Raw genomic sequence first — 56,878 nt, 5'->3', positions numbered from 1 at the left:
CCTGCGCGGTGTCCTGCGCGGCGTCCGTCGCGGCGCCTGTCGCGCCGTCTGTCGCGGTCGTCGCCGACACGCTAGCCTTTACGGTCCGGACCGTAAAGGAACGGACACCGAGGGCCACCGAGGAAAGGGACGGCGCTGCGATGCGACTCGGCCTGTACGTCAACCTCTACGCGGACCGCTCCGACCGGCCCCGCCTCGCCGACGCCGTCGAACAGGTGCGCCTCGCCGAACAGGCCGGCTTCACCTGGGCCGTCCTCGGCGAACGGCACCTGCACCGGCCCGGCTACCACGAGGCACTCACCTCACTGGCGTACCTCGCCGCCCACACCGACCGGATCGGCCTCGCGACCGCCGGGCTCATCGCGCCCGTGCACCACCCGGTGATGCTGGCCGAGACCCTCGCCCACATCGACGTCCTCTCCGGGGGCCGCCTCACCGCCGGGTTCGTCCTGGGCTATCGCCCCGAGGAGTTCGCCCTCTACGGCACCCGGCCCACGGAGCGCGTGTCGCGCTTCGAGGAGTGCCTGGAGCTGATCACCCGGCTGTGGACCGAGGACAAGGTCAGCCACGAGGGCCGCCGTTACACCGTCGAGGAAGCCTTCCTGTCGCCCCGGCCCCTCCAGCGGCCCCGCCCTCTCATCTGGAACGGCGGACGCGTCCCCGCCGCCCTGGAGCGCACCGCCTGGAGCTGCGACGGCTGGACCACGTCCTTCAACGAGACCGACGAGGAACTGCCCAAGAAGATCACCGACTACCGCTCCTACCCGCGCGGCCCGCGCTCCCTCGGCGCCGAGGTCATCGTCTGCCGCGAGGGCTACGCCGCCCCGACCACCGCCCGGGCCCGGGCCGCCCTGGAGGGCCCGCTGCGCGGGCTGTACGACGCGTACGGCGACTGGAAGCGCACCTCCGCCGACGCCGCCCGCTACGCCCAGCCATGGGAGGAGATCGTCGCCCGGTCGGTCATCGGCTCGGCCGCCGAGTGCGCCGAACGGATCGGCCGGTACCAGGAGATGGGCGCCGACGGCATCGTCCTGCGCGTCCAGCCGCCCGGCATGCCCCAGGCGGACGCGCTGCGGGCGATCGAGGCGTTCGGCGCGCTCACGTCCTGATCCCTCCCGGCCGTACGGGCGGGCCGGTCACGACCCGAACCAGCGGCGCGCCGGTCACGACCCGAACCGGCGGCGGACCCTTCCGGCCGCGTGCGCGATGTACGCCATCGCCGCCTCGCCCGCCATCAGCATCGGCTGCCGTACCCACACCACGCGCTCCTCCGCCGCCTCGGCGACCGGGCAGGGCGCGGGCGAGGCCACGTACGGCAGCCGGCTCAGCGACCGGTAACCGGCCTCCAGCGGTACGCCCTCGGACGCCATCGCGGACAGGAACTCCGCCTTCGGCCGGCCGCCGAAGGCAGCGGGGTCGTACCGCAGCATGGCCAGGTGCCAGGTGTGGCGCGTCGTGCCGGGCGGTGCGGGCACCAGGTCCAGCCCCGGTACGCCGCCGAGGGCCCCGGCGAGCGCGGCTGCGGCGCCCGCCCGGCGGTCGAGCCAGCCGTCGAGGAGGTCCAGCTGCGGGTGCAGGAGCGCCGCCTGGAACTCCGTCATCCGCAGGTTCCAGCCCGGCTCGGGATGCTCGTACCAGCCGCCCGACGGGCTCCGGCCCACATTGTGCAGCGACCACACGCGCTCGTGGAGCGCCCGGTCGCCGGTCACCACGATGCCGCCCTCCCCGGCCGTCATCGCCTTGCCCGACTGGAAGCTGAAGCACGCGACATCGCCCAGGGAGCCGGCCGGGCGGCCGTGCCGGGCGGCGCCGTGCGCCTGCGCCGCGTCCTCCACGACGGGCAGCCCCAGCGCGCCCAGCGCCTCCGTGCCGGCGGGAGCCCCCGCCAGGTGCACCGCCATGACCGCCTTGGTGCGCGGCCCGACGAGCGCCCCGGCGGCCTCCGGATCGAGGTGCAGGGTCGCCGCGGTGACGTCGGCGGCGACCGGGACGGCGCCCGCGAGCGCCACCGCGGTCGCGCTCGCCACGAACGTGTAGGCGGGCACGATCACCTCGTCGCCCGGGCCGACGCCGAGCGCGCGCAGCGCCAGGAACAGCGCCACCGTGCCGTTGACGGTGCACACCCCGTGGGGCACGCCGGCGCGCCGCGCGAACGCGGCCGCGAACTCCTCGGTGGCGGTGCCGCTCGTGGCTCCCCACCGGCCGCTGTCCAGGACCCGCAGCAGGGCCCGGCGCTGTTCGCCGGTCGGCGGCGGGGGCCAGGCGGGCCACTGTGGAGGCGCGGTCACACGATGCCCTTGAGCAGGGTGTCCATCGTGCCGTGCAGGACCTGCTCCCGGTCCGCCTCCGGCAGGCCGGCGAGCAGCACCCGGCCGAGCCCGGTGCGCAGGTCGAGGAAGACGGCGTCCGAGCCGAACGCCACCCGGCCGGCCCCGATCCCGGCGACCATCCGGACCAGGTGACGTGCCGTCATCCGGGAGCCGCAGGTCTCCAGCACCAGGTCGGGGCAGCGGTCCGCGGCCTCCATCGCGGGGCGCAGCCCTTCGGGGAACAGGCCCGCGTGGCCCATCAGCAGGGGTACGCCCGGGTGGCGCGGCGAGACGGCCGCGAAGTGCCGGGCGTCCGACCAGGGGCTGCCGTGCTGGCTGTGCGCGAGGACGAGCCGCCTCCGCCCGGCCGCCGCCTCGAACGCGGGTGTGTACGCCCGGTCGTCGAGCGCCGTCTCGTGCACCTCGGGGTGGAGCTTGACCCCGATGACGCCGGGGACGTCCAGCAGGTCCCGCAGCCGTTCGGGGGCCTGCGGGTCGTGCGGCTGGTACACGGCCCAGCCGAGCAGCCGGCCGGGGTGCGCCTCGAGGGCCTCCAGCAGCAGGGCGTTCCCGGCGCGGGCGTCGGGGCCCACCGCGAGCAGGTGCGACACGCAGGCGGTGGCGACCCCGCAGCGGTCCATCATGGCGACCAGGCTCTCCGCCGAACCGTCCGGGACGGCGAACGCCGACCAGCGTCCGATGTGCCCGTGCGCGTCGATGACGTCCATGGCGGTGCGTCCGGCCGGGCTCATGGTGCACCGTCCAGGAGCCGCAGCGCGTTGCCGCCGGCGATGAGCGCCGCGTCCGCCGCGGGCAGGTCCAGGGTGTCCAGCAGATACCGGGGCCCGGCGTCGTCGGTGACGGGTGCGCCCGTGCCGAACAGCACCCGGTGGGCGCCGTACCGCCCGGCGACCCACTCGACCTGGCGGTGGCCGCACAGCGTGGAGGTGTCGACGTACAGCGAGGGGTGGGTCTCCAGCAGCTCGGCGAGTTCGCGCAGCGCGCGGTAGCCCGTGCCGGTGAGCACGACGCGCGGCGCGGGCCCGGCCGCGGCCAGCCGGTGCACCTCGCCGGACGTCACCTCGTCCCAGGCGAGCAGCACGGCCGTGCCGTGCGCCGCCAGCTCGGCGAGCAGCCGGTGGGCGTGCGGCCCGGAGAGGGACCAGCCGTGCCGGCGGGGGCACAGGCGCACCAGTGGTGCCCCGCCCGCCCACGGGCCGGTGCCGAGCGGCCCGGGTACGAGGACGGGCACGGGCCGCAGCCTGGGGTCGCCGACGTGGGCCAGCGGGTCGTTGCCGTCGCGCGGGTCGCCGTGGACGGCGTGGGAGTGGACGACGCAGGCCGTGTCGATGCGCAGCCGTTCCAGCTCGGCGACGAGGCCGGCCTCGTCCCTGCTGGGGACGTCGTCGTGGGGGAGGGGACCGAGGGTTCGGTTGACGTCGACGACGGTGGTCATGACTTGAGGCCGCTGGTGGCGATGGAGTCGGTCAGGTACCGCTGGAGCAGGCCGAAGACGAGGAGGCACGGGATGACGGTGATCGTGGCGCCCGCCATGATCTGGTTGATGGTCACGTTCTCGCCCTCCAGGGTGGCGAGCCCGACGGTGAGCGTCCGCATGCCTTCCGACTGGCCGATGACGAGCGGCCACAGGAAGTCGTTCCAGTGCCAGAGGAAGACGAACACGCCGAGGGTGGCGAGGACCGGCCGGATCAGCGGCAGCACGACCGTGGTGAAGACCCGCCACTCCGACGCCCCGTCGATCTTCGCCGCCTCGAACAGCTCGTCGGGCAGCTGCACGATGAACTGCCGCATCAGGAACACGGCCTGCGAGTTGGCGAGGGTCGGCACGATCAGACCCCAGTACGTGTCCACGCCGCCCATCTCGGAGACGAGGATGTAGTAGGGGATCAGGGTCGCCTGGAACGGCACCATCAGCGTCGCCAGGAAAGCCCAGAACAGCACCTCGCGCCCCGGGAAGCGCTTCTTGGCGAACGCGTACCCGGCCATCGACGCGAACAGCAGGATGAGCAGCACCGACACGAGCGAGTAGATCAGCGAGTTGAGGGCCCACTGGGTGATGTCGGCGCTCTCCAGGACGTCCGTGAAGTTGCGCAGGGTGGCACGGGTGACGTCGAAGGCGCCCGGCAGGGTCCGGCCACCGGGTGGTGCGAACGCCACCAGCACCATGACGACGAAGGGGGTGACGGTCACGAACGCGACCAGGACCAGCAGGACCGGCAGCCTCAGCCGCGCCATCAGTCCTCCTCCCTTCCGATGAGCCGGCGCTGAATGAGCGAAAAGACGAGGACGATCAGGAACAGGACGAGGCCGATCGCGCTCGCGTAGCCGAAGTCGAAGAACTTGAAGCCCGAGTCGTAGAGGAAGTAGACGAGGGAGTAGCTGGCCCGCACCGGACCGCCGGCGGTCATGACGTACATCGCGTCGAAAACCTGGAAGGCCTGGATCGCCTCGATGACGAGGACGAAGAAGAGCACGGGTCGCAGCAGGGGCAGGGTCACCCAGCGGAAGCGCTGCCAGGCGCTCGCCCCGTCGATGGTGGCGGCCTCGGCGACCTCGCGGGGAATGGACTGGAGCCCGGCGAGGAGGATCAGCATCGAGTAGCCGAAGCCCTTCCAGGCGGAGGCGGCCGCGATGGAGGGCAGGACGAGGGAGTCGGCACCGAGGAAGTCGACCGGGCCGAGGCCCAGGGCGCCGAGGGCCGTGTTGAGCAGCCCGTCCTCGACCTCGTAGATCCACTTCCAGATGACCGCGGCCAGGACGATGCTCGTGACGTACGGCAGGAAGAACAGCCCCCGGAAGAAGCCGCGCAGCCAGAGCGTCCGGTGCAGGAGCACGGCCGTGCCGAGCGCGAGCAGGACGGTCATCGGCACGTACAGCGCGGTGTAGACGGCGGTGACGCCGAGGCTCTCCCAGAACAGGTCGTCCTGGAGCAGCCGGGTGTAGTTGGCCGCGCCGATGAAGTCCCACTCGCCGCTGAGCCGGTAGTCGGTCAGCGACAGGAACGCGGCACCGAGGGTCGGCCCGAACCGGAACACCAGGAACAGTGCCAGCATCGGACCCACGAATGCCAGCCCGACCAGTGCCTCCCGCCGCCGCACCGGGCTCCACCGCCGCCCGCCCGGACCGCTTCCGGGGCCGCCCGGCGGGATGTCCGCCGGACCGCCCGGCGGCGCCTTCGCCAGGGTGCCGGTCACCGTCACCGTGCCCCGCGAGTCGCCCGTGACGACCGCCGCCGCCACCGCCTCGGGTGCCACCTCGGGTGCCGGTGGCGCACCGGCCGGGGGCGCGCCGTCCCCGGCCGTGCGTCCGTGCCTCGCGGCGGCGCGCTCCGAGGGCTCCGGTTCATCGGGGAACGCCTCGCGCGGTTCGACCTTGCTCAACGCTGACGCGCCAGGAGGTCGTCGCCTTCCCCGGCGGCCGCCGCCAGCGCCTGTTCGGGTGTCTTCTTGCCGGTGAGCGCGGCCTGGATCTCCGGCGTGATGAGCGCCATCAGCTGGCGTGCGGCCGGGTGCGGCTCGCCGGGGAAGGTGTGGGCCAGGGCCGCTTCGTACTCCTTGGCGAAGGGGTTGTCGCTGGCGACCGCGACGTCCGTGCGCGGGGAGAAGAAGCCGCCGGCCTTGCCCATGGACGCGATCTGCGCGGGCTCGGTCATGAAGGCGACGAACTTCTCCGCACCGGCGAGGTTCTTGGTGCGGGCGTTGATGCCGAGGCCGCCCGGCATGCCGAAGCACACTTGCTTGCTGGGACCCTTGAGGGCCGGGCCGACGATCACGTTCTCCTTGCCCCAGGCCGTCCCGGCCAGCACCGCGTCGGAAGGCGTGTTGGTGTAGCCCATGGCGACCTGCCCCTTGCCCAGGGCGTGGTCGGTGAACAGGTTGGCGTTGGTCAGCGCGGACCTGGGCACGCCACCGCTCTTGTAGAGGTCGACGAGGAAGGTGAGCGCCTCGACCCCCTCGGGGCTGTTGAACGCGGTCTTCTTTCCGCTCTCGTCGAAGACCTTGCCGCCCGCCTGCCACAGCAGCGGATAGAAGCTCATGTTGAGCGAGGCCTCGTTGCTCGCGCTGTAGTCGAGGGTGGCGACGCCGGCCTGCTTCAGCTTCGGCGCGGCGGCCCGCAGCGCGTCCCAGGTGGCGGGCGGTTCCTTTATCCCCGCCTTGTCCAGCAGCTTCTTGTTGTAGAGGGTGCTCGTGACGGTGTGGTAGATCGGTGCCGCGTAGACCTTGCCGTCCTGCGTCATGGCCTCGAGCGCCGTCGGCCGGAAGGCGGCCCGGGACTTCTCCATGGCCCGGTCGACGGGCTGGACGGCGCCGTTCGCCTGGAACTGCGGGATCTGGTCGGGGCCGAGGAGCACCACGTCCGGTCCCTTGCCGCTGCCGAAGGCGGTCGCCAGCTTCTGGTCCCGGTTCTCCCAGGGCAACTGCTCGATGGCGAGGTCGACGTTCTTGTGGGCCGCCTCGAAGCCCTTCTCGATGCCGTCCCAGTAGGCGGCATTGGCCTTCGGATCCATGATCACCGGGTACATCCAGACGGTGACCCTGTTCGACCCCGCGCCGCTGTCGGCGCTGTTGCACCCGGCCGCGGTGAGCGCGGTGAGGGTGAGGATCGCGAGAGGAACGGTGGCGCGCTTGAACCCTGTCTTCATGCTGGGCCTCCGGAAGGCCTGTCAAAACCTGGACAGTTTCGGCCTGGGCCGAAAGTAGCTGGGCTGTTTTGCACTGTCAATGCTGCGCGGTCGCGTCGCCCGTGGCCACCCGGCAGGCCACCTCGACCGCACTGGAGCCAGCACCCCACTCATTCGGACGACACGTCACCTCGTGTTGTCCGTGCGGCTTCCGACGAGCCGTCAGCTCGCGGCGGCGGACCCGGGTGCCGCCGCGCATCGTCCCGGTGGGCGGCGGCCCCGCCGACGCCCGTCCCGGACATCCCCCTCGTGTCGCAGTTGGGCCGAACGGGTGAGGGAGGCGAGGATAGGGCCTATGAGTAGGTACGAGAGGTACGACGTCACCGACGAACAGTGGGAGGGCCTGGCACAGGTCGTCCCGCTGCGGGGACGCAACGAGTGGCCCTCCAGGGTCGACCACAGCACGATCCCGCAGGACTACGAGGCCGCCGAGCAGCGCCGCATGGTCGTACTGAGGGTGCAGGTGTTCGCCGACGCGCGGGAGGTCGCCGAGTACCTCGTCGCGCAGATCCCCGTCCTGCTGGACCTGACCGCGGCCGACACGGACGTCGCCAAGCGGATCCTGGACTTCAGCAGCGGCGTCGTCTTCGGGCTCGGCAGCGGGATGCACCGCGTCGACCGGAACGTCTTCCTGCTGGCCCCGGCCGGCACGGAGGTCGAGGGCGCCGCCGCCGCGGCGGTTCCCCATTCCTAGGCGGTTCCCTCATTCGTAGGAGTCGTTCCCGGCCGGAACGGTTCAGCACCGGAAGCCGCTCGTACGGTCCGAGCATGCACGCAACCCGCCCCTCCACGTCCCTGCCGTCCTCCGTCGCGCCGGCCCGCCCGGCCGTCACGGAGCTGCGGCTGTCCGCCTACAAGTCGCACCGCGGCGCCGCCTTCCGGCTCGGACCGGTGACGCTCTTCGCCGGCGCGAGCGGCACCGGCAAGTCGAGCGCGTTACAGGCCTACGAGGCACTCGCCCTGCTCGCCGCCGGAGTCCCCCTCGCCGCCGCCTTCCCCGAGCCCGCCGGGTGCGTGCCGGAACGCGCGGAGGCGGACGCGGAGGGGCGGCGGGGCTTCCGGATCGGCTGCACCGTGGACGGCCCGGCCGGACCGGTGCGCCTCGACCTGGCGGTCCAGGCGGAGCCGGTCCTGCGGATCGCCGGTGAGCGGCTGACGGACGGGGACGGGCGCACGCTGCTCACCACCGCGCTGCGTGACCCCGGCCGGGGCACGGTGCAGGCCGAGTGGCACACCGCGGGTTCCGTGCCGGTCACCCGCGCCCCGCTCCCCGGCGACCGGCTCGGCACGGCGCTGCTGCCGCTGCGGGTGGCGGGCAAGACCGAGGGACAACGCCACGTCCTGGCCGCCGCCGAACAGGTCGTCGTGGCCCTCCGCTCCGTCTTCCCCTGCGACCCGCAGCCCCAGCGGATGCGGACGCCCGTGGTGGCGGGCGACGGACGGCTGCGGCGCGGCTGCGACAACCTCGCGGAGGTGCTCCACCGCACCCGCACCGGCTGCCCGCGCCGGCACGCCAGGCTCGCGGCGGTCGCCCGCTCCGGCTGCGCGGGACCGGTGAGCGCCCTTGACGTGGAGGAGCTCGCCGACGGGACGGTACGGGCGGTGCTGGGCCGTGGCGGGGACGGCGGCACGCCCGTGGAGCGGCTCGGCGAGGGCGAACTGCGCTTCCTGGCCCTCGCGCTCGTGCTGCTCACCGGGCCCGGCGTGCTGTCCATGGACATGGCGGCGGAGGTGCCGCACGCGATGCAGACGCTCACCGTGCTGGCCGACGGGTTCGACCGCGGACTCGACCGGCGCCAGATCCGGGAACTGGCGGCGCTGGCGGCGCAGATCTGTGCGGACGGGCACATCCGGCTGGTGGGGACCGTCGGCGAGGCGGGGGCGAGGGCCGCCCGCGGTCGCACCGGTGTGACGGTGGTAGACCTGAATCCGTGACGGAACTGGATGTGCAGGGATTGCAGCGCAGGCTCGCCGAGTTCGCGGCCTCGCGGGAGTGGCAGCCGTACCACACGCCGAAGAACCTGGCGGCGGCGCTGAGCGTCGAGGCGGCCGAACTGCTGGAGATCTTCCAGTGGTTGACGCCCGAGGAGGCCGCCCGGGTGATGGACGACCCGGAGACCGCGCACCGGGTGGCGGACGAGGTGGCCGACGTGCTGGCCTACCTGCTCCAATTCTGCGGTTCGCTGGGCGTCGATCCGCTGGCCGCGCTGTCCGCCAAGATCGACCGCAACGAGGTGCGGTTCCCCGTCGGACGGCCGCCGGGACGTGCCGCGAGGGCGTCCAACGAGCCCGATCGTCACTCTACGGAGTGATCGACTTATTCACACTGAGCTTCCTGTCCACAGATTTCCGAATTCCCCTGGCTTTTGGGTCCATTCACCTTCACTCTGGGTAGTGAACTGATGGGCGGACAGTCGTACGAACGGGGGCGGCGTACATGGAAGCGGAGCGACTCATCGCGACCGGCCGGCGCGCCCTGGCGGACAGCCGGGTGGCGCTGGACATCGTGGGGGAGGCCTGGCAGGCCCAGCTGCTCGCGCAGGCGATCGGCAGCCACGTCGCGCGGACCGGACCACCGGAGCTGAGGGGAGAGGCGCGGGGGCTCAGCGAGACGGGCAGCCGCGGCGGGGCGAGTCCGGGCCGCCCGGCGCGGGCCCTGCGGCTCACGCACATAGCCGACGTGCGGGCCACGTTGATCAACCTGGGCGCGCTGCTCGGCGAGGTGGGCATCGCCCTGGTCGGCGTCGCCTGCGCCACAGACGAGGAGGGACTGTACTGGCAGTGCATCGAAGCGATCGATGCCGCGGACGAGGCCGGTGACCGGGTCCGGGAGATGGTCCGCCGGCTCGCCGTCCGCGAGCGCGCCAGACCTCCCGACACCGCCGGCTCCTCCGCCGGCCCGGCCTGACGCGTCGCCACTCCCGGCGCGCCGCCCGGGAGCGACCGGGCGCCCGGCGGTCGCGGGGCCGCCCCGGACCCGGCGGTGCGGACCGGGCCCAGGGCGACGCAGGGGGCTCCCGCACGGGCGGGGCGGGCATGGACCCGGGGAGGCGGCGCGCGGCCGGCCCCCGCGTGCGAAGTCAGGGAGCCGTGGAGCCGGTGCCCTGGGCCGGTGCGGGCGGTGAGACGGGGGCGGCGTCCGGGGGCGGGAGGCGGTCGGCCGAGGACTGCAGGTCCGCGTCGAGTCGCGTCAGATCGGCGGTCAGCGCCGCCATCAGCTCCTCCATCTGCTGGAGCAGACCCTTCGGCTGCTCCGGTGCGACCTGATCAGGCACGGCTTCCTGGGACATGGCGGCCTCCTCGGCCCAGGCCCGCCCCGGCGGGGGAGGGCGACGAGAGAACGACGCACCGGCATCCGCCGCCGGCGCGCGGGCCGGGCGGTCCGGCTCCGCCCGAGCCAACGACCCGCACGGGCCGGGGGTCACTGGCGGGGGCGCCCACGGGGCGCGGATCGACGAGGTTCACCCGGCGGGAAGAGGGAGGTTGACGGACGTTCGACGGTGCAGGATGGAGGGATGGATCTTCGAATCTTCACCGAGCCCCAGCAAGGGGCCGACTACGACACCCTGCTGACCGTGGCGAAGGCCACCGAGGACCTCGGCTTCGACGCCTTCTTCCGGTCGGACCACTATCTGCGGATGGGATCCGGGGACGGGCTGCCCGGTCCCACGGACGCCTGGATCACCCTGGCCGGGCTGGCCCGGGAGACCCGGCGGATCCGGCTCGGCACGCTGATGACCGCCGGCACGTTCCGGCTGCCCGGCGTCCTGGCGATCCAGGTCGCGCAGGTGGACCGGATGTCCGGCGGCCGGGTCGAACTCGGCCTCGGCGCGGGCTGGTTCGAGGAGGAGCACAGGGCCTACGGCATCCCCTTCCCCAAGGAGAAGATCGGCCGCCTGGAGGAGCAGCTGGCGATCGTCACCGGCCTGTGGGCGACGGAGACCGGCCGGACGTTCTCCTACGACGGGACGTACTACCAGCTCACCGACTCGCCCGCGCTGCCGAAGCCCGCCCAGGCGAAGGTGCCCGTCCTGGTCGGCGGGCTCGGAGCGCAGCGGACGCCGAGGCTGGCCGCGCGGTACGCGGACGAGTTCAACGTCCCGTTCGCCTCGCTGGAGGACAGCGAGCGGCAGTTCGGCCGCGTCCGGGCGGCGGCCGAGGAGGCGGGACGCAAGCCGGACGACCTCGTGTACTCCAACGCGCTGATCGTCTGCGTGGGCAAGGACGACGCCGAGGTGGCGCGCCGCGCGGCGGCCGTCGGACGGGAGGTGGAGGAGCTCAAGGAGAACGGTCTGGCCGGCTCGCCCGACGAGGTCGTCGAGAAGATCGGCCGGTACGCGGCGATCGGCGCCTCCCGGATCTACCTCCAGGTGCTGGACCTGGACGACCTCGACCACCTGGAGCTGATCTCCTCCCGGGTCATGTCCCAGCTGGACTGAGGCCGTACGCCGACGGCCCCCGTCGCACACGGAAAAGCGCTGGTCGGCAGGTACCCACCCGGCCATACTCGGACGGGTGTTCCTGACGATCAGTACGACCGGTAGCCCACGACGTCCCGCCACCGACCTCGGGTTCCTGCTGCACAAGCATCCCGGCAAGGCGCAGGCGTTCTCCACCTCCTACGGCACGGCGCACGTCTTCTACCCCGAGGCGTCCGCCGAGCGCTGCACGGCGGCGCTGTTGCTCGAGGTGGACCCCGTCGCGCTGGTCCGCCGCGGCAGGGGCAAGGGCCGGGGCGGCGCGCCGGACGCGGCGCTCGCCCAGTACGTCAACGACAGGCCGTACGCGGCCTCGTCGTTGCTGGCCGTCGCGCTCAGCTCCGTCTTCGGGAGTGCCCTGCGCGGGGTGTGCGCCGCCCTGCCCGAGCGGGCCGGCGAGCGTCTGCCGCTGCGGATCGAGATCCCGGCGCTGCCCGCGCGCGGCGGCGCCGACCTGGTCCGCGCGCTCTTCGGCCCGCTGGGCTGGACGTCCGTCGACGCCGAACCGGTGGCGCTGGACGAGCGGTTCCCGCACTGGGGTGCCTCGCGCTACGTGCGGCTGGTCCTCGAGGGCGACCTGCGGCTCGCCGACGCGCTGCGGCACCTATACGTGCTGCTGCCGGTGCTCGACGACGCCAAGCACTACTGGGTGTCGCCCGACGAGGTGGACAAACTGCTGCGGGCCGGCGAGGGCTGGCTGGCGGGCCACCCCGAGCACGCACTCATCACCAGCCGCTACCTCTCCCGCCGCCGGGGCCTGACCCGCCAGGCGATGGAACGGCTGGAGCTGGTGCGGCTGGCCGAGGCCGACGACCTGGACGTCGAGGACGTCGACAACGCCGTCGACGACGCCCCGGACACCGAGGACAGGCCCGTGCCGCTCGCCGAGCAGCGGTGCGCGGCGATCCTCGCGGCGCTGCGCGCTTCGGGGGCGACGAGGGTGCTCGACCTGGGCTGCGGTGAGGGCCGGCTGGTGCAGGCGCTGCTCAAGGACGTCCGGTTCACCGACATCGTGGGTGTCGACGTGTCCGTACGGGCGCTGACGGTGGCCGCGCGGCGGCTGCGGCTGGAGCGCATGGGGGAGCGGCAGGCCGGCCGGGTGCGGCTGCTCCAGGGCTCGCTCACGTACACCGACAAGAGGCTTACGGGCTATGACGCCGCCGTCCTCAGCGAGGTGATCGAGCACGTCGACCTGGAGCGGCTGCCCGCCCTGGAGTACGCGGTCTTCGGGTCGGCGCGGCCCGCGACCGTGATCGTGACGACGCCGAACGTCGAGTACAACGTCCGCTGGGAGACGCTGCCCGCCGGGCACGTCCGGCACGGCGACCACCGTTTCGAGTGGACGCGCGCGGAGTTCCGTACCTGGGCGCGGTCCGTGGGCGAACGGCACGGGTACGGCGTCGAGTTCGTATCCGTGGGGCCGGACGACCCGGAGGTCGGGCCGCCCACCCAGATGGCCGTGTTCACCGCGGCGACGACCACGAAGGAGGAGAAGGCCGCATGACCGGCACCACCACCACCGGCGAGCACCGAGTGCTGCCGGTCACCGACCTGTCCCTGGTCGTCCTCGTCGGCGCCACCGGCTCCGGCAAGTCGACCTTCGCGCGCAAGCACTTCAAGCCCACCGAGGTCGTCTCCTCGGACTTCTGCCGCGGGCTCGTCGCCGACGACGAGAACGACCAGAGCGCGAGCGGTGACGCCTTCGACCTCCTGCACACGATCGTCGGCAAGCGCCTGGCCGCCGGCCGGCTGACCGTCGTGGACGCGACCAGCGTGCAGCAGGAGAGCCGCCGCCAGCTGGTCCGGCTGGCCCGCGAACACGACGTCCTGCCCATCGCCATCGTCCTCGACATGCCCGAGGAGGTGTGCGCCGAGCGCAACGCCGCCCGGCCCGACCGCGCCCACCTGCCCCGCCACGTCATCCAGCGCCACCGCCGCGAGCTGCGCCGTTCGCTGCGCGGGCTGGAACGCGAGGGGTTCCGCAAGGTGCACGTCCTGCGGAGCGTGGCGGAGGCGGAGAGCGCCGAGGTCGTGCTGGAGAAGAGGTACAACGACCTCCGACACCTCACCGGCCCCTTCGACATCATCGGCGACATCCACGGGTGCAGCTCCGAGCTGGAGACCCTGCTCGCCAAGCTGGGTTATGTGGACGGCACCCACCCCGAGGGCCGCACCGCCGTGTTCGTCGGCGACCTCGTCGACCGCGGCCCGGACAGCCCCGGCGTCCTGCGCCGGGTGATGGGCATGGTCGCCTCGGGCGACGCGCTGTGCGTCCCCGGCAACCACGAGAACAAGCTCGGGCGCTGGCTCAAGGGACGCCAGGTGCAGCGGACGCACGGGCTCGCCGAGACGATCGCCCAGCTGGAGGGCGAGAGCGAGGAGTTCCGCACGCGGGTGCGGGAGTTCATCGACGGGCTCGTCAGCCACTACGTCCTCGACGAGGGTCGGCTCGTCGTCTGCCACGCCGGACTGCCGGAGAAGTACCACGGCCGCACGTCGGGGCGGGTGCGTTCCCACGCCCTGTACGGCGACACCACCGGTGAGACCGACGAGTTCGGGCTGCCGGTGCGCTACCCGTGGGCGGAGGACTACCGCGGCCGGGCCGCGGTGGTCTACGGCCACACACCCGTGCCCAGCACGTCCTGGATCAACAACACCATCTGCCTGGACACCGGCGCGGTGTTCGGCGGGCGGATGACCGCGCTGCGCTGGCCGGAGCGCGAACTCGTCGACGTACCCGCCGAGAAGGTCTGGTACGAGCCGGTCAAGCCGCTCGCCACGGACGCCCCGGGCGGGCACCAGGGCCGGCCGCTGGACCTGGCGGACGTGCACGGGCGGCGGGTCGTGGAGACGCGGTACGCGGGCCACGTCGCCGTGCGCGAGGAGAACGCGGCCGCCGCGCTGGAGGTCATGAGCCGGTTCGCGGTGGATCCGCGACTGCTGGCGTACCTGCCGCCCACGATGGCCCCGACGCCGACCTCCCGCGAGGAGGGCTTCCTGGAGCACCCGGCGGAGGCGTTCGCGCAGTACTGCTCCGACGGGGTCGAGCGGGTCGTGTGCGAGGAGAAGCACATGGGTTCGCGCGCGGTGGCGCTGGTGTTCCGAGACGCGGACGCCGCACGCGAGCGGTTCGGCGTCGAGGGCGCGACGGGCGCGCTGCACACGCGCACGGGGCGGCCGTTCTTCACCGACGGTGCCCTGACGGAGCTGGTCCTGGACCGGCTGCGCCGGGCGATCGACGCCGCCGGGCTGTGGGACGAGCTGACGACCGACTGGCTGCTGCTGGACGGCGAGCTGATGCCGTGGTCCCTCAAGGCCTCCGGACTGCTGCGCTCCCAGTACGCCGCCGTCGGCGCCGCGTCGGGCGCGGTGTTCCCGCCGGTGCTCGCGGCGCTGGAGTCGGCCGTGGGCCGGGACGTCGACGTGACCGGCCTGCTGGGCAGGCAGCGCGAGCGGGCGGCGGACGCGGCGGCGTTCACCGAGGCGTACCGGCGCTACTGCTGGGACACGGAGGGGCTGGACGGGGTGCGGTTCGCGCCGTTCCAGATCCTCGCCGGACAGGGGCGCCTCCTCGCGGGCGTCCCGCACGACGAGCAGCTGGCCTGGCTCGACCGGCTGGTGGAGCACGACCCGTCCGGCCTGCTCCAGGGCACGCGCCGGCTCCTCGTCGACACCGGGGACGACGCGTCGGTCCGGGCGGGCACCGACTGGTGGCTGGAGCTGACGGGTTCGGGCGGCGAGGGCATGGTCGTCAAGCCGCTCGGGGCGCTGGTGCGCGACGCGAAGGGGCGGCTCGTCCAGCCGGGCGTCAAGGTGCGCGGCCGCGAGTACCTGCGGATCATCTACGGCCCGGAGTACACGCGCCCGGACAACCTGGCGCGGCTGCGCGAGCGTCACCTCGGGCACAAGCGGTCGCTCGCCCTGCGCGAGTACGCCCTCGGCCTGGAGGCCCTCGCCCGCCTCGCCGACGGCGAGCCGCTCTGGCGCGTCCACGAGGCGGTCTTCGCGGTCCTGGCACTGGAGTCGGAACCGGTCGACCCCCGCCTTTGACCACCCGCCCGCGCTCTCCCGGTCGACCCGCGCCTGCGGCCACCCCCGCCGGCCGGTGCTCACGGAGCTCCGTCCGTGCCGCGCCGGCGGCGGTGGTGGGCGAGCGTCACGGCCGCCCCGCCCCGGCGCCCACCACGTCCCCGTGGTGCCGCGCCGGCGGCGGTGGCGGGGTGGGCGGCACGCGGTACGGAAGGATGTACGAGCGTTCGCTGGGTGAAGGGGGGCTCGCGCGGTGAGGATAAAGGCATGGGATTCCATGTCGATTCCGAGACCGGGCGGCTCCGCCGCGTCATCCTGCACCGGCCCGATCTGGAGCTGAAGCGGCTGACCCCCTCCAACAAGGACGCGTTGCTCTTCGACGACGTGCTGTGGGTGCGCCGGGCCCGGCAGGAGCACGACGGGTTCGCCGACGTCCTGCGCGACCGGGGCGTCGAGGTGCACCTGGTCGGGGACCTGCTGAGCGAGGCGCTGGAGGTGCCGGCGGCCAGGGACCTCGTCCTGGACCGCGTCTTCGACGAGAAGGAGTACGGGCCGCTGGCCACCGGCCACATCAGGGCGGTGTTCGACGCGATGGACACCGCCACGCTGGTCGAGGTGCTGATCGGCGGGATGACGAAGCGGGACTTCCTGGCGGGTCACGCGGAGCCGACGTCCGTCCGCTTCCACGTGATGGACCTGGACGACTTCCTCGTGCCGCCGCTGCCGAACCACCTCTTCACCCGCGACACCTCGGCCTGGATCTACGACGGCGTCTCCATCAACGCCATGCGCTGGCCGGCCCGGCAGCGCGAGACCGTCCACTTCGAGGCCATCTACAAGCACCACCCCCTCTTCACCGGCCCGGAGGCGGGCCCGTTCCACCACTGGTCGGAGGGGCAGGACGACTACCCGTCCACGATCGAGGGCGGCGACGTCCTCGTCATCGGGCGGGGCGCGGTGCTGATCGGGATGAGCGAGCGCACCACGCCGCAGGCGGTCGAGATGCTGGCGCGCGGCCTGTTCGCGGCCGGCTCCGCCCGGACGATCGTGGCGCTGGACATGCCGAAGAGCCGGGCGTTCATGCACCTGGACACGGTCATGACGATGGTCGCGCACGACACCTTCACCCAGTACGCCGGGCTCGGCATGCTCCGCTCGTACACCATCGAGCCGGGCGACGGGCACCGCGCGCTGAAGGTGACCGACCACCCGCCGCAGCACATGCACAGCGCCATCGCCGCGGCCCTGGACCTGCCGGCGATCCGGGTGCTGACCGCGACGCAGGACGTGCACGCGGCGGAGCGCGAGCAGTGGGACGACGGGTGCAACGTCCTGGCGGTGGAGCCGGGCGTGGTCGTCGCGTACGAGCGCAACGTCACCACCAACACCCATCTGCGCAAGGAGGGCATCGAGGTGATCGAGATCCCCGGCAGCGAGCTGGGCCGGGGGAGGGGCGGCCCGCGCTGTATGAGCTGCCCGGTGATGCGCGAGGCCGACCCGGGCTAGCCGGCAGCCCTGGCTCCCCCACCCCCTGCTCCGTATACAAATGTGAAGCCTCGTATAGACTTCCATCGTACCCGTTTTCGGAACCCAGGAGCTTCCATGGCCACCGACCTCACCGGCCGGCACTTCCTCAAGGAGCTGGACTTCACCGCCGAGGAGTTCCGCAGCCTGCTCGATCTGGCCGCCGAACTCAAGGCCGCCAAGAGGGCCGGCACGGAGGAGCGGCGGTTGCGCGGCAGGAACATCGCGCTGATCTTCGAGAAGTCGTCGACCCGCACGCGCTGTGCCTTCGAGGTCGCCGCCGCCGACCAGGGTGCCTCCACCACCTACCTGGACCCGGCCGGATCGCACATCGGGAAGAAGGAGTCCGCCCGGGACACCGCCCGCGTCCTCGGCCGGATGTTCGACGCGATCGAGTTCCGGGGCGACGCCCAGGCCACCGTCGAGGAACTGGCCGCCCACGCCGGTGTCCCCGTCTACAACGGCCTGACCGACGACTGGCACCCCACCCAGATGCTCGCGGACGTGCTCACCATGACCGAGCACACCGACAAGCCGCTGGAGACGATCGCGTTCGCCTACCTCGGCGACGGCCGCTACAACATGGGCAACTCCTACCTGGTCACCGGCGCCCTGCTCGGCATGGACGTCCGGATCGTGGCGCCCAGGTCGTACTGGCCGGCCGACGGGGTCGTCGCCCGCGCCCGGGAGCTCGCCGAGACCAGCGGCGCGCGCGTCACGCTCACCGAGGACATCGCGGAGGGCGTGCGGGGTGCCGACTTCGTCGCCACCGACGTGTGGGTCTCCATGGGCGAGCCCCAGGAGGTGTGGGACGAGCGCATCGGCGCCCTCGCCCCGTACGCCGTGACCATGGACGTCCTGCGGGCCACCGGGAACCCGGACGTCAGGTTCCTGCACTGCCTGCCCGCCTTCCACGACCTGGGCACCGCCGTCGGCCGGGAGATCCACGAGCGGCACGGGCTGACCGAGCTGGAGGTGTCCGACGAGGTCTTCGAGTCGGAGCACTCGGTCGTCTTCGACGAGGCCGAGAACCGGCTGCACACGATCAAGGCCGTCATGGTGGCCACGCTCGCCGGACCCGGGGGCGCGGCGTAGCCCCGTGCGGGTGCCGCCCGGGCATGGCAATACGCCCGATGGGGTGAGTATGCGGAGTGGCGGTTAATATCGGGACACATGGTGGGGTTCGGGCTCGCACGCTCGAACCCCACTTCGCTTGTGCTCGACCTCACGGCTCAGAGAAGAGAACCACCCCATGCGTCCCACCGGACCGCCACGCATCAAGACCCCCGCCCAGCTGATCGCCGACTCCGGTGCGGACCTGGAGGGGCACGGTCTCAAGCGCACCATGGGCCTCTTCCAGCTCGTGTGCTTCGGCGTCGGCGCCATCGTCGGCACCGGCATCTTCGTCGGGCTGTCCGACAGTGTCGCCGAGGCCGGTCCGGCGGTCGTCGTCTCCTTCATCCTCGCCGCCATCACCTGCATCTTCACCGCGTTCTCCTTCGCCGAGCTGGGCAGCGCGATCCCGGTCTCCGGCAGCTCGTACTCCTTCGCGTACGCCACCCTCGGCGAGCGCGTCGCCTTCCTCGTCGGCTGGTGCCTGCTGCTGGAGTACGGCGTGTCCGTGTCCGCCGTCGCCGTCGGCTGGGGGCAGTACCTCAACGAGCTGCTCGACAGCCTCGTCGGCTGGCAGCTGCCCGAGGCGCTCGCCGGCCCGCCCGGCGACGGCGGAACCGTCAACATCCCGGCCGTGATCGTCATCGGGCTCGCCGCCGTCCTCCTGGTCCGCGGCATCCGCGAGAGCGCCCGCGCCACCGCGGTCATGGCCATCGTGAAGATCCTCATCCTGGTCCTGTTCTGCGCGATCGCCTTCCGCGCCTACCAGAGCGACAACCTCACGCCCTTCGCGACGCACGGCCTGGCCGGCGTCACCTCGGGCGCCTCGGTGGCCTTCTTCTCGTACATCGGCTTCGACGCGATCACCACCGCCGGCGAGGAGGTCAAGAACCCGCGCAAGAACATCCCCCTCGCGATCATGATCTGCATCGGGATCGTCACCCTGCTCTACTGCCTCGTCGCCGTCGCCGCCATCGGCGCGCTCTCCGCCGACGAGGTCGCCGACCAGCCCGCCGCGCTCTCGCTGATCGTGGACCGGGTCACCGAGTCCGGGGTCGGCGGCGGCATCATCGCGTTCGGCGCCGTCGTCGCCATCGCGTCCGTCGTCCTGGCCGTGATGTACGGCCAGACCCGCATCCTGATGTCGATGTCCCGCGACGGGCTCATCCCGCACGTCTTCGAGAAGATCTCCCCGAAGACGTCCACGCCCGTGGCCAACACCTGGATCGTCGCCGGCGTGTTCGCCGTGCCGGCCGCCGTCGTCCCGCTCGACGTGGTGCTCAACCTGACCACCATCGGCACCCTCGCCATCATGGTCGCGGTCAACATCGCGGTCATCGCGCTGCGCCGCCGCTACCCGGACACCGAGAGCGGCTTCCGGGTCCCGCTCTACCCGCTCAGCCCGGTCCTGGGCGTCGCCATGTGCCTGTACCTGATCTGGGGCACCGGCTGGACGACCTGGGTGCAGTTCGCCGTGTTCCTGGTCGTCGGGGTGCTGGTGTACGCGCTGTACGGGCGCCGCCACTCGCGCCTGGGCAGGGACCTGGCCCGCGGCGAGGCGGCGGACGGCGGGGTCACGGGGCCCGCAGGTCCGGGAGCGTGAACCAGACGGCCTTGCCGCCGTCGGTGCGCCGGTGCCCGCAGGCGGCGCTGAGCGCGCGTATCAGCAACAGGCCCCGCCCGTGCTCCTGCCAGGGGTCGGGCGGGGTGTCGTCCCACGTGGTGAGGTCGCCGGGCGGCTCGGGGTCCCGGTCGTGGACCTCGACCCGGCAGCCGCCCGCCAGCCGCCGCACCACCAGCTCGATCGGGCCCTTGCCCGCAGTGTGCTCCACGGCGTTCGCCACCAGCTCGGCCGTCAGCAGCTCGGCCGTGTCGCGGTACGCCGAGGCATCCAGGTCCGCCAGTGCCGTCCGTATCAGGGCACGCGCCATGGGCACCGCTGCCGTCGTGTGCGGCAGGGCGATGCGCCAGGACGAGGGGTCGGAAGCTTCGAGCACAGCGGGGTCCGTTCGGTGAAGCCGGTTCCGTTCGGGAGTAGGGGGGCCGGGAGGCGGGGCGGGGACGTCGGCGGAGGGGCGGGCGGGAGCGCGCCGGGCGGGTGGCCGGGACGCGCCTCGGCCGGAGCCGTCCGGGGCGGCGGTGAGAGCGGGGAAACGGGGGACGTGCGGAAGGGGAGGGCGGTAGGGCGGGAGAGACCCGTGAGGTCTGCCCCCCACCTTACGTAGAGCGGTCAGCCGCACCAGAGGCTCCCGCCCACCCAGGGGGAGACCTGTGCCACAGCTATGACAGAACCTGCGTCGGTCACGGACAGTTGTTACCGGGTCACCGCTCAGCGTATCGCGCCTACGTGACGGAAGTCACGTACAAGTGATAGCTTCGAGGGGCAGGCATCTGCGCAGGCAGACCGAGGAGGCCGCACCTCATGAGCCCGTTCATCAGCTCCGCGCCCCGCACCCAGGAATGGCGGCACCTACGGCTCGCCATCGACGACGGCGTCGCCACCGTCACCTTCGCGCGCCCCGCGAAACTCAACGCCCTCACCTTCGGCGCCTACGCCGACCTGCGCGACCTGCTCGCCGAGCTGTCCCGGGAGCGGGCCGTCCGGGCGCTGGTCCTCGCGGGAGAGGGGCGCGGCTTCTGCTCCGGTGGCGACGTCGACGACATCATCGGCGCCACGCTCAGCATGGACACCGCCCAGCTCCTGGACTTCAACCGCATGACCGGCCAGGTCGTACGGGCCCTGCGCGAAGCCCCCTTCCCCGTGATCGCCGCCGTCCACGGGGTCGCCGCGGGCGCCGGCGCCGTCCTCGCGCTGGCCGCCGACTTCCGGATCGCCGACCCCTCCGCCCGGTTCGCGTTCCTCTTCACCAAGGTCGGCCTCTCCGGCGGCGACATGGGCGCCGCGTACCTCCTGCCGCGCGTGGTGGGCCTCGGGCACGCCACCCGGCTGCTGATGCTCGGCGAACCGGTCCGCGCCCCCGAGGCCGAGCGCATCGGTCTGATCAGCGAACTGACCGAGGAGGGCGCCGCCGACACCCGGGCCGCCGAACTGGCCCGCCGCCTCGCCGACGGCCCCGCCCTCGCGCACGCCCAGACCAAGGCGCTGCTGACGGCCGAGCTCGACATGCCGCTCGCCGCCTCCGTCGAACTGGACGCCGCCACCCAGGCCCTCCTCATGAACGGTGAGGACTACGCCGAGTTCCACGCCGCCTTCACCGAGAAGCGGCCGCCGAAGTGGCGGGGCCGGTGAGCCGCCGGGCGCCGGGCGCCCCCCGGCGCGACCCGCGGCCCGGCCGGGCGCTGCGCGTGGCCGTCGTCGGCGGCGGACCCGGCGGGCTGTACGCGGCCGCCCTGCTCAAGCGCCTCGACCCCGACCGGGACATCACGGTGTGGGAGCGCAACGCCCCCGACGACACCTTCGGCTTCGGCGTCGTCCTCTCCGACGAGACCCTCGGCGGCATCGAGCACGCCGACCCCGCCGTCTACGCCGCCCTCCAGGCGGAGTTCGTCCGCTGGGACGACATCGACATCGTCCACCGGGGCCGCGTGCTGACCTCCGGCGGCCACGGGTTCGCCGCCCTCGGCCGCCGCCGGCTCCTGGAGATCCTCCACGAGCGCTGCGCCGCCCTCGGCGTACGGCTCCGCTTCCGCACCGAGGCCCCGCCCGCCGCCGAACTGGCCGCCTCCCACGACCTGGTCATCGCCGCCGACGGCGTGCACAGCCGGACCCGCGAGGCGCACGCCGACGTGTTCGAGCCCCACCTCACCACCCACCGCTGCCGCTACATCTGGCTCGCCGCCGACTTCGCCTTCGACGCCTTCCGCTTCGAGATCGCCGAAACCGAGCACGGCGTGATGCAGCTCCACGGCTACCCGTTCTCGGCGAGCGCCTCCACCGTGATCGTCGAGATGCGCGAAGAGGTCTGGCGCGCGGCCGGGTTCGACGAGCTGGACGAGCAGGAGTCCGTGGCCCGCTGCGCCAAGATCTTCGCCGAGGCGCTCCAGGGCCGGCCGCTCGCCTCCAACCACTCGTCCTGGACCGCCTTCCGGACGGTGGTGACCGGCCGCTGGTCGCACGGCAACGTCGTACTCCTCGGCGACGCGGCCCACACCGCGCACTTCTCCATCGGCTCCGGCACCAAACTCGCCGTCGAGGACGCCCTCGCGCTCGCCGCCTGCGTCCAGGAGCAGCCCGGCCTGCCCGAGGCCCTCGCCGCGTACGAGGCCGAGCGCAGGCCCGTCGTCGAGTCCACCCAGCGGGCCGCCGCCGCGAGCCTCCGCTGGTTCGAGGACCTCGCCGGCCACCTGGACCAGCCGCCCCGCCAGTTCGCGTTCAACCTCCTCACCCGCAGCCGCCGCGTCACCCACGACAACCTGCGGCTGCGCGACCCGCGCTTCACCGACGCCGTCGAGCGCGACTTCGGCTGCCCGCCCGGCACCCCGCCGATGTTCACGCCCTTCCGGCTGCGCGGTCTGACCCTGCGCAACCGGGTCGTCGTCTCGCCCATGGACATGTACTCGGCCGTCGACGGAGTCCCCGGCGACTTCCACCTCGTCCACCTGGGCGGCCGCGCCCTCGGCGGCGCCGGACTCGTCATGACCGAGATGGTCTGCGTCAGCCCCGAGGGCCGGATCACCCCCGGCTGCGCGGGCCTGTGGACCCCCGGCCAGGCCGCCGCCTGGCGCCGGGTCACCGACTTCGTCCACCACCAGTCGCCCGGCACCGCCATCGGCGTCCAGCTCGGCCACTCCGGCCGCAAGGGCTCCACCAGACTCATGTGGGAGGGCATCGACCAGCCCCTCGACTCCGGCAACTGGCCCCTGGTCGCCGCCTCCCCGCTCCCGTACCGCCCCGGGGTCAACCAGGTCCCGCACGAGCTGCACCGGGCCGCGCTCACCGACATAAGGGAACAGTTCGCGGCGGCCGCCCGGCGCGCCGCCCGCGCCGACTTCGACCTGCTCGAACTGCACTGCGCCCACGGCTACCTGCTGTCCGGTTTCCTCTCGCCGCTCACCAACCGCCGCACCGACGCCTACGGCGGCTCCCTGGCCGCCCGGCTGCGCTTCCCGCTGGAGGTCTTCGACGCGGTACGGGCCGCCTGGCCCGGTGAGCGGCCCATGACCGTGCGGATCTCCGCCACCGACTGGGCGCCCGGCGGCACCACCGCCGAGGAGGCCGTCGAGATCGCCCGCGCCTTCGCCGAGCACGGCGCCGACGCCATCGACGTCTCCACCGGCCAGGTGGTGCCCGACGAACGGCCCGAGTACGGCCGCTCCTACCAGACGCCGTACGCCGACCGGATCCGCAACGCCCTCAAGGTGCCCGTCATTGCGGTCGGGGCGATCTCCTCCTGGGACGACGTCAACTCGCTGCTGCTGGCCGGCCGCGCCGACCTGTGCGCCCTGGCCCGCCCCCACCTCTACGACCCGCACTGGACCCTGCACGCCGCCGCCGACCAGGGCTACGAGGGGCCCGGCGCCCCCTGGCCGCTTCCGTACCGCGCGGGCAGCCGCAAACCGCCCACCGGCCGTACGGACGCCCCCAAGCCGCGGCTCAGTCTGACGCCCCGCCCGCCCCGGCCCTGACGTACTCCTCGCCCCTGTCCCGCAGCAGCCCGTGCAGGCCGCCGAAGACGGTGGCCGCCCGGCCGCCCGGCCAGCCCGCGGGCAGCAGCGCGGCCGGGAGGCCCGGGTCGGCGTACGGCAGGCGCCGCCACGAGTCCAGCGCGAGCAGGTAGTCGCGGTACGCCTCCTCGGGTGACGGCTCGCGGGTCGACCAGGCGCGCAGGACCGGCTCGTGCAGGTCCAGGAACTCCTCGTACAGCTTGGCGATCGCCGCCAGGTCCCACCAGCGGCCCACCGCCTCCGCGGTGGCCGGGAAGCCCAGGTGCTCGCCGCGGAACAGGTCCACGTACGGGTCGAGCTGGAGCCGCTGGAGGGTGTGCCGGGTCTCCTCGTACAGCGCGGCCGGGGCGATCCACACGCCCGGGGCCGCCGTGCCGAACCCCAGCCGGGCCAGCCGGGAACGCAGCAGGTGCCGCTTGTGCCGCTCGGCCTCGGGCACCGAGAAGACGGCCAGGACCCAGCCCTCGTCCTCGTGCGGCTCGCCCGCCGCGTAGATCCGCCGGTCACCGTCGTCCAGGAGCTGCCGGGCGTCCCCCGACAGGGCGTACCCGGCCGCCCCGTCGGACGTGCGGCGCGGCTCCAGCAGCCCCCGGCGCTTGAGCCGCGACACGGAGGAGCGCACCGACGGCGCGTCCACGCCCAGCGCCGCCAGCAGCCGGATGAGCTCGGCCACCGGCAGCGGGGCGTTGTCGGGCGTCCGCCCGTACGCGCCGTACAGGGAGACGATCAGGGAACGCGGGGTGTGCTGCTCGGCCACGTGATCACTTTACGGGCGGGTCCGTGGCGTGTCCTCGGCTCGCAGCCGGAACCGCTGCAGCTTGCCGGTGGCCGTGCGGGGCAGGGCGTCCAGGAACACGATCCGGCGCGGGCACTTGTAGGGGACGAGCCGGTCCTTGACGAAGGCGCGCAGCTCCTCGGCGGTGGTCTCGTCACGGGGCAGGCCGTCGCGGAGCACCGTGTACGCCACCACCACCTGGCCGCGCACCTCGTCCGGCCGGCCGACCACCGCCGCCTCCAGCACGTCGGGGTGGGCGAGCAGCGCCTCCTCGACCTGGGGGCCCGCGATGTTGTACCCGGCCGAGATGATCATGTCGTCCGCGCGGGCGACGTAGCGCAGGTAGCCGTCCGGTTCGCGGACGTAGGTGTCGCCCGTGACGTTCCAGCCGTGCCGGACGTACTCCGCCTGGCGGGGATCGGCCAGGTAGCGGCAGCCCACCGGGCCGCGCACCGCCAGGAGCCCCTCCTGCCCGTCGGGCACCGGCTCCCCGCAATCGTCCACCACGCGAGCGTGCCACCCGGGAACCGGTGTGCCCGTGGTGCCGGGGCGGATCGCGGCGTCGGCCGCCGAGACGAAGATGTGCAGCAGCTCGGTGGCGCCGATGCCGTTGATCAGGCGCAGACCGGTCCGGTCGAACCAGGCCCGCCAGGTGGCCTCGGGAAGGTTCTCGCCCGCCGACACGCAGCGGCGCAGCGAGGTGGTGTCGTGGCCGTCGAGCTCGTCCAGCATCACCCGGTAGGCGGTGGGGGCGGTGAACAGCACCGTCACCCGGTGCTCGGCGACGGCCGCGAGGAGCTGTCTGGGCCCGGCCTGCTCCAGCAGCAGCGCCGAGGCGCCCGCCCGCATCGGGAAGATCACCAGCCCGCCCAGCCCGAAGGTGAACCCCAGCGGCGGACTGCCCGCGAACAGGTCGTCGGGGCCGGGGCGCAGCACGTGCTCCGAGAACGTGTCGGCGACCGCCAGCACATCGCGGTGGAAGTGCATGCAGCCCTTGGGGCGCCCGGTGGTCCCGGAGGTGAAGGCGATCAGGGCGACGTCGTCGGCGGCGGTGTCGACCGCCTCGTAGGGCCCGCGGTGGCGGGCGGCGAGGTGCAGCAGGTCGTCGGGCCCGTCGCCGCCGTACGCCGTGACGCGCAGGCCCGGGACCTCGGCCTTCACCAGGTCGTCGACCGCACGTACGTCGCACAGGGCGTGGCTGACCCGGGCCATCTCGCACATCACGGCCAGTTCCCCCGCCCGTGCGCCCGCCAGGACGGTGACGGCGACCGCGCCCGCCTTCATCACCGCCAGCCAGCAGGCGGCCAGCCACGGGGTGGTGGGCCCGCGCAGCAGGACCCGGTTGCCGGGCACGACGCCCAGGTCGTGGGTGAGCGTGTGCGCGATCCGGTCGACCCGGGTGCGCAGTTCGCCGTACGTCCAGACCTGGCCGGCGCCGTCGCGGAAGACGGGCCGGCTCGCGCCGAAACGTTCCACCGTGCGGTCCAGCAGTTCCCTCCCGCAGTTGAGCCGGTCGGGGTAGCGCAGCCCGGGGAGGTCGAAGAGCAGTTCCGGCCACTGTTCGCGCGGTGGCAGATGGTCCCGGGCAAAGGTGTCGCGATGGGCCGAAGGCGTGAGCTCCATGGTTCGCCCCCTTGTCGTGGTGGGAACGCTCATCGAGCGTATCGTTCATGTGACGACAGTCAACGGCCCGCGATAGACGTCTTTGAGGGGGCATGAATGCCCGTATTCTCACTCGATCCCGAGCAAACCGCCCGCTGTGCCGAGCTGCGCGCGACGGCGGCGGAGCGCCTGCGGCCGCTCGCCGACAAGGGCGAACCGGGGCACGTCAACCGCCCGCTCGTCGCCGCGCTCGGCGAACTGGGCCTGATCGGACGCCTCTTCGACGCGGGCGCCCTGGACCTGTGCCTGATGCGCGAGTCGCTCGCCCAGGCCTGCACGGAGGCCGAGACCGCCCTCGCCCTCCAGGGCCTCGGCGCCCACCCGGTCGCCGCCTCCGGCACGGCCGCGCACCGGGCGCGCTGGCTGCCGGAGGTGACGGCCGGCCGCGCGGTCGCCGCGTTCGCGCTCAGCGAGCCGGACGCGGGCTCCGACGCGGCGGCACTCGCCCTGGAGGCGGTGCCGGTCTCCGAGGGCGGCGGGTGGCGGCTGGCCGGTGAGAAGCGCTGGATCTCCAACGCCCCCGAAGCGGACTTCTACACCGTCTTCGCCCGCACCACACCGGGCGCGGGCGCCCGCGGCGTCACCGCCTTCCTCGTCCCCGCCGACCGCCCCGGCCTCACCGGCAGCCCGCTCGACATGCTGTCCCCGCACCCCATCGGCAGCCTCCTGTTCGACGGGGTGCCGGTGTGGCCCGAAGACGTCCTCGGCGAGGTGGACCGCGGCTTCCGCGTCGCGATGACCACCCTCAACCGCTTCCGGCCGAGCGTCGGCGCCTTCGCGGTCGGCATGGCCCAGGCCGCCCTGGACGCCACGCTCGCCCACACGGCGGGCAGGAGGGCCTTCGGCGGCCCCCTGAAGGACCTCCAGGCCGTCGCCCACCAGGTCGCCGAGATGGCCACCCGCACCGAGGCCGCCCGGCTGCTCGTGTACGCGGCCGCGGCCGCGTACGACGAGGGCGCCCCCGACGTCCCCCAGCGGGCCGCCATGGCGAAGCTGCTGGCCACCGAGACCGCGCAGTACGTCGTCGACGCCGCCGTCCAGCTCCACGGCGCCCGCGCCCTGCAACGCGGGCACCTGCTGGAACACCTCTACCGCGAGGTGCGCGCGCCGCGCATCTACGAGGGCGCGACCGAGGTCCAGCGCACCATCATCGCGAAGGAGCTGTACGCCTCATGAGCCTCGAACGCCTCAACCCGGCCGAACTGTCGCCGCCCACCGGCTTCTCCCACGCCGTCACCGCCACCGGTTCCCGCCTGGTCTTCCTCGCCGGTCAGACGGCCCTCGACGGGAGCGGCCGGGTGGTGGGGGAGACCCTGCCGGAACAGTTCGAGACGGCCCTCGGCAACCTGCTGGCCGCGCTCAAGGCGGCCGGCGGCACCCCCGCCGACCTCGCCCGCGTCACGGTGTACGCCACCGACGTCGCCGACTACCGCGAGCGGGCCCCCGAACTGGGCCGCGTCTGGCGCCGCCTGGCGGGCCGCGACTACCCGGCGATGGCCGTGATCGGCGCCACCCGGCTGTGGGACGAACAGGCGCTGGTCGAGCTGGACGGGTTCGCCGTCCTGGACTGACCGGGCGGCCCGGGGGTGTCGTTCACCGGGCGGGGGATTCGTCCCTGTCCGGCCCGGGAACACCCGTCTGCGCGCGGCCACCACGGGAGGCGCGTCCGTCCCGGACGTACGACGCCAGGCCCGCGAGACGGCCGGTGCGCAGCTCGCTCCGGCAGGTGGCCACCGCGTTCCTGCCGCACCCGCGCCACCCGGAGGCGCAGACCCGTACGCGCTGCCCGCCGCTCGTCATCAGCGTGTTCACCGGTGCCAGCGGATCACCGGCCGTCGCCCTGGCCAGCAGCACGGCGGCGGTCAGCGGCAACAGCGCCGCCGCCACGGCCGCACCGGTGTGGGCGACGTTCCGCACGTTGATCCGCCGGGGTGCCTCAGTCCTCATGGACCACAGTTCACCAAGCGCCCCCGGCGCGCGGCATCGGGCGACCTACTCAGCCCCGGGGCCGGGGTACTCATCCCGCGGCGGGTTCGCGCCCGGCCGCCGCCGCGTCCTTCGACGACGAGCGCGGTAGCGCTCCACCGTCCGGCGCTGGACGCCGAGGCGCGCTCAGCCAGGGACTTGGTGGACCCCTTCGCTCGGGTGAGGAGGAATTGCACCCGAGCCTTTGCCGATTTCGGCGCGGTCGCTGCTTCGCAGCGCGTGGCGGTACGTGCCGGCCTCATGCGGGCTGAACATCTCGACGGCCCCGGATGCGACGGCTGCGATTGGATCTACGCGGCGAAACTGCCTGGCTGAGCGCACTCCGAGCGTGTGGTCCCTCGCCAAAGGCCGTTCGATGTTCCGAAGCTGAGCCACGAGGTAAACCGTCATCCCTTGTATTGCGAGCGGTATCCGGCTGGGAGGGTAAGCGTTAGCCGGCCGCCTGCCGACCGGCTCCCGAAGGCATACGCCGACGATTCAGTCCGTGGACGCCGCCGCGTCCTGGCCGCCTTCGACGACTGACCCGCGACAGGTCGAAGATCGCCGCGGGACACCAACCGTGAACTGATGCCTCCGCTCCACGGCAGCTCAGGCCGACCCCGGTGAGGCCAAGAGCGGAAGTCACCGGGTCGTGGGCGACGTCTGGTTGCTGTTGAAGATCCTGTCGAGGTGGTACTGGAGTGCCGCGATGGCAGACTCCGGCGTGCGCTGTCCGACGAGGATGCTGGTACCCATGGTCGCCGTCATGGCAAGCAGGCTGATCGCCTCAGTGCGAGCGTCGGCTCCAGCATCGGCTTGGTCCCTCTCCTGCGCCTGTTGGATCAGTTGGGTGAGGGCGTTCTCGGCGGCGTCAGGGTTGTCGATGAAGGGCTGGGCGGCGAGGGCTTCGTCGGTCACGGACAGGATCGAGTAGGAGCTGTAGAGAAGGTGGAAGGTGCGGCTCTCCTCGTCGGTCGGCAGCGAGGTCAGCAGCAGTGCCTCGATGGTCGCGCGGGCGTCCGGGTCCTGGCCGGCAGCCGCGAGGCGGGCGCCGACGCGGGCGGTGAAGCGGTCGGTGAGGTGTTGGAGGCCGTGGAAGAGCAGTTTTTCCTTGGTCTGGAAGTAGTACTGCACCAGGCGTAGTGAGACGCCCGCCTCGGCGGCGACGTCGCGCATGCCGACCGCGTGCAGCCCCTGCCGTCCCGCGACCTGGATGAGTGCTTCAGCGATCTGGGTGCGGCGTTCATCGTGGTCCACGCGCTTGGGCATCCGTGGTGTCTCCGGCCGTGGTGGGGGTGGATGGGTTACCTGTTCGCCGTCCGGTCCGGCCCGGCGGCACCTTTTCATGGTACCGTCGTATCGCCACTGTGATACGGTCGTATCACAAAGACCGGGACTCACGGAGGTGCCCATGCCCGAGAACGCGCGCCGAACGGGCCGCGACATAGGCCGCTACGTCAATGACCAGCTGCGCGACCGCTACTTCGCCGCATGCGACGTGCTCTACGCGAAGGGCGCACCGATCCGCTCCGAGGCCGACGTGGAGACCAGCTTCGGGACGACTCACGTCTACCGGTACGGCCCCGCGGAGCCGGCGGCCGAGTCCCGCACGCCGGTCGTCCTGATCCACGGCTCGGGCGGCTGCTCCGCGATGTGGTACCCCAACACGGCCGCGCTCAGCGCCGATCGCTGCGTCTATGCCCTTGACACCCCCGGCGACCCGGGCCGCAGCATCCACCGCGAACCGATGTGGCAACCCGAGCGGGCCGCCCAGTGGATGGACGAGGCCCTCGACGCCCTCGGACTCGACAAGGTCCACCTCGTCGGTTCCTCCTACGGCGGCTGGCTCGTCATCAACCAGGCCCACCGCCGGCCCGAACGGCTCGCCTCCGTCACCGCCCTCGACCCGGGCGGGCTGGAGAAGGTGGGGCTCCGCTTCTTCGTCTGGATCTTCGCCAGCCTCTTCGCCACCCTGGCTCCCAAGCGGCCGCGCCCGGCTCTGGCCAAGTGGCTGGAGCAGCCGGTCATATCCGATCCGGATCTGCGCGCCTGGATCCAGGCCGGCGTGAAGGCCTTCCGGATACGCCGTCCCGCTCCACTGCCGCTGTCCGACGCCGAGCTGGGCTCCATCCGCACGCCGTTCTACCTGATCATGGGTAGGCGCAGCCTTCTGGTGCACCCGAAGCGTCAGCTCGAACGCGTTCCTCGGGTGATTCCCGGTGCCCGCGCCGAGATCGTCGCCGCGACCGGACACGGGCCGCAGATCGACCACCCCGACCTCGTCAACGCCCGGATGCTGAGTTTCATGGAGGACATCGACTTCCTTCACCCGGCGACGCCCCGGGGCGTCACCGATGCCTAGTCGGTGAGACATCCGGAACCATTCGCGGGGCGTCATCGGGTGGTGTAACCCATGCGGGCCGCCAGCTGGACCTGGCGCCGCGCATGGTGGAGCGGGCGCGTGCCAAGTGCGCGGCCGCCGGGTTCGCGGGGCGCTTCCTCATCGGGGACGCCGGCGAACTGCCTCGCGAGGGTGAGGTGTTCGGAGTCGTCCTGGCGCGCCACCTGGTGTGGACGTTGCCCGAGCCGGAGGCGGCGTTGCGCGCGTGGGTCGGGCGGGTGCGGCCGGGTGGCCGGCTGGTGCTGGTGGAGGGGCGCTGGCGGGAGGCGGACCGGGACGATGTGCCGTACGTGGCGGGCGCGGAGGCGCTGCCCTGGCGCGGCGGCATCGGGGCCGACGACCTCGCGGCCGCGGTACGCCCTCTGGTGGGTGGGCCCGTGCGCGTACAACGGCTCGACGGGGAGCGGGACTTGTGGGGCGGGGCGGTGACGGGTGAGCGGTATGCGCTGATCGCCCGGGTCTGAACCGGGCGTTGCCGTGTGACGGCGGGGCGGCGGGCCAACCCGGCGGTGCACAAGGGTTGTCAGTGCAATGTCACATTACTATGTTGCACGTCACACGGCAGTGGCATGCACCGATCAAGGCGCCCCTGTCGTGCGTACCGCTGCACGGACCACTCCCCACCTCCCACACAGGAGCCGCACGGTGTCCCAGCGATCCCCAGGCAGTTCACTCCGCCGCCCCCGCCGCAGATCCCTCCTCGCCGCGGCCGTCGTCACCGCGACCCTGCTCGGCGCGGCGGCCCACAGCGCGCCCGGCGCCGGGGCGTCCGAGGCGGAACGGCCCCGTGCCGTGGCCGCCGCCGGTCACGACCCGCGCGACGAGGTCGAGCGCCTCGCCACCGCGCCCGCGTCCGCCCCCAGGCCGGCTCCCGCACCCGGCGGGCGCACCCTCGTCCGGACGCCGGGGCCCCAGACCGCGAAACCGGCGGGGCCCGCCACGTCCGCGCGGGCGGCCGCCGGGTGCACCCTCGACGACGTCACCCGCCTCGACCCGGAGCGGTTCGCCGACTTCCTCGCCGACCCCGCCGTCACCGCCGACGGCTGCCTGCGCGACCTCATCTGGACCTGGGACGCCCGCCTCGCCCCGGTCATGTCCGACGCGCACGTCCAGGCGGTCTCCCGCCGCACATCCGCCCTCGCTCCCATCCACGACGGCAGGAACGGCAGCCACCTGCTGGAGATGCTGACCTACCTGCACGCGGTGGCGTACCACGACTTCTCACGCGGCGAGATCGACGTCACCGACCCGCCCACCACCGAGGCCATGCGCCGCGCCATCCACGCCTTCGGCACGGCGCGCCGCTCCTTCGACGTGACGCGCACCAACGCCGAGTCCCTGCGCGAGGCGCTCTACGCGGGCAGCGCACCCGGGCTGCGCCACTCCCAGCTGGACCTGATCCGCAAGGTCCTGGCCACCATGGACCGGTACCACAACACCACCTACAAGGACCCGTCCTGGGGCGGCGCCGCCCTCGCCGCGCTGTCCGTCAACTACCTGGGCGTCTACCCGGGCAACAAGGACACCGCCTTCCACACCCTCGTCGCCCGCAACACCGCCTACCGCGACGCCTTCCGGAAGTTCGCCGGGTACACCCACCTCAAGGGCACGCCCAACGAGTGGGTCGTGCGCGACGCCCTCGGCGAGTACGGCCGGTTCGGGCAGATCGCGGCACTCAACCCCACGCTCGTGCCGGACCTCGGCGCGCTCCTGGCCCCCGTCGTCCGCGACTTCGGCCACGGCAGCGCCCCCTGGGCGAAGCTCGCCTCCTGGCTCAACTTCTACGAGGCGTGCAAGCCCTACGCGGTCTGCAAGGAGGACATAGAGCAGCGGATCTTCCCCCACCGCTACGGCTACGACAAGGGAGGCATCAAGGTCCGCACCGGCCTCGGCCGCCCCACCGTCGACCAGCTCTACTACGCGAGCAAGCAGGTGCAGGCACAGTTCCACCGGGTCCTCGGCACGCGGGAACCACTGGCGGGGGACACGAACACCAGCCTGAACATCGTGCTGTACGCCTCCCGCGCGGACTACGAGAACTACCACCCGCTGCTGACCGGCATGGACACCGACAACGGCGGCATCTACATCGAGCGCGGCGCGACCTTCTACACGTACCAGCGCCGGGTCCCGCAGGACTCCTCGCTCACCCTGGAGGAGCTGTTCCGGCACGAGTACACGCACTACCTCAACGGCCGGTTCGCCGTCCCCGGCTACTTCGGCGAGGGCCCCTGGTACGAGAACGACCGCACCACGGCCATGGACGAGGGGACGGCCGAGTTCTTCGACGGCGCGACCCGCGACGACGGGATCGCCGTCCGCAAGTCCCTGGTCAAGAGCATCATCGCGGACACGGCGGCCGGCGGTCCGCGGATGAGCGTCGACCAGCTGCTGCACGCCACCTACGCGGGTGACGGCTTCCGCTTCTACTCCTACGCGGGCACCTTCTTCACGTACCTGTGGCACCAACGGCCCGCGCAGCTGCGGGAGATGTACCGGCACCTGCGGGCCGGCGACCCGGCCGCCTTCGACGCCTGGCGCGACCGCCTGGGCCGGGACGCGAGCGTCCAGCGGGAGTACGACGCCTTCCTCGACGCGCAGATCGCGAAGGTCGACGAGCTGTTCGTGCCGGACACCGTGTACACGCCCAACGACCGGCTCCGGGACACCACGGCCGAGGCCGTGCGCGCGTCCTTCGCGGCGGCGACCGGTGTCCTCCCGAGCTGCACCGACAACGGCGACCCGGGTATGCGGCGCTTCCTGTGCACCGGCCGGATCACCGCCCGTCTCACCGACGCGGGCAGCGCCGACCGGGTCTTCCAGGACATGTCCGGGACCGTCGACCGCTTCCTGCTCGACCGGGCGGCCGGCGCCTCCACCAACCTCGCCGACATGAACTGCTCGTTCGGCGAGGTGGAGATCTGGTCCGACCGGCGGGCCGGGACCTCGGACTACCTGTGCGAAGGGCCGCTGCGGAGCTGAACGGCCGTGTCTCCGCCGGGCTTTGGCCCGGCGGAGGCTCTGTACAGCGGCAGTAACATGTGAAATATTACTGCCGTGCCCACGAAACACGTGAGTCATCTGCCGGACGCCGTGATCGTCGGAGCCGGAGTGGTCGGAGCGGCCTGCGCTTACTACGCGGGCCGTGCCGGCCTCACCGTCACCGTCGTCGACCGCGGCCCCGTGGCGGGCGGCACCACCGGTGCCGGAGAAGGCAACCTGCTCGTCTCCGACAAGGAGGCGGGCCCGGAGCTCGACCTCGCGCTGCTGTCCACCCGACTGTGGCGCGAACTCGCCGACGTCCTCCCACCGGAGACCGAGTACGAGCCCAAGGGCGGTCTCGTCGTCACACCGGACGGGGCCGCCCTCACCGCCCTGCGCGCCTTCGCCGAAGGGCAGGCCAAGGCGGGCGTCGAGGCGTACGAGGTACCCGGCGACCGCCTCCACGACCTCGAACCGCACCTCGCGCCCGGCCTCGCCGGCGGGTTCCACTACCCGGGCGACGCCCAGGTGCAGCCCGCCATGGCCGCCGCCCAGCTCCTGCGCGCCTCCCGCGCGCACGTCGTCCTCGGCGCCGAGGTCACGTCCCTGCTCACCGACCGGTCCGGCGCCGTCCGCGGCGTACGCACCACCCGCGGCGACCTCCACGCCCCCGCCGTCGTCAACGCCGCCGGCCCCTGGGGAGGAGCGCTCGCCCGGCTGGCCGGGGTCCACCTGCCCGTACTGCCCCGGCGCGGCTTCGTCCTCGTCACCGAACCCCTGCCGCCCCGGCTGGTGCGCCACAAGGTGTACGCGGCGGACTACATCGCCGACGTCGCCAGCGGCTCGGCCGGCCTCCAGTCCTCCGCCGTCGTCGAGGGCACCCCCGCCGGAACGGTCCTCATCGGCGCCACCCGCGAACGCGTCGGCTTCGACCGGACGCTGTCCACCGAGGCCCTGCGGCGGCTCGCCGCCCAGGCGATCGCCCTGTTCCCCGTCCTCGGCGGCGTACGCGCCCTGCGCACCTACCACGGCTTCCGCCCCTACCTGCCCGACCACCTCCCGGCCATCGGCCCCGACCCGCGCGTACCGGGCCTCCTCCACGCCTGCGGCCACGAGGGCGCCGGCATCGGCCTCGCCCCGGCGACCGGGCTGCTCGTCGCCGCCGCGCTGCTCGGCGAGCAACCGGTACTCGACGTACGGCCGTTCCGCCCCGACCGCTTCGGCGACCGCCCCGGGGACCGCTTCGCAGACCGCCCCGACGACACGGAAGGAGCCGCCCCGTGACACCCGCGCCGTTCACGCTCACCTTCGACGGGCGCCGCATCACCGCCCTGCCCGGCCAGTCCGTCGCCGCCGCCCTGTGGGCCGCGGGCATCCTCGCCTGGCGCACCACCCGGCACGGCGGAGCCCCGCGCGGCGCGTTCTGCGGGATCGGCGCCTGCTACGACTGCCTCGCCACCGTCAACGGCCGCCCCAACCAGCGCGCCTGCCTCCTGCCCGCCCGCCCCGGCGACACCGTCACCACCCAGGAGGGCACCGGACATGACCGCTGACCTCGCCGTCGTCGGCGCCGGACCCGCGGGACTTGCCGCCGCCACCACCGCCGCCGGACTCGGGCTGGACGTCACGCTGGTGGACGCGGGGGCGCGGGCCGGCGGCCAGATCCACCGGCACGCGGCGGACGACCCCCCACCCCGCCCGGTACGCCGGGCCGCCCGGGAGCGCCGCGTCACCCACCTGGCCGCCCACCACGTCTGGACCGTGGTGCCCGACGGCGACACCTGGCTCCTGCACGCCGTCGTGGGCCCCGACGAGGCCCCCGCCACCGTCCGCGCCCGCGCCGTGCTCCTCGCGACGGGAGCGTACGAACGGCAACTCCCCTTCCCCGGCTGGACGCTGCCCGGCGTCGTCGGGGCGGGCGGCGCCCAGGCGATGCTGAAGTCCGGGGGCGTCCTCCCCGGCCGCCGCGTCGTCGTCGCGGGCAGCGGCCCCCTGCTGCTCGCCGTCGCCACCACGCTCGCCGCCGCCGGCGCCCGGGTCCCCGCCCTCGTCGAGGCCGCCGACTACCGCGCCTACGCCCGCCACACCGGCGCCCTCCTGCGCAACCCCGCCAAGCTCGCCCAGGGCGCCCTCCACGGCGGCGCCCTGCTGCGCCGCACCACCCGCCTCCTCACCCGCCACGCGGTCACCGCCGCCCACGGCACCACCCGCGTCGAAGCGGTGACCGTCACCCGGCTGGACGCCCGGTGGCGCCCCGTGCCCGGCACCGGCCGCCGCGTCCCGTGCGACGCCCTCGCGGTCGGCCACGGCCTCGTACCCCAACTGGAACTCGCCACCGCGCTCGGCTGCGTCACCCGCCGCACCCCCGACGGCACCCCCGCCCTGGACGTCGACGCCGAACAGCGCACCTGCGTGCCGGGCGTCTGGGCGGCCGGCGAGACCTGCGGCGTCGGCGGGGAGGAACTGGCCCGCACCGAGGGCGAGATCGCGGCCCACTCGGTCGCGGGGAGCCGCCCACCCCGGGCCGCCGTCCGCCGCCGCGCCCGCCTGCGGGGCTTCGCCGACGCGATGGCCGCCGCCCACCGGCCCGGCCCCGGCTGGACCGACTGGCTCGACGGCGCCACCGAGGTGTGCCGCTGCGAGGAGGTCACCGCCGCCGCGATCCGCGCCTCCGTCACCGATCTGGGCGCCCGGGACGCCCGTAGCGTCAAACTGCTCACCCGCGCCGGGATGGGCTGGTGCCAGGGCCGCACGTGCGGACCGGCCGTCGCCCGCCTGGCGGGGGAGGAGCCGGCGCCCGACCGGCGCCCGCTCTCCTGCCCCGTACCGCTCAGTCAGCTGGCACAACCACCAGGAGCCGAACGATGAACCCGCGTCCCCACCCCTGGCACGGCATCATGGTCGCCACCGCCCTGCCGCTGCGCGACGACCTCACCGTCGACTACGACGCCTACGCCGCACACGTCGCCCGTCTCGTCGCCGAGGGCTGCGACGGCGTCGTCCCCAACGGCTCGCTCGGCGAGTACCAGACGCTCACCGACGAGGAACGCGCCCGGGTCGTCCGCGTCGCCGTGGAGGCGGCGGGCGACGGGGCCCGGGTCATGCCCGGCGTCGCCGCGTACGGCAGCGCCGAGGCCCGCCGGTGGGCGGAACAGGCGGCCGAGGCGGGCTGCGGGTCCGTCCTGCTGCTGCCGCCCAACGCCTACCGCGCCGACGCCGGCGCGGTGCGCGCCCACTACGCCGAGGTCGCCCGCGCGGGGCTGCCCGTCGTCGCGTACAACAACCCCTTCGACACCAAGGTCGACCTGGCCCCCGAACTCCTCGCGCAGCTCCACGGCGACGGCAGCGTCGTCGCCGTCAAGGAGTTCAGCGGCGATGTGCGCCGCGCCTACGAGATCGCCGAACTCGCCCCCGGCCTCGACCTGTTGATCGGCGCCGACGACGTGCTGCTGGAGCTGGCGCTGGCCGGGGCCGTCGGCTGGATCGCCGGCTACCCCAACGCCCTGCCCGCCGCCTCCGTCGCCCTCTACCGGGCCGCCACCGCCCGCGACCTCGACACCGCCCTGCCCCTCTACCGGGCCCTGCACCCACTGCTGCGCTGGGACTCCAAACCCGAGTTCGTCCAGGCGATCAAGCTGTCCATGGACCTCGCCGGCCACCACGGCGGACCGTGCCGCCCGCCCCGTACACCCCTGGCCCCGGACCAGGCCGCCACCGTCCGGGCCGCCACCGAGAAGGTGCTCGCGGAAGGACTCGCCTAACATGCGCACCCGGCACGTGCACCACGCCGTCGACTCGCACACCGAGGGCATGCCGACCCGCGTCATCACCGGCGGGATCGGCCCCGTCCCGGGCGCCACGATGGCCGAACGCCGGGCGTACTTCGCCCGTCACCTCGACCACGTCCGCACCCTGCTGATGTACGAGCCGCGCGGCCACGCCGCCATGAGCGGTGCCATCCTCCAGCCTCCGACGCGGCCCGACGCCGACTACGGCGTCCTGTTCGTCGAGGTGTCCGGGCTGCTGCCGATGTGCGGACACGGCACCATCGGCGTGGCCACCGTCCTCGTCGAGACCGGCATGGTGCCCGTCACCGAACCGGTCACCACCGTCCGCCTCGACACCCCCGCCGGGCTCGTCCGCGCGGACGTACGCGTCGAGGACGGTGCCGCGAAGTCCGTCACCCTCACCAACGTCCCCGCCTACTGCGCCGCCCTCGACCGCCGGGTCGACGTGCCCGGATTCGGCACGGTCACCTACGACCTGGCGTACGGCGGCAACTTCTACGCCTTCGTCGAACTGAAGGCCCTCGGGCTCCCCTTCGACCGGGCCCGCAAGGACGACCTGCTCGCGGCCGGGCTCGCCGTCATGGACGCCGTCAACGCCACCGACCCGCCCGTCCACCCCGAGGACCCGTCCATCGCGGGCGTCAAGCACGTCTACCTCGCCGCCCCCGGCTCCGACGCGGTCCACTCCCGGCACGCCATGGCCATCCACCCCGGCTGGTTCGACCGCTCGCCGTGCGGCACCGGCACCTCCGCCCGGATGGCGCAGCTCCACGCGCGCGGGGAACTGCCCCTCGGGCGCGACTTCGTCAACGAGTCGTTCATCGGCACGCGGTTCACGGGGCGGCTCACCGGCGGGACGACCGTCGGCGGCCTGCCCGCCGTCGTCCCCTCCATCACCGGCCGCGCCTGGATCACCGGCACCGCCCAGTACTTCCTCGACCCCGACGACCCCTTCCCCGCGGGCTTCCTCCTCTGATCCTCTACGATTCCGAGACGACTCCCGGAGGCAGCGCCATGGCAGGCCAGCACCTGAAGAACCTCATCACCAGCCAGGAACGCCTGCGCGACCAGGTGGCCCACGCCCTGCGCGCCGCCCTGATCGCCGGTGAGCTGCAACCGGGCACCGTCTACTCCGCCCCGGCCCTCGCCGCCGACTTCGGCATCTCCGCCACACCCGTGCGGGAGGCGATGCTCGACCTCGCGGGCGAGGGCCTGGTGGAACCCGTACGCAACAAGGGCTTCCGCATCACCGAGGTGAGCGAGCGCGACCTCGACCAGTACACCGAACTCCGCGCGCTGATCGAGGTGCCCACCATCGGCGCCATCACCGCCTCCGCCGACCGGCGGAAGCTGGAGGAACTGCGGCCGGTCGCCGAGGAGATCGTCACCAGCGCCCGCGACCACGACCTCATCCGCTACCTCGACGCCGACCGGCGCTTCCACCTCTCCCTGCTGGCCCTCTCCGGCAACGACCGGCTCGTCGAGACGGTCGGTGACCTCCGCAAGCGCGCCCGCCTGTACGGCCTGACGGCCCTGGCCGAGCGCGGCCTGCTCGTCGCCTCCGCCCAGGAGCACCACGAGCTGCTCGACCTGATGCTCGCCGGGGACGCGGCGGCGGCCGAGGCGTGCATGGCCCGGCACCTGGGCCATGTGCGATCGCTGTGGGCCGAGTCCGACGAGCGCGCCGGAGCGGTGGCCGCCACCGCCCGCTGACCGCCGCTTCCGGCCCGCCGGCCGCCGCTTCCGGCCCGCGCCGGGTGACGTGACGGTCGGTGCGCGCACCCGACGCGCACGGTCACCGATGCGCGACCGGCCGTCCTTGACCGTGCGCGGAGCCCGTACGCATCATGAAGGGGACGACGCCGCACTCGGGGTGCCGGAGGCGATGCGTGTGGTGAACCACCCACTGCGCCGGGCCACGGACCACCGCCCCCGCCCCGTGCCCACCGCGGGCCCCCGCCGGCCCGCCGTCAGCCTGGTGGTCCCGGTACGGGGCACCGGCCGCGCCGCCGCGCGGGACCTGGCGCGACTGCTGGACCAGGTGCCCGCCTGCGTCGAGGAGGTCGTCCTCGCCGGTGACCTGCCGGAGCCCTGTGCCGAGCCGCCCCGCGTCGCCGGGGACCCCGTCCTCCGGCTGGTCCGCCACGCCGCTAGCGGGGCCGGCCCCGGGCGGGTCCCGCACGCCGGGCTGCTCGCCGCCACCGGTGAGCACATCGTGCTGATCGACGCGCACGGCATGTCACCCCGGGAGATCCCGCACTACGTGCACTACCTGGACAACGGCTACGACTTCGTCAAGGGCTCGCGGTTCATCGCCGGCGGCGGCAGCGCGGGTTACCCGCTGGTGCGGCGGGCGGGACACCGCGTCCTGCTGCTGGTCGCCCGGCGGCTGTACGGTCAGCAGCTGACCGACCTCTGGTACGGCTTCTGCGCCTTCCGGCGGGGCTTCCTCGGGCTGCTGGACCTGCGGGCCGACGGCCACGAGCTGGGTGCCGAGATCGTCGCCCACGCCCTGCACAACGGCCTGCGCATCGCCGAGGTGCCCAGCCGGGAACTGCCGCGCCACCACGACGGCTCCCCGCTGCGCACCGCCCGGGACGGCACCCGCATTCTGCGGACGCTGCTGGAGGAACGGCCACGGAACGCACTGCCGCGCCTGATGCCCTCGCCGTCGAAGCTCCTGCCGGTCAACGACCGTGCCGAGCAGGGCGGTTGAGGCCCGGGGCATGGCTGCGCGGGAGCGGCCCGGGGCATAGGGCAAACCCTGGCAAAGGGTGCTTAATGCCCCCATATCTCATTGACTGCCCACAAGGCATGTGCTAAGGCTTGTTTCCAAGGCAGGCATGTCCTGGCACCAGTCGTAGGAAGAGGCCACCGTGTCCTCGATCCCGGCAAGCCGGCTTCCGGCGCCGTCCGCACCTCACCCGCTCCGGCGAGTGACCGACTGGCCTGCCGCCTCCTCCCGCCGCCGTTCGACCGGCGCCCACCCCGACCGTGGCCGCGCCCACCCCGCCCGCAGGGCGTCCGACCGACTGCGCACCGCGACGACGGCGCGGCGCGCGGCGGTGCGCAGGCCCCGCTCGGCACCCCGGCGCCGACGGGCTGGTGTCTCCGCCGCCCGCGTCCCCGGCGGCCGTCGCTCCGGCGACTCCGACGGACCGGACGGCTCGCCCGCCCATCCATGTGACCCCCACGGGCCGAGCCGGGCCCCGACCTCCTCCGGCCCGGCGGCCCGTGGGTCGCGCGCGTGCGCCCCCCGCCGCCCGGACGAACCCCTGGGTCGTGTCCGCCGGACCCCGATTCCTTCCGGACACCCCCGAGGAGGCGACCGCTGATGGTCTCCGTGCCGCCCGTCCGCCCCGGCCGCGCCCCCCTGGACGAGATCCCGCCGTGGCTCACCCGGCCCCCCGTCGACCTCGAACTGATCGTCCCCGCGTACAACGAGGCCCGCCGGCTGCCCTCGACCCTCGCCGACGACCTCGCCTTCCTGGCCGGACGGCCCTGGTCGTCGGCGGTCGTCGTGGTCGACAACGACAGCGCCGACGGCACCCTCGACGCCCTCCGGCCGTTCGAGCACGCCGACGTCCCCCTGTACGGCATCGGGTGCAGCGACCACGGCAAGGGAGCGGCCGTCCGCCGGGGCATCGCCACCTCCTCCGCCCGCTTCGTCGGCTTCGCCGACGCCGACAACGCCACCCCCATCGGCACCCTCGACACGGCCGTCGAACTGCTCGAAGCGGGCGTCTCGGCGGTCATCGCCTCGCGCCGCGCGCCCGGGGCGCACTACGAGGTCGAGCAGTCGGCCGCCCGCCGCTGCGGCGGCTGGGTGTTCCGCCGCCTGACCCGGCTGGCGCTGCCCGGCATCGCCGACACCCAGTGCGGTTTCAAGTTCTTCGACGGCCCGCTCGTCCGCGAGGCCGTCCGCACCTGCCACGTCGACGGCTTCGCCTTCGACGTCGAGATCCTCGCCCACCTCCTGCGCGAAGGACGCACCGTCGTCGAGGTGCCGGTCAACTGGACCGACATCCCCGGGTCCACCTTCTCGGCCCGCCGGCACGGACTGCGCTCCATGACCGACATCATCCGCATCTCCGTATCCCGGTGAACACCATGGACGACACGCCCCCGACGGCCGGCACCACCGCCGAGAACGCCACCGCGCCCGGCTCCGCCGGAACCCCGGTGACCGCACTCGGCCAGCTCAACAGGGCGCACGTCCTGTTCCTCAACTGGCGCGACCCCTCGCACCCGCAGGCCGGCGGCGCCGAGGCCTACTGCTACGAGATCGCCCGGCGGTTCGCCCGCGCCGGGGCGCACGTCACCCTGTTCGCCGCCCGCCACCCCGGCTCCCCGCCCGAGACCGTCACCGACGGCGTCAGGATCGTCCGGGCCGGCGGCACCTTCGGCGTGTACGCCGCCGCCGCACGCCACCTGACGCGCCATCGGCACGCCTACGACGCCGTGATCGACTTCCAGAACGGCATCCCGTTCTTCTCCCCCCTGTTCACCCCCCGCTGGACGGCCGACATCTGCGTCATCCACCACGTCCACCAGCACCAGTTCGACATCCGGTTCCCCTGGCCCGCGAACGTGCTCGGGCGCGTCCTGGAGAAGCAGCTCAGCCGGCGCGTCTACCGGGGCCGGCCCCTGGTCGTCGTCTCCCCGTCGACCCGCGAGGGAGCCCGCCGCGAACTCGGCTTCGACAACCCGATCTACATCGTGCCCAACGGCGGACCGCCCCCCGCCGGGACGCACACCTCGCGCAGCCGGACCCCCGCCATCACGGTCGTCAGCCGCCTCGTCCCGCAGAAGCGCGTCGACCTGCTGGTCCGCGCCCTGCCCGAACTGACCCGCCGCTTCCCCGACCTGCACGTCGACATCTGCGGCGACGGCGAGGAACTCGCCCCGCTGCGCACCCTCGCCGACCGGACCGGCACGTCCGGCTGCGTCGACTTCCACGGCCGCGTCACCGACGAACGCCGCCAGGAACTCCTCTCCCGCGCCTGGCTCACCGTCGTGCCGTCGGTCGCCGAAGGCTGGGGCCTCACCGTCATCGAGGCCAACGGCGTCGGCACGCCCGCCGTGGCCTACGACGTGCCCGGGCTGCGCGACGCCGTACAGCACGGCCGCAACGGCTGGCTGCTGCCCGCCGAGTCGGACCTCGCGCAGGGCGTGGCCGGGGCGCTGGAGGACCTGCGCGAGCCGACCGCCCGTGAGCGTACGGCCGAACGCTGCCGCGCCTGGAGCGCCGCGTTCTCGTGGGACCGCAGCGCCGAACGGCTCGCCGCCGTCGCCGCCGAGGAGATGCGCCGCGTCGACCGGCACCGCCGCTCCCGGCGGCGCCCCAGCGACCTGGCGGTCGCCGCCCGGTTCCGCACCTCCGACGCCGACGCGATGGAGCACGCCCTCGGCAGCCACCTGCGGCAGACCGACAGCTGGAGCCGCCACGGCGACACCTTCCGGCTGCTCCTGCACGGCTGCGACGAGGTCCGGGCCGCGCGCGTCCTGCGACGCCTGGGCGTCGACCGGACCCCGCTGACGCTGGCCCACCGGCAGGAGATCCTCACCGGGCAGGGCGAAGGCCCCGGATGAGCACCGCCGGCCGCACCGCCCTCACCCGCCCGGACCGCCCCGCGCACCCGGACGAGACAAGAGCCGTGCACGGGGCACGCTGGATCGCGGTCGCCTCGCTCGCCGTCGGCGTCCTCAACTACGGGTACGCGCTGCTCCTCACCCGGCTCCTGGACGTCCAGGCCTACGCCGTGTTCGCCGCCGGACAGGGGCTCGTCCTCAGCGTCGCGACCGTCGCCCTCGTCTCCATCCCCTGGGTGCTCGCGCAGGCCCTCGCCCGGGCCCGCACGGACACCGAACGGGCGGAGGCGGTCCGCTTCGCCACCGTCGCCGCCACCCTGGGCGCCCTGGTCACCGCCGCCGCGGTGGCCGCCGTGGCGAGCCGGTTCGCCTCCCCGGCCACCGTCCTGGTACTGGCGGCGGGCACCTTCCTGATCTTCGTCACCACGGTCACCGTCGGATGGCTCCAGGGCACCGAACGGATGCGCACCCTCGCCTGCGTCACCACCGGCGAGGCCGTGCTGAAGGTGGCCGTCGGCCTGCTCCTGGTGTCCGTGCTGGGCCTGAGCGACACCGGCGCCCTGGCCGCCCTCGGCATCGCCGTACTGCCGTTCCTCCTCTGGTGGCCCCGCGGGCTGGGGACCGGCGGCCAACGCCCCCGCTTCGCCGTCCGCGCCTACGGCGACCTGTGGCGCCGGGCCGGCAAGATCGCCGCCCTCCAGGGGCTGGTCGCGCTCCTGTCCACCATCGACGTCGTCGTGATCACCGTCCTGCCCACCGACCGCGCGGCGGCGGCCAGTTACCAGGCCAGCGTCATGGTCGGCCGCATCCCGCTGTTCCTCGCGGGCGCCATCGCCATGGCGTTCCTGCCCGCCCTCGCCCGGCGGAGCGCCGGCACCCCGCTCGCCGCCAGCGCGGTACGCATGTACCTCACCGTCGCCCTGCCGTTCACCGTCGTCTGCGCCACCGCCCCCCAGGCCGTCCTCACCACCGTCTTCCCGGCCGGCTACGCGATGATGAGCACCCTGCTGGTGTTCACCGCGATCTCCGGCCTCGCCGTCGGCGCGCTCACCCTCGCCGCCACCTTCTGCCAGGCCGTCGACGACTTCGGCTGCCTCCGTCAGCAACTACTCGGACTGGCCGTGTACGTCGCCGCCCTCGTCGTCGGCTGGCGCGCCGGCGGAGTCGTCGGCCTCGCGGGAGGCGTCGCCGTCGGCACCCTCGTCGCGACGGTCCTGCTCGTCGGGCGGCTCATCCGCCGGCAGGGCTTCGGCGCCCTCGTACGCCCCTCCCTGGTGGCCCCCCTGCTCCTGACCGCGCTGTTCCTCGCGCTGCGCGGGACGCCGGTGCTCTGGACGGTCGCCGCGACCGCCGTCGGCGCGTACGGAACCGTCCGCTTCCTGCGGCACCGCTCGCCCGCCGAACCCTCCCGGCCGTCCCTGCTGGCCGGGCGGCCCCCCTCCGCGCCCGCGGGAGCCGAGACGGTACGCCTGCTCACCGACGCGGTGTGGCACGGCCTCGCCCGCCGGGCCGACGACCAACTGCTGCGCCGCGCCCTCGTCCTGGCGCAGCGCAACCGGGTCGCCGGCCGCCTCGCCCGCCGCTACCCCGACCGGCTGGCCGGCCCGCTCGCCGACGCCGACCGGGCGAACGACCGGCTCCGCGCCAACCTCGCCGCGGCGACCGGCCTGCTCACCGCCGCCGGTGTCCCCGCGGTCGTCATCCGCGCCGACGCCGACGGCGGCCACGGGCGCGACGACTTCGACCTCGTCGTCCCCGAAGACCGCTGGAGCGCCGCCGACCGCGCCCTGACGGGCTGGTACCGGCACCGGTCCCGGTACTGGCTGGAACGCTCCACCAAGGTCCTCCTGGAGCCGGTGGACGGAGGGCCCGCCGCACACCTGCACCGGACCGTCTCCTGGTACGGCGTCCCCGTGATCCCCACCGGCGACCTGTTCGCCCGCGCCGTCCCGCACCACGGCGACGGTGATCGTGACGGCGGCCGCCGGCTCGTCCCCGACCCGGCGGACCAGCTCCGCATCCGGCTCGCCCACGCACTGTTCCGGAACCAGACCCTGGACCTGTCCGACCTGCTCGCCATCCGCCCCCTGCTCACCCCCGGCGTCACCGCCCGCGCCCAGCGCGCGGCCGAGCGCGAGGGCTGGCCCCTCGCCCTGCGCGCCGCGCTCACCGCGGCCACCGACGCGATCGAGCGGCTCGACCGGGGCCAGACCGTCCGGCTGCCCCTCCCGCTGCCCGTACCCCTGTCGCTGCGCGCGGGCCTGGAGCACGCCGGCGGCCTGCTGCGCTCGGGCAGGCGCGGACCCGCCGCCCGCGAGCTGGCCCTGCGGGTCCCGCTCGTCCTGGCCAAGAAGCTGCGGAGGGCGGACCTGTGAACGCCCGCCCCCGGACCGGCGCCGTCCCGGCCCCGCCCGCCCGGCCGCACCGGCGGCACGTCGTCGTCTCGGTCTACGACGACGTCACCGACGGCCACTACAACGGCGGCGGAGCGGCCGTCATCGGCAAGGTCGCCGACCGGCTGGCCGAGGAGTTCGACATCACCGTGGTGACCGCCGGCCGGCACAGCGGCACCCGCACGGCCGGCGCCGTCCACTACCGCACGCTGCCCGTCCGCCGGGCCGGGCCACGGGCCGGCCAGCTCCTCTTCCAGGCGCTGCTCCCGCTCGTCGCCCGGCGGCTGCCGCACGACCTGTGGCTGGAGAGCTTCACCCCGCCCTTCTCCACCAGCTTCCTGCCCCTCGTCACCCGCGCCCCCGTCGTCGGCATCGACCAGGGACGCACCGGAGAGGCGATGTGGCGCAAGTACCACCTCCCGTTCTTCCTGGTGGAACGGCTCGGCCTGCGCTGCTACCGCGACCTCGTCGTCATGAACGCCGCCGACGCGGCCACCGTCGGCCGCCTGAGCCCCCGGGCCCGCGTCCGGACCATCCCCAACGGCGTCGACCCCCGGCCCGCCGAGGACCAGCACCCCGGCGAGGGAACCCACATCCTCTGCCTCGGCCGCGTCGACACCCGGCAGAAGGGCCTGGACCTGCTGCTCGCCGCCTACGCCCGGGCCCGCCCCGGCCTGCCCCTGGTCCTCGCCGGCAACGGGACCGCCGGGGAGGAGAAGCGCCTCGACGCGCTCCTCGCCCGCCACGGCGACGGCGTGCACCGCACCGGCCGCGTCTCGGGCGCCGCCAAGGAGCGCCTCCTGCGGGACAGCGCGTTCGTCGTGCTGCCCTCGCGCAACGAGACGTTCGGGCTGTCCGCCCTCGAGGGCATGTCCTTCGGCAAGCCCGTCCTGCACTTCGCGCTGCCCACCCTGGCCTGGATGCGCGACGGCGGCGGGGTTCCCGTACCGCCCTTCGACGTGGACGCACTGGCCGACCGCATACGGGCCCTGGCCGCCGACCGGCCGTGGCGCGCCCGCCTGGGCCGCCAGGCGGCCGACACCGCCCGCCACTACACCTGGGACCGGATGACCGACAGCTACCTCGCCCTGGCGCGCGCCCTGCTGGTCCCTCGGCGACCCCCCGCACGGCGCGCACGAGAGGAGGCGACGCGACCATGGGCACCGACCGCACGCGGCCACCCGCCCGGGACGCCGACCACCTGAGGACCGGCCCCCCGGGCACCGACCCCCTGGCCACCGGCGGCCCGATCCCGTACGGCTTCGGCACCGACGGCCTCGGCGGCGACCCGGTCCCGTACGGCCTCGGCGGCGACCCGGCCTCGTACGGTCTCGGCGGCGGGACCGGGACGGACACCCGCACCGGAACCGCCTGGCTCACCGCCGCCGTCGGCGAAGGCCGCCCGCTGGTCGTCCTGTCACCGCACCTCGACGACGCGGTGCTCTCCTGCGGCGCCCTGATGGCGCACGCCCGGCACACCGCGCCCGTCACCGTCGTGACCGTCTTCACCGAGGCCGGGCCACCGCCCTACACGCTCTCCGCCCGCGGCTTCCTGCACCAGAACGGGGCCCGCGACGCCGGGGAGCTGTACGCGTCCCGGCGCGCCGAGGACCGTGCCGTCCTCGAACGGCTGGACATCACCTGGCACCACCTCGGGCTGCCCGAGGGGCTGTTCCGCCGCAAGCCGGACCACGGTTCGCGGCGCCCCCGCCGGCTGGGCGCCCTGCTCCCCGAATCCGCCCACATCTACCCCACCTACCGCCGCCACCTCGCCGCGGGCCGGCTCTCCCGGTTCGACACCGGCACCCTGATGCGCGTCCTCGGTGCCGTGGCGGAGCAGTGGGGGCCGGACCCCCGGCTCCTGCTGGCACCGCTCGCCGTCGGCGGCCACGCCGACCACCTCCTCGTCCGTACGGCGGCCGAACTCAGCCGCCGGCCCGTCGTGTACTACAGCGACTTCCCCTACAACCAACAGCACTCCGTCGACGCCGGGTTCCGGCGGCGCAACGCACCCGTCCCGGCGGTCTGGCGGCGCGGACTGGCCGGCAAGCCCGACCTGATCCGCGCCTACCGCACCCAGGCCGGACTGCTGTTCCCCTCCGGGCAGATCCCCGTCGTGCCCGAGGTGTACGTGTTCCCTGGAGGCCCGCCATGACCGCAACCGTGACGGACCGCACCGGTCCCGCCGCACCACCCCCCGACCCCGTCCCCCCACCGCCCCCGAAACGCCGGCCCGCCGGGGTGTTCGGCGCGGTCCTCGCCGTCGCGTTCGTCCTGACCGCCGGCATGCGCCTGATCGGCGCCGGAAGCTCGACCGACGTCTTCGTCGACGAGGTGATCTACCGCGACCTGGGCGACAGCGCGGCCGACGGCGGATTCCCCCGCACCGACGAGGGCCCGTTCTTCCTCCACCCACCCGGCTTCTTCTACCTCCAGGCCGCCTGGATCCGCCTGTTCGGCCCGAGCGGCGACATCATCGGCGGGGTGTACGAGATCCGCGTGCTCAACGCGCTGCTCGCCGGCGTCACCGCCGTGCTGCTCGTGCTGCTGGTGAAACGGGCGTCCGGATCGCTCGTCGCCGGCTCCGTCGCCGCCCTGCTGTTCGCGTTCGACCCGTACTGCATCCGGCAGAACAACCGGGCCATGCTGGAGACCGAGACGATGGTCTGGGTCCTCGCCGGGTTCCTGGTCCTCCTGCCGCTGCTGCGCGATCCGGCGTGCCGCTGGGCCCGCGGCCGCGCGGTGTTCGCCGGACTGCTCTTCGGGCTCGCCGTGCTCACCAAGGACCACTCCGCCCTCATCACCGTCCTGCCGTTGCTCCTGGCGCTGGTGATCGGCCGCGGGGCGCCCCGGCGGCTGCTGGGGGTCACGCTGGGCGTCACCGCGCTGTCGTACGGCGCGTACGTCGGGCTGGTCACCGCCGCCGGCCACTTCCAGGACTTCTGGGCGGCGAAGACGCAAGGGTTCAACCGCCTGCTCGGCCTCGTCCAGGAGACGGGGTTCAACGCCCACGGCAACGTCACGCTGGCGGAGCGGCTCAGTTCCGAGGTGACCACCTTCGGGCCCACCTACGCCCTGCTGGCCCTCGCGCCCGTCGCCCTCGTCCTGCTGCTGCGCCGCGCCGACGCCGTCCACCGCATGCTGGCGCTGTTCCTGCTGTGCGCGTGCGTCACCCTCGGCTACGCGGTGGCGGGCGGAACCCTGGAGGAGCAGGCGCTGTACCTGCTGGTCGTACCCAACCTGGTGGCGATGCCCGTGGCGTTCGCGGCGCTGGCCTCCCGCCGCACCGCGCCGTCCGCCCCGGCCGACGGCACCCAGCGCGGCCGGCCCCGCCTCCTGACCCCGGTGCGGGTGGTCATCGCGGTGCTCGTCGCCGCCTGCGTGGGCGCCTCGGGCGTCTCGTACGCCCAGGGGAGGGCCCAGTCCGACGACGGGTACGCGAGGCTGAGCGACTACATGGAACGGTACGTGCCGGCCGGAAGCACGGTCGCCGCCGCCGACGGCCTGGCGAACCGCGGCATCACCGGCTGGCTCCTCAAGGACCGCTACCGGGTGGGCAACTGGATGACACCCGCCGAGCGCGAATGGGAGGGCGTCCGCTACCTCGTCGTGCCGTGGAAGGTGGTCCGGGACGGCTACGCCCGGCTGAGCGAGGGCGAGGTGCGCGAGCTCGCCGCCCAGGGCGACCTGCTCTTCGCCGTCGACGGCCCCATGTACGGCACCCTCGCCCTGTACCGACTGCCGTCCGCGGGCCCCGACGTGAACCCCGACCTGCCCGCCCCGCCTCCGGCCGCCCCGCCCCCGCCGGCCGCACCCTCGCCGGCGCCCACCGGATCCGGGACGGGCCCGTGACGGCCGGGCGGCGACGGCTGTTCACCCTGCTCGGCGCGCTCGTCGCCGTAGGAGCCCTGCTCGGCTCCCTCGCCGTCCTCGGGCCAAAGGACCACGGCGAGCGGCCCGCGCACTGGTTCGGCACCCTCCAGACCGACCCGGGCAGGGCGGCCGAGGAGCACGAGCACGGCGTGCGGGTCGCCCACCTGTCCATCGACTGGGACCGCTTCGAGCCCGAGGACGGGACGTTCGACCGCGCGTACATCGGCAGCGTACGGAACGAGCTGCGGGCCCTCACCGAGGCCGGCGCGCTCGTCGAGGCCGGCATCGGCCTCCACCACCCGCCGGCGTGGCTGTTCGAGAAACACCCGGACGCCGCGTTCGTCAACCAGGACGGCAGGCGCAGCACACGCGTCCCCAACATCGTCTTCAGCCGGGCGGTGCGTGCCGAGGCGGCCCAGTACATGACCGGGATCGCCGAGGAGATCGGCATGGAGGACTTCTGGTCCATCCGGATCGGTGTCAGCGAGACCGGCGAGTTCACCTACCCGCCGCCGCTCGACGCCGACGGCGACCGCGGGGAGTTCTGGGCGTACGACGCCAACGCCCAGGCGGCGGCGGGCGCCCCGGGCCGCCCCGCCACCGTCCCGCCCAGCCCGTACCCCGGCTGGCGCCCCGGGCAGCGCACCCTCGACGGCAGGCCCTTCACCACGGCGCAGGTCGGCCGTTGGCACGACTGGTACGTCACCGCCCTCACCGACGCGGTCAACTGGCAGATCCGCACCTACCGTTCACTCGGCCACAGCGCCCTGCTCAAGGTCCTCGTCCCCGGCAAGGGCTACCTGCCGCAGGACCGCGCCCGGGCGACGGCCGAGTACCTCGGCGGGCGGACCGCCGGGCCGCTGATCGGCCGGGGCGCCGGATACTTCCTCACCCTCGGGCGCGTCGAGCCCCGCGATGACGTCCAGATCGTCTCCACGGCCCTCGTCGACGGCTCCGGCACACCGGCCGACAACGCCTGCGCGCCCGGGGACGCGGTCACCGCCCCGCTGGCCGTCAGCGGTGCCGGGAGCGCGAGCGGGGCGGGGAGCGCGAGCGCCGCCGCCGTGCGCCGCTGGTCGTCCGTGCGCTGGGTCGCCGCCGTGGCCGGGCGGGCGGGCTTCCCGGTCAGCGGCGAGAGCGCGGGGCCGCAGGTCTCGCCGTACTACCCCGGCGTCATGGACGTCGCCGCCCGCCAGATGGACTCCTGCGGGCTCGAAGGCCTGATGTGGGCGTTCGACCGGCAGCTGTACGACGGGACGCCCGGCTCCTCGCTGCGGGACTACGCCGAGGTCATCGAACGGTACGCCCGCCCCAGTGCCTGACTGCCCCTGCCTGAACGGCTGTTGGCCGGCCGCCCGGTCAGGGCGACGAGGTGGTGCACAGGGCGACCCCGGTCACGGCGTTGCCGCCGGTCCCGTAGCCGGGAAAGGTCGCCGTCCCGCCGGGCGCCACCGACCGGCAGGGCACCGTGGTGCCGTCGAGGTAGGTGACGGTCACGTCCTGGGCGGAGCCGCAGTCGTTGGTGACGAACGTGTAGCGCCAGCCGCTCGCGTACGCGACGCACGAGGGTGCCTCGCCGCCTGCGGGGAGCGGCGCCGCAGACGCACCGGTCGACGCCGTGAGGCAGACGGCCACGGCGGCGAGCCCGGCGGTGGCCCCGGCTATCGCGACGCGGATTGTTGAACGCGTAAGTGCGAACATCGGTGATCCATCCTTCATTTCTCGAACGCTTGGGTGGGGAGCGTACGGAAGGAGAAACCCCCACCCGTCGGCTTTTCGCCAACGGCGCCGCGTCGTGGGTGTTTCGCGCGCAGGGGGGAGTCCGGCCGCTCACGGCCGCCGCTCGCGGCCGTTCTCCAGCTCAGCGACGTACGGGACCATATGCGGCGCCACCAGGGCGGTAGCGGATCGTATGCGACCGTGGCCAGCGCGGCGGGGTGGCCACGGGGCATCGCGGCAGGCGAGCGGGCACGGCACCTTCGCGGAGCCCACAACGGCTCGAACATGCCGGGGGAAGCGGAGGGCGGACCGCCGGCCCTGCTCCTCCGTGCGTCTTCAGAAAGTGCAGGCCGACAAGGGTGCGTGATCAAGCACGCACGGACCGCGTGTGCGCCTCCGGCGAAGAACCGGCGGGCCGTCCCCGCGCTGCGGTGGGGGAGGAGCACCGCTTCGTTCGCTGTCGACGATCACTCCGCACACACCTCGTGTGACCGCCCCCGGTGGCGAACCGCCCCACACGGGCCCCACGCGCCGTGAACGCCGCTCAGAGGCCGGGGCGTGCCGCCGACGCGCCGGCCGGGGGCGTCACACGTGCCGGATGTTCACTCCCGCCGCCCGCAGGTCCTCGATCACGGGGTTGCCCTGCGGGGCGTCCGTCACCACGATGTCGATCTGCTCGACCGCACAGATCCGGCCGAGCGCCACCCGCCCCAGCTTCTCCGCGGTGGCCACCAGGATGATGCGGCGCGCCGACGCCGCCGCGGTGCGCTTCACATGGACGTCGTCGAGGTTGTACGCCGTGGCGCCGTTGGCCACGTCGATGCCGCAGCACCCGAGGATGAACGTGTCGTAGCGCAGGTCCTCGAAGGTGCGCAGCGCCGTCTCGCCGTAGAACGACAGCTCGCCGGGCCGGACTTGGCCGCCGGGCACGAGCAGGCGGATGCCCTCGCTCTCTGACAGCGCGAACGCCGCGTGCAGCGACAGCGGGGTGACGGTGAACCGGTGCCCCGCCATGGCCTGGGCGACCGCGACCGCGGTCGTCCCGGTGTCCAGGGCCACCGTCTCCCCGTCGTTCAGCAGCCGCACCACCTCGTCGGCCAGCTTGGCCTTGGCGTCGCCACCCACCATGGCCCGCACGGCGTACGGCGGCTCCACGCCGCTGAGCAGGGTGCTCACCGCTCCACCGTGGACGCGCCGCAGCGCTCCCCTGGACTCCAGCAGCTCCAGGTCCCGGCGGATCGTCATCTCCGACGTCTTCGCGGAGCGGGCGAGTTCGGCCACGGAGGCCCGGCTTCGCTCCGTCAGCTGGGACAGGATGAATCGGTGGCGTTCGGCGACATTCATGTCGCTGATTTAACACGCCAACACGTCGACTGCGAGTTTCGGGGCCCGTACCCGTCCGGGTTCCGCCCCGATCTGTACCGATCATGGTTGACAATCTCCCATACCGAGTGTGTACTCACACTCGCCCCGTGTGCTTTCTCTCCACCCCTGGTGAACGGGTGCGGCCGGAGCCCTCCCCGTTTCCGCTCCGGCCGCACCCGCCCGGCGAGTGCCACGGGGCACCGGTACCCGCCGATCAGCGTCCACCGAGCCACCCTCACCCATCTCGTCAGGATCCTCAGGAGGACATCGATGGCCACGCCCGACCAGGCCCTCCCTTCGCGGGAGGACAGCACACCCACGCTGTTCACTCGCGCCGCCCTCGTCGCGTCCTGCGTGGGTTTCGTGGTGATCGGAGGTCTGCAGGCGTTCTACGGGCCGGCCATCCCGGCCCTCCGGGAGCAGTTCGGCATCAGCCCGGCCGTGGCGGGCCTGGGGCTCAGCGCCCACTTCGTCGGAGCGCTCCTGGGCGTGCTGGTCTTCCACCTGCTGCGGGGGAGGATCGGCAACCGGCAGCTGCTCGGCGGCTCCTACGCCCTGATGGCACTCGGCGCGCTCGGCTTCGCGGTGTCGCCCGCCTGGCCGGTGTCCCTCGCCTCGGCGTTCGTCATCGGCCTCGGCTTCGGCGGCATCGACTACGGGCTCAACCAGCTCTTCTCGGTGGGCTTCGGCCGGCGCAGCACCGCGATGCTGAACCTGCTCAACGCCCACTTCGGCATCGGAGCGGTCGCCGGGCCCGCGCTGGTGGGCTGGCTCGGGGCGGAGAACTACACCTGGGTGTTCGGCGGCACGGCGGTCGTCTCGGTGCTGCTGATGGTCACGCTCGGCGGAGTCGCCCAGAAGGAGCCGGCCCCCGAGAGCACCGCGCACCTGGGCCCCGAGCGGTCCAGGGTCCTGCCCATCGTCGCGGCGTTCATCGGCATCTACGTGTTCCACGTGGCGATCGAGACGGGGGTGGGCGGCTGGGAACCGACCCACCTGGAGACCTTCGGCTACGGCGCCGCGGCGGCGGCCACCGCGACCTCCGCGTACTGGCTCGCCATGACCGTGGGCCGTTTCGTCGCCGTGCCCCTGACCCTGCGCTGGTCGGCGCCGGCGATCATCATCACCTGCTGCCTGGGCATGGCGGGCTCCCTGCTCCTGGCCACGATCCCGGCGGCGGCCCCGTACGCGTACATCGGTGTCGGCCTGTTCATCGCCCCCATCTTCCCGACCTGCCTGCCCTGGCTGAACCGCGCGGTGCCGACCGTGGCGAGCGCCGGCGCCTACGTCATCGCGGCCTCCATGATCGGTGGGGTGGCCTTCCCGCCGCTGCTGGGAGTCGCGATCGAGCACTCCGGCGTCCGGGCCGTGCCCGTGCTGCTGTTCGGCCTGGCGATGATCTGCGTCGTCCTCAGCGTGTGGCTCACCAGGGCCGCCCCGGCCGACGCCGACCCCGCCACCACCCCGTCGCCGCTGGCCGAAGCGGTGCCCGCCGATCGGACGTGACCCCATGACCGCTGTGCTCTTCGACATGTTCGGCGTCATCGCGCGCCTCCAGTCGCCCTCGTCCCGCGCCCGCCTGGAGCAGACCGCCGCCGTCGACGGCGCGGACTTCTGGGACGGCTACTGGGCCCTGCGCCCCCCGTACGACCGGGGCGACCAGTCCGCCGCGGAGTACTGGGGCGCGGTGGCCGCGGCGGTGGGCACCACGTTCGACGAGCGGCGCGTCGCCGAACTCGTCGCGGCCGACGTCGCGAGCTGGGGCGAGGTCGACGACGACATGACCGCGTACATCCGCGAACTGGCCGCCGGCGGGACCCGGATCGGTCTGCTCTCGAACATCCCCGAGGACCTAGCGGCGGACTACGAGCGACGGCACCCCTGGCTGCGCCACTTCGAGGTCCTGGCCTTCTCCTGCCGGATAGGCCACGCCAAGCCGGAACCGGCTGCCTACCACTGGTGCAGCAAGACGTTCGGCCTGCCGCCCGAGGACATCGTGTTCGTCGACGACCGTACGGACAACGTCTTGGCCGCCGAGGCCGCGGGGATGCGCGGCCACCGCTTCACGTCACTCGCCGCCCTGAGGGAGGACCTGAGCGACCTGCCCTGAGCCGTACGGGCACCTGAGCCGGCGCTGGGACGGGGGACCTGACACCCCCGCCCAGCGCCTTTGCCGTTTCCGGGGCCGACGAGCGGCGGGCCGGCACCGTCCGAATCCGGACACGGCCGGGTCACGCGCAAGTGAACACTGTCACCGACAAAAATCTCATGGTTCATGTTTGAAATATGCCTCGCGAGCGCACTTCAGGCGATCCGCACACGCGAATGGCGCTCTGCCGAGCATTTTCGGGCAACTGATCGACCGGAACGGTGACGTCGTCCTGCGTCCAGCCTCGCCCGCACGGCCGCGACGGCAGGTCATTTACGCAGGTCAACGGGGTGCAGGAGGAGCGCTTCCCGGCGTCGTGACTCCCGAACGGCGAGAAATAGGTTGACCACGGAATGATCTAGGCGTCGAACAGGGATCCTGTTAGAGTCCAGTTGTCGGGAGCCGGAAGTGCCCACCGCGGCACACCACTCCCGCACACCTCGCGGGACAGCCCATCGGCCCGCGCGACAGACCTGACCAGTCATGCTCACCGACCCACCAGTAGCCATGCGCGGCCACAGCGCAGCGCCGTTGTCCGGGGAAACATGAACAGCGACAGCGATACCCAGGTCGCGCCGGGGGGCGCGCACTGCACAGCCGCACCGCGATGTCACAGGACACCTGTGACCCCGCGGCCCGCCGCGGCACGGCGCCCCACCGCCGTGGGCGCCGGACCGGCGGGACACGTCATCGCCTGACCCGTCCCGGCCCGCCCCGGGCGACGGTCCCGACACCGGTCCCGCTACCGGCACCGGCAGGCAGCCGAACACCGGCGGCCGTACACCGGGCGGCACGCCGGGCACCCACCGGGCCGGTACGCCGGGCACCCACCGCGCCCGTGCACCGGGTCGTCCACCAGGCCCGTACACCGCGGGCCATCCCCTCCCACCCCACGCCTCCGCCCACGGCCGCCCCGGCCTGCGCGGACACCCGGCCATGACCACGGCCACCCGGCCATGACCCGGCCACCCACCCCGTCACACGGCACCACGCGACAGCATGCGCCCAAGAAGGGACCCCCATGGACGTCACAGACGTACGTGACTTCATCTACTACCCCGTCAGCGCCCAGAAGATGGTGCGCGGCGAGGGCATCTACCTCTACGACGAGGACGGCAAGGAATACCTCGACTGCGCCTCCGCCACCTTCAACCTCAGCCTGGGCTACTCGCATCCGGCGGTCATCGCGGCGATGAAGGAGCAGTTAGACCTCTTCACCCACCTGACCTCCTCCATGCAGAGCGACCCGATCAACGGCCTGGTGCGCCGTCTCGTGGAGGTCTCCCCGGACAACCTCACCCGGGTGCACCCCAAGGTCTCCGGCGGATCCACCGCCAACGAGGGCGCCATCAAGATGGCGCAGCACGCCACCGGGCGCTCCGAGGTCATCTCGCTGTTCCGCAGCCACCTCGGGCAGACCATGATGATGACCTCGATGTCCGGGAACGCCTTCCGCAAGGAGCCGTTCCCCTCCCTCTTCCCGCGCACCCTCCAGGTCCCGGACCCGTACTGCTTCCGCTGCTTCTACGGGCAGAAGGCCGGCAGCTGCGGAATGATGTGCGTCGACCGCATCGAGGACTTCCTGGAGTACGCGAGCACCGGCCAGGTCGCCGCGATCGTGGTCGAGCCGATCTCCGGCAACGGCGGCAACATCGTCCCGCCGGACGGCTACTTCCAGAAGCTCCGCGCCTTCTGCGACGAGCACGACATCGTGCTGATCTTCGACGAGATCCAGACCGGAATCGGCCGCACCGGCGAGATGTTCGCCGCCCAGCACTTCGGTGTCGAACCCGACGCCATCACCACCGCCAAGGGCCTCGGCGGCTCCGGCGCCCAGGTCGCCGCGATCCTCACCAACGAGCGCCTGGCGGGCCTGCCGGCCAACCACCACTCCTTCACGTACGGGGCGAACCTGCTCGCGGCCGCGGCGGCCAACGTCACCCTCGACATCGTCCGGCAGCCGGACTTCCTCGCCAACGTACGGGCCACCGGCAACTACATACTCGGCCGTCTCGCCGACATGCGGACCCGCTACCCGGCCATCGCCGACGTACGCGGAGTCGGCCTGATGATCGGCTTCGAGATCGTCGAGCCCGACGGCGAACCGGCCGTGAAGCTCACCAACCACCTGGCCGGCGCGGCCATGCGGCACGGGCTGATCCTGCGGACCTCCCGCTACGGATTCGGCAACGTGCTCAAGATCCGCCCGCCGCTGATCCTCACCCTCGACCAGGCCGAGCTGCTCTGCGACCGCCTGGAGAACCTGTTCCGGGCGGAGCTGTCGTCATGATGAAGGAACTCCTCACCGGCCTCGGCCGGCACGTGCGCGAGGAACTGCTGGCCTACGCGGACCGCGGACTGGCCCGGCAGGTGCACGGCGACTCACCCGGCGGCGACGCCCAGTTCGACGTCGACGAGATCGCCGAGCGTGCCG

50 protein-coding genes (1 of these 50 running past the window's edge) are annotated in these 56,878 nt (G+C 73.4%); 36 read left to right on the top strand and 14 right to left on the bottom strand.

The genetic code is table 11. From position 1 onward, the window contains the following. Nucleotides 1–140: 140 nt before the first annotated feature. Nucleotides 141–1,109 (top strand): LLM class flavin-dependent oxidoreductase, encoded by a 969-nt coding sequence (locus EIZ62_RS07000; protein ID WP_156691853.1) that lies wholly within the window; start codon nt 141–143, stop codon nt 1,107–1,109. A gap of 54 nt (nt 1,110–1,163) precedes the next feature. On the opposite strand, the gene EIZ62_RS06995 is transcribed toward EIZ62_RS07000, so the two are convergent. Genes EIZ62_RS06995 through EIZ62_RS06970 form a run of 6 tightly spaced genes read right to left on the bottom strand, consistent with a single transcriptional unit; the run spans nt 1,164 to nt 6,972 of the window. Beyond that, nucleotides 1,164–2,288: a DegT/DnrJ/EryC1/StrS family aminotransferase gene (locus tag EIZ62_RS06995; RefSeq protein ID WP_156691852.1), complete on the bottom strand. Its 1,125-nt coding sequence runs from the start codon at nt 2,286–2,288 to the stop codon at nt 1,164–1,166. Beyond that, the gene (locus EIZ62_RS06990; RefSeq protein ID WP_208827806.1) at nt 2,285–3,061 is read right to left on the bottom strand and encodes an amidohydrolase family protein; all 777 of its coding nucleotides are present in this window, start codon (nt 3,059–3,061) and stop codon (nt 2,285–2,287) included. Before EIZ62_RS06990 ends, EIZ62_RS06995 begins: the two co-directional genes overlap by 4 nt. Then, nucleotides 3,058–3,765, bottom strand: a complete 708-nt coding sequence (locus tag EIZ62_RS06985) for an amidohydrolase family protein (protein ID WP_156691851.1) — start codon at nt 3,763–3,765, stop codon at nt 3,058–3,060. Before EIZ62_RS06985 ends, EIZ62_RS06990 begins: the two co-directional genes overlap by 4 nt. Further along, nucleotides 3,762–4,565, bottom strand: a complete 804-nt coding sequence (locus tag EIZ62_RS06980) for a carbohydrate ABC transporter permease (protein WP_156691850.1) — start codon at nt 4,563–4,565, stop codon at nt 3,762–3,764. Before EIZ62_RS06980 ends, EIZ62_RS06985 begins: the two co-directional genes overlap by 4 nt. Next, complete coding sequence (locus tag EIZ62_RS06975; RefSeq protein WP_341873933.1) at nt 4,565–5,710, bottom strand: carbohydrate ABC transporter permease; 1,146 nt, start codon at nt 5,708–5,710, stop codon at nt 4,565–4,567. Before EIZ62_RS06975 ends, EIZ62_RS06980 begins: the two co-directional genes overlap by 1 nt. Further along, complete coding sequence (locus EIZ62_RS06970; protein WP_156691849.1) at nt 5,707–6,972, bottom strand: ABC transporter substrate-binding protein; 1,266 nt, start codon at nt 6,970–6,972, stop codon at nt 5,707–5,709. The genes EIZ62_RS06975 and EIZ62_RS06970 overlap by 4 nt, the downstream gene beginning before the upstream one ends. 334 nt (nt 6,973–7,306) lie before the next feature. Here EIZ62_RS06970 and EIZ62_RS06965 point away from each other — a divergent pair, with 334 nt between their 5' ends. From EIZ62_RS06965 to EIZ62_RS06950, 4 genes are all read left to right on the top strand, one after another. Further along, nucleotides 7,307–7,705, top strand: coding sequence for a cell division protein SepF (locus EIZ62_RS06965; RefSeq protein ID WP_156691848.1), 399 nt, complete (start codon nt 7,307–7,309; stop codon nt 7,703–7,705). 74 nt (nt 7,706–7,779) lie between these two features. Continuing rightward, entirely contained in the window at nt 7,780–8,946 is a 1,167-nt protein-coding gene (locus EIZ62_RS06960; RefSeq protein WP_156691847.1) for an AAA family ATPase, read from the top strand. Beyond that, nucleotides 8,943–9,323, top strand: coding sequence for a nucleotide pyrophosphohydrolase (locus EIZ62_RS06955; protein ID WP_156691846.1), 381 nt, complete (start codon nt 8,943–8,945; stop codon nt 9,321–9,323). The genes EIZ62_RS06960 and EIZ62_RS06955 overlap by 4 nt, the downstream gene beginning before the upstream one ends. A gap of 125 nt (nt 9,324–9,448) precedes the next feature. Continuing rightward, the gene (locus EIZ62_RS06950) at nt 9,449–9,919 is read left to right on the top strand and encodes a DUF6099 family protein (RefSeq protein WP_156691845.1); all 471 of its coding nucleotides are present in this window, start codon (nt 9,449–9,451) and stop codon (nt 9,917–9,919) included. 172 nt (nt 9,920–10,091) lie between these two features. Here EIZ62_RS06950 and EIZ62_RS06945 read toward each other — a convergent pair whose 3' ends face one another. Continuing rightward, the gene (locus EIZ62_RS06945) at nt 10,092–10,301 is read right to left on the bottom strand and encodes a hypothetical protein (protein WP_156691844.1); all 210 of its coding nucleotides are present in this window, start codon (nt 10,299–10,301) and stop codon (nt 10,092–10,094) included. A 225-nt stretch (nt 10,302–10,526) separates the two neighbouring features. On the opposite strand from EIZ62_RS06945, the gene EIZ62_RS06940 reads away from it, so the two are divergent. From EIZ62_RS06940 to EIZ62_RS06915, 6 genes are all read left to right on the top strand, one after another. Then, a complete protein-coding gene (locus EIZ62_RS06940; RefSeq protein ID WP_156691843.1) occupies nt 10,527–11,450 on the top strand; it encodes an LLM class F420-dependent oxidoreductase in 924 nt (307 codons plus the stop codon). Between the two features lie 76 nt (nt 11,451–11,526). Continuing rightward, the gene (locus EIZ62_RS06935) at nt 11,527–12,993 is read left to right on the top strand and encodes a 3' terminal RNA ribose 2'-O-methyltransferase Hen1 (protein WP_156691842.1); all 1,467 of its coding nucleotides are present in this window, start codon (nt 11,527–11,529) and stop codon (nt 12,991–12,993) included. Continuing rightward, nucleotides 12,990–15,539: a polynucleotide kinase-phosphatase gene (locus EIZ62_RS06930; protein ID WP_156691841.1), complete on the top strand. Its 2,550-nt coding sequence runs from the start codon at nt 12,990–12,992 to the stop codon at nt 15,537–15,539. The genes EIZ62_RS06935 and EIZ62_RS06930 overlap by 4 nt, the downstream gene beginning before the upstream one ends. A 246-nt stretch (nt 15,540–15,785) precedes the next feature. Next, nucleotides 15,786–17,024: an arginine deiminase gene (locus EIZ62_RS06925; protein WP_156691840.1), complete on the top strand. Its 1,239-nt coding sequence runs from the start codon at nt 15,786–15,788 to the stop codon at nt 17,022–17,024. 96 nt (nt 17,025–17,120) lie between these two features. Further along, complete coding sequence (gene argF, locus EIZ62_RS06920; RefSeq protein ID WP_156691839.1) at nt 17,121–18,137, top strand: ornithine carbamoyltransferase; 1,017 nt, start codon at nt 17,121–17,123, stop codon at nt 18,135–18,137. A gap of 157 nt (nt 18,138–18,294) precedes the next feature. Then, nucleotides 18,295–19,758: an amino acid permease gene (locus tag EIZ62_RS06915; protein WP_156691838.1), complete on the top strand. Its 1,464-nt coding sequence runs from the start codon at nt 18,295–18,297 to the stop codon at nt 19,756–19,758. Here the strand turns inward: EIZ62_RS06915 and EIZ62_RS06910 are convergent. Beyond that, complete coding sequence (locus EIZ62_RS06910; RefSeq protein ID WP_244375515.1) at nt 19,730–20,152, bottom strand: ATP-binding protein; 423 nt, start codon at nt 20,150–20,152, stop codon at nt 19,730–19,732. The genes EIZ62_RS06915 and EIZ62_RS06910 overlap by 29 nt on opposite strands. A gap of 425 nt (nt 20,153–20,577) precedes the next feature. Here EIZ62_RS06910 and EIZ62_RS06905 point away from each other — a divergent pair, with 425 nt between their 5' ends. After that, on the top strand, nt 20,578–21,405 hold the full coding sequence (locus EIZ62_RS06905) for an enoyl-CoA hydratase family protein (protein WP_156691837.1): 828 nt from the start codon (nt 20,578–20,580) through the stop codon (nt 21,403–21,405). Next, entirely contained in the window at nt 21,402–23,741 is a 2,340-nt protein-coding gene (locus tag EIZ62_RS06900) for a bifunctional salicylyl-CoA 5-hydroxylase/oxidoreductase (protein WP_167536350.1), read from the top strand. The genes EIZ62_RS06905 and EIZ62_RS06900 overlap by 4 nt, the downstream gene beginning before the upstream one ends. Here EIZ62_RS06900 and EIZ62_RS06895 read toward each other — a convergent pair. Both EIZ62_RS06895 and EIZ62_RS06890 read right to left on the bottom strand, forming a co-directional pair. Beyond that, nucleotides 23,710–24,537, bottom strand: a complete 828-nt coding sequence (locus tag EIZ62_RS06895; RefSeq protein ID WP_156691835.1) for a PaaX family transcriptional regulator — start codon at nt 24,535–24,537, stop codon at nt 23,710–23,712. The two genes, EIZ62_RS06900 and EIZ62_RS06895, sit on opposite strands and share 32 nt — an antisense overlap. 9 nt (nt 24,538–24,546) lie before the next feature. After that, nucleotides 24,547–26,178 (bottom strand): AMP-binding protein, encoded by a 1,632-nt coding sequence (locus EIZ62_RS06890; RefSeq protein ID WP_156691834.1) that lies wholly within the window; start codon nt 26,176–26,178, stop codon nt 24,547–24,549. Between the two features lie 96 nt (nt 26,179–26,274). On the opposite strand from EIZ62_RS06890, the gene EIZ62_RS06885 reads away from it, so the two are divergent. Beyond that, the gene (locus EIZ62_RS06885) at nt 26,275–27,393 is read left to right on the top strand and encodes an acyl-CoA dehydrogenase family protein (protein WP_156691833.1); all 1,119 of its coding nucleotides are present in this window, start codon (nt 26,275–26,277) and stop codon (nt 27,391–27,393) included. Then, complete coding sequence (locus EIZ62_RS06880) at nt 27,390–27,788, top strand: RidA family protein (RefSeq protein ID WP_156691832.1); 399 nt, start codon at nt 27,390–27,392, stop codon at nt 27,786–27,788. Before EIZ62_RS06885 ends, EIZ62_RS06880 begins: the two co-directional genes overlap by 4 nt. A gap of 22 nt (nt 27,789–27,810) precedes the next feature. Here EIZ62_RS06880 and EIZ62_RS06875 read toward each other — a convergent pair whose 3' ends face one another. Together EIZ62_RS06875 and EIZ62_RS06870 are read right to left on the bottom strand one after the other, a co-directional pair. Continuing rightward, nucleotides 27,811–28,164 (bottom strand): hypothetical protein, encoded by a 354-nt coding sequence (locus EIZ62_RS06875; protein ID WP_208827804.1) that lies wholly within the window; start codon nt 28,162–28,164, stop codon nt 27,811–27,813. A 660-nt stretch (nt 28,165–28,824) separates the two neighbouring features. Continuing rightward, nucleotides 28,825–29,451, bottom strand: coding sequence for a TetR/AcrR family transcriptional regulator (locus EIZ62_RS06870; protein WP_156691831.1), 627 nt, complete (start codon nt 29,449–29,451; stop codon nt 28,825–28,827). A 142-nt stretch (nt 29,452–29,593) separates the two neighbouring features. Between EIZ62_RS06870 and EIZ62_RS06865 the strand changes: the two genes are divergently transcribed. The 17 genes from EIZ62_RS06865 (at nt 29,594) to EIZ62_RS06785 (ending at nt 50,533) form a co-directional block, all read left to right on the top strand. Continuing rightward, the gene (locus EIZ62_RS06865) at nt 29,594–30,544 is read left to right on the top strand and encodes an alpha/beta fold hydrolase (protein ID WP_156691830.1); all 951 of its coding nucleotides are present in this window, start codon (nt 29,594–29,596) and stop codon (nt 30,542–30,544) included. A gap of 83 nt (nt 30,545–30,627) precedes the next feature. After that, nucleotides 30,628–31,047, top strand: coding sequence for a class I SAM-dependent methyltransferase (locus tag EIZ62_RS06860; RefSeq protein ID WP_156691829.1), 420 nt, complete (start codon nt 30,628–30,630; stop codon nt 31,045–31,047). Nucleotides 31,048–31,228: 181 nt separating this feature from the next. After that, the gene (locus tag EIZ62_RS06855) at nt 31,229–33,565 is read left to right on the top strand and encodes a collagenase (RefSeq protein ID WP_244375513.1); all 2,337 of its coding nucleotides are present in this window, start codon (nt 31,229–31,231) and stop codon (nt 33,563–33,565) included. A gap of 75 nt (nt 33,566–33,640) precedes the next feature. Beyond that, nucleotides 33,641–34,849, top strand: a complete 1,209-nt coding sequence (locus tag EIZ62_RS06850) for an NAD(P)/FAD-dependent oxidoreductase (RefSeq protein ID WP_156691827.1) — start codon at nt 33,641–33,643, stop codon at nt 34,847–34,849. After that, nucleotides 34,846–35,118 carry a (2Fe-2S)-binding protein gene (locus EIZ62_RS06845; RefSeq protein ID WP_156691826.1) on the top strand — a complete coding sequence of 91 codons (273 nt, stop codon included), beginning with the start codon at nt 34,846–34,848 and terminating at the stop codon, nt 35,116–35,118. Before EIZ62_RS06850 ends, EIZ62_RS06845 begins: the two co-directional genes overlap by 4 nt. After that, nucleotides 35,108–36,433 carry an FAD/NAD(P)-dependent oxidoreductase gene (locus tag EIZ62_RS06840; protein WP_156691825.1) on the top strand — a complete coding sequence of 442 codons (1,326 nt, stop codon included), beginning with the start codon at nt 35,108–35,110 and terminating at the stop codon, nt 36,431–36,433. Before EIZ62_RS06845 ends, EIZ62_RS06840 begins: the two co-directional genes overlap by 11 nt. Beyond that, nucleotides 36,430–37,326: a dihydrodipicolinate synthase family protein gene (locus tag EIZ62_RS06835; protein WP_156691824.1), complete on the top strand. Its 897-nt coding sequence runs from the start codon at nt 36,430–36,432 to the stop codon at nt 37,324–37,326. The genes EIZ62_RS06840 and EIZ62_RS06835 overlap by 4 nt, the downstream gene beginning before the upstream one ends. 1 nt (nt 37,327) lies before the next feature. After that, a complete protein-coding gene (locus tag EIZ62_RS06830; RefSeq protein WP_156691823.1) occupies nt 37,328–38,329 on the top strand; it encodes a proline racemase family protein in 1,002 nt (333 codons plus the stop codon). A gap of 38 nt (nt 38,330–38,367) precedes the next feature. Continuing rightward, complete coding sequence (locus tag EIZ62_RS06825) at nt 38,368–39,066, top strand: GntR family transcriptional regulator (protein WP_156691822.1); 699 nt, start codon at nt 38,368–38,370, stop codon at nt 39,064–39,066. A 172-nt stretch (nt 39,067–39,238) separates the two neighbouring features. Continuing rightward, nucleotides 39,239–40,069: a glycosyltransferase gene (locus tag EIZ62_RS06820; protein WP_156691821.1), complete on the top strand. Its 831-nt coding sequence runs from the start codon at nt 39,239–39,241 to the stop codon at nt 40,067–40,069. A gap of 618 nt (nt 40,070–40,687) precedes the next feature. Further along, nucleotides 40,688–41,458: a glycosyltransferase gene (locus EIZ62_RS06815; protein WP_156691820.1), complete on the top strand. Its 771-nt coding sequence runs from the start codon at nt 40,688–40,690 to the stop codon at nt 41,456–41,458. A gap of 5 nt (nt 41,459–41,463) precedes the next feature. Beyond that, the gene (locus EIZ62_RS06810) at nt 41,464–42,945 is read left to right on the top strand and encodes a glycosyltransferase family 4 protein (protein WP_156691819.1); all 1,482 of its coding nucleotides are present in this window, start codon (nt 41,464–41,466) and stop codon (nt 42,943–42,945) included. Further along, entirely contained in the window at nt 42,942–45,320 is a 2,379-nt protein-coding gene (locus tag EIZ62_RS06805) for a lipopolysaccharide biosynthesis protein (protein ID WP_156691818.1), read from the top strand. The genes EIZ62_RS06810 and EIZ62_RS06805 overlap by 4 nt, the downstream gene beginning before the upstream one ends. Beyond that, on the top strand, nt 45,317–46,543 hold the full coding sequence (locus tag EIZ62_RS06800) for a glycosyltransferase family 4 protein (protein WP_156691817.1): 1,227 nt from the start codon (nt 45,317–45,319) through the stop codon (nt 46,541–46,543). The genes EIZ62_RS06805 and EIZ62_RS06800 overlap by 4 nt, the downstream gene beginning before the upstream one ends. Further along, nucleotides 46,495–47,493, top strand: a complete 999-nt coding sequence (locus EIZ62_RS06795) for a PIG-L deacetylase family protein (RefSeq protein ID WP_156691816.1) — start codon at nt 46,495–46,497, stop codon at nt 47,491–47,493. Before EIZ62_RS06800 ends, EIZ62_RS06795 begins: the two co-directional genes overlap by 49 nt. Beyond that, nucleotides 47,490–49,190, top strand: coding sequence for an ArnT family glycosyltransferase (locus EIZ62_RS06790; protein WP_156691815.1), 1,701 nt, complete (start codon nt 47,490–47,492; stop codon nt 49,188–49,190). The genes EIZ62_RS06795 and EIZ62_RS06790 overlap by 4 nt, the downstream gene beginning before the upstream one ends. Next, on the top strand, nt 49,187–50,533 hold the full coding sequence (locus EIZ62_RS06785) for a beta-galactosidase (protein ID WP_167536349.1): 1,347 nt from the start codon (nt 49,187–49,189) through the stop codon (nt 50,531–50,533). The genes EIZ62_RS06790 and EIZ62_RS06785 overlap by 4 nt, the downstream gene beginning before the upstream one ends. A gap of 37 nt (nt 50,534–50,570) precedes the next feature. On the opposite strand, the gene EIZ62_RS06780 is transcribed toward EIZ62_RS06785, so the two are convergent. Together EIZ62_RS06780 and EIZ62_RS06775 are read right to left on the bottom strand one after the other, a co-directional pair. Then, entirely contained in the window at nt 50,571–50,912 is a 342-nt protein-coding gene (locus tag EIZ62_RS06780) for an alpha-amylase (protein ID WP_156691813.1), read from the bottom strand. 603 nt (nt 50,913–51,515) lie between these two features. Then, nucleotides 51,516–52,274 carry a DeoR/GlpR family DNA-binding transcription regulator gene (locus EIZ62_RS06775; protein WP_156691812.1) on the bottom strand — a complete coding sequence of 253 codons (759 nt, stop codon included), beginning with the start codon at nt 52,272–52,274 and terminating at the stop codon, nt 51,516–51,518. 291 nt (nt 52,275–52,565) lie between these two features. On the opposite strand from EIZ62_RS06775, the gene EIZ62_RS06770 reads away from it, so the two are divergent. The 4 genes from EIZ62_RS06770 to EIZ62_RS06755 all read left to right on the top strand — a co-directional run. After that, nucleotides 52,566–53,801 carry an MFS transporter gene (locus tag EIZ62_RS06770; protein ID WP_208827801.1) on the top strand — a complete coding sequence of 412 codons (1,236 nt, stop codon included), beginning with the start codon at nt 52,566–52,568 and terminating at the stop codon, nt 53,799–53,801. A gap of 4 nt (nt 53,802–53,805) precedes the next feature. Continuing rightward, nucleotides 53,806–54,405, top strand: a complete 600-nt coding sequence (locus EIZ62_RS06765; RefSeq protein WP_156691811.1) for an HAD family hydrolase — start codon at nt 53,806–53,808, stop codon at nt 54,403–54,405. Nucleotides 54,406–55,465: 1,060 nt separating this feature from the next. Continuing rightward, nucleotides 55,466–56,734 carry an aspartate aminotransferase family protein gene (locus EIZ62_RS06760; RefSeq protein WP_156691810.1) on the top strand — a complete coding sequence of 423 codons (1,269 nt, stop codon included), beginning with the start codon at nt 55,466–55,468 and terminating at the stop codon, nt 56,732–56,734. Continuing rightward, nucleotides 56,731–56,878, top strand: the 5' portion of a protein-coding gene (locus EIZ62_RS06755) for an inositol monophosphatase family protein (protein ID WP_244375511.1). It continues 812 nt past the right edge of the window; the window shows 148 of its 960 coding nt (coding positions 1–148); it begins with the start codon at nt 56,731–56,733; its stop codon lies beyond the right edge, outside the window. Before EIZ62_RS06760 ends, EIZ62_RS06755 begins: the two co-directional genes overlap by 4 nt.

It is taken from the genome of Streptomyces ficellus (genome assembly GCF_009739905.1).
GTDB lineage: Bacteria > Actinomycetota > Actinomycetes > Streptomycetales > Streptomycetaceae > Streptomyces > Streptomyces ficellus_A.
This window is presented reverse-complemented; position numbering and strand designations above follow the sequence as displayed.

Excerpts from the sequence above, each read along its gene's own strand:
- EIZ62_RS06980 (WP_156691850.1), bottom strand. The coding sequence starts at position 4,565 with ATGGCGCGGCTGAGGCTGCCGGTCCTGCTGGTCCTGGTCGCGTTCGTG.
- EIZ62_RS06770 (WP_208827801.1), top strand. The coding sequence starts at position 52,566 with ATGGCCACGCCCGACCAGGCCCTCCCTTCGCGGGAGGACAGCACACCC.
- EIZ62_RS06835 (WP_156691824.1), top strand. The coding sequence starts at position 36,430 with ATGAACCCGCGTCCCCACCCCTGGCACGGCATCATGGTCGCCACCGCC.
- EIZ62_RS06960 (WP_156691847.1), top strand. The coding sequence starts at position 7,780 with ATGCACGCAACCCGCCCCTCCACGTCCCTGCCGTCCTCCGTCGCGCCG.
- EIZ62_RS06860 (WP_156691829.1), top strand. The coding sequence starts at position 30,628 with ATGGTGGAGCGGGCGCGTGCCAAGTGCGCGGCCGCCGGGTTCGCGGGG.
- EIZ62_RS06870 (WP_156691831.1), bottom strand. The coding sequence starts at position 29,451 with ATGCCCAAGCGCGTGGACCACGATGAACGCCGCACCCAGATCGCTGAA.
- EIZ62_RS06865 (WP_156691830.1), top strand. The coding sequence starts at position 29,594 with ATGCCCGAGAACGCGCGCCGAACGGGCCGCGACATAGGCCGCTACGTC.
- EIZ62_RS06825 (WP_156691822.1), top strand. The coding sequence starts at position 38,368 with ATGGCAGGCCAGCACCTGAAGAACCTCATCACCAGCCAGGAACGCCTG.
- EIZ62_RS06950 (WP_156691845.1), top strand. The coding sequence starts at position 9,449 with ATGGAAGCGGAGCGACTCATCGCGACCGGCCGGCGCGCCCTGGCGGAC.
- EIZ62_RS06795 (WP_156691816.1), top strand. The coding sequence starts at position 46,495 with ATGGGCACCGACCGCACGCGGCCACCCGCCCGGGACGCCGACCACCTG.
- EIZ62_RS06940 (WP_156691843.1), top strand. The coding sequence starts at position 10,527 with ATGGATCTTCGAATCTTCACCGAGCCCCAGCAAGGGGCCGACTACGAC.
- EIZ62_RS06905 (WP_156691837.1), top strand. The coding sequence starts at position 20,578 with ATGAGCCCGTTCATCAGCTCCGCGCCCCGCACCCAGGAATGGCGGCAC.
- EIZ62_RS06970 (WP_156691849.1), bottom strand. The coding sequence starts at position 6,972 with ATGAAGACAGGGTTCAAGCGCGCCACCGTTCCTCTCGCGATCCTCACC.
- EIZ62_RS06925 (WP_156691840.1), top strand. The coding sequence starts at position 15,786 with ATGGGATTCCATGTCGATTCCGAGACCGGGCGGCTCCGCCGCGTCATC.
- EIZ62_RS06890 (WP_156691834.1), bottom strand. The coding sequence starts at position 26,178 with ATGGAGCTCACGCCTTCGGCCCATCGCGACACCTTTGCCCGGGACCAT.
- EIZ62_RS06965 (WP_156691848.1), top strand. The coding sequence starts at position 7,307 with ATGAGTAGGTACGAGAGGTACGACGTCACCGACGAACAGTGGGAGGGC.
- EIZ62_RS06840 (WP_156691825.1), top strand. The coding sequence starts at position 35,108 with ATGACCGCTGACCTCGCCGTCGTCGGCGCCGGACCCGCGGGACTTGCC.
- EIZ62_RS06815 (WP_156691820.1), top strand. The coding sequence starts at position 40,688 with ATGGTCTCCGTGCCGCCCGTCCGCCCCGGCCGCGCCCCCCTGGACGAG.
- EIZ62_RS06775 (WP_156691812.1), bottom strand. The coding sequence starts at position 52,274 with ATGAATGTCGCCGAACGCCACCGATTCATCCTGTCCCAGCTGACGGAG.
- EIZ62_RS06830 (WP_156691823.1), top strand. The coding sequence starts at position 37,328 with ATGCGCACCCGGCACGTGCACCACGCCGTCGACTCGCACACCGAGGGC.
- EIZ62_RS06790 (WP_156691815.1), top strand. The coding sequence starts at position 47,490 with ATGACCGCAACCGTGACGGACCGCACCGGTCCCGCCGCACCACCCCCC.
- EIZ62_RS06985 (WP_156691851.1), bottom strand. The coding sequence starts at position 3,765 with ATGACCACCGTCGTCGACGTCAACCGAACCCTCGGTCCCCTCCCCCAC.
- EIZ62_RS06885 (WP_156691833.1), top strand. The coding sequence starts at position 26,275 with ATGCCCGTATTCTCACTCGATCCCGAGCAAACCGCCCGCTGTGCCGAG.
- EIZ62_RS06930 (WP_156691841.1), top strand. The coding sequence starts at position 12,990 with ATGACCGGCACCACCACCACCGGCGAGCACCGAGTGCTGCCGGTCACC.
- EIZ62_RS06765 (WP_156691811.1), top strand. The coding sequence starts at position 53,806 with ATGACCGCTGTGCTCTTCGACATGTTCGGCGTCATCGCGCGCCTCCAG.
- EIZ62_RS06760 (WP_156691810.1), top strand. The coding sequence starts at position 55,466 with ATGGACGTCACAGACGTACGTGACTTCATCTACTACCCCGTCAGCGCC.
- EIZ62_RS06915 (WP_156691838.1), top strand. The coding sequence starts at position 18,295 with ATGCGTCCCACCGGACCGCCACGCATCAAGACCCCCGCCCAGCTGATC.
- EIZ62_RS06880 (WP_156691832.1), top strand. The coding sequence starts at position 27,390 with ATGAGCCTCGAACGCCTCAACCCGGCCGAACTGTCGCCGCCCACCGGC.
- argF (WP_156691839.1), top strand. The coding sequence starts at position 17,121 with ATGGCCACCGACCTCACCGGCCGGCACTTCCTCAAGGAGCTGGACTTC.
- EIZ62_RS06820 (WP_156691821.1), top strand. The coding sequence starts at position 39,239 with ATGCGTGTGGTGAACCACCCACTGCGCCGGGCCACGGACCACCGCCCC.
- EIZ62_RS06780 (WP_156691813.1), bottom strand. The coding sequence starts at position 50,912 with ATGTTCGCACTTACGCGTTCAACAATCCGCGTCGCGATAGCCGGGGCC.
- EIZ62_RS06990 (WP_208827806.1), bottom strand. The coding sequence starts at position 3,061 with ATGAGCCCGGCCGGACGCACCGCCATGGACGTCATCGACGCGCACGGG.
- EIZ62_RS06810 (WP_156691819.1), top strand. The coding sequence starts at position 41,464 with ATGGACGACACGCCCCCGACGGCCGGCACCACCGCCGAGAACGCCACC.
- EIZ62_RS06945 (WP_156691844.1), bottom strand. The coding sequence starts at position 10,301 with ATGTCCCAGGAAGCCGTGCCTGATCAGGTCGCACCGGAGCAGCCGAAG.
- EIZ62_RS07000 (WP_156691853.1), top strand. The coding sequence starts at position 141 with ATGCGACTCGGCCTGTACGTCAACCTCTACGCGGACCGCTCCGACCGG.
- EIZ62_RS06805 (WP_156691818.1), top strand. The coding sequence starts at position 42,942 with ATGAGCACCGCCGGCCGCACCGCCCTCACCCGCCCGGACCGCCCCGCG.
- EIZ62_RS06875 (WP_208827804.1), bottom strand. The coding sequence starts at position 28,164 with ATGAGGACTGAGGCACCCCGGCGGATCAACGTGCGGAACGTCGCCCAC.